Origin of the sequence: Gemmatimonas sp. (assembly GCF_044344655.1) — a bacterium.
In the GTDB taxonomy this organism is placed as follows: Bacteria; Gemmatimonadota; Gemmatimonadetes; order Gemmatimonadales; family Gemmatimonadaceae; genus Gemmatimonas.
Window position 1 is genome coordinate 1 of sequence record NZ_JBIJCN010000007.1, and the last position, 56,145, is coordinate 56,145.

General features: G+C 67.5%; 52 protein-coding genes and 4 tRNA genes (1 of these 56 only partly in view). 17 read left to right on the forward strand and 39 right to left on the reverse strand.

Annotated features, from left to right (window positions below):
* Positions 1-1,334: protein kinase (locus tag ACIQ51_RS03755; RefSeq protein WP_396203674.1), on the forward strand; the 1,334-nt coding region annotated here is incomplete at its 5' end.
* A 76-nt stretch (positions 1,335-1,410) separates the two neighbouring features.
* Here ACIQ51_RS03755 and rpoC read toward each other — a convergent pair.
* The 14 genes from rpoC to cysS all read right to left on the reverse strand — a co-directional run bounded on the left by rpoC (position 1,411) and on the right by cysS (position 15,999).
* Positions 1,411-5,727, reverse strand: coding sequence for a DNA-directed RNA polymerase subunit beta' (rpoC, locus tag ACIQ51_RS03760; protein WP_396203675.1), 4,317 nt, complete (start codon positions 5,725-5,727; stop codon positions 1,411-1,413).
* Between the two features lie 3 nt (positions 5,728-5,730).
* Positions 5,731-10,293: a DNA-directed RNA polymerase subunit beta gene (gene rpoB / locus ACIQ51_RS03765; RefSeq protein ID WP_396203676.1), complete on the reverse strand. Its 4,563-nt coding sequence runs from the start codon at positions 10,291-10,293 to the stop codon at positions 5,731-5,733.
* Between the two features lie 194 nt (positions 10,294-10,487).
* A complete protein-coding gene (gene rplL / locus ACIQ51_RS03770) occupies positions 10,488-10,874 on the reverse strand; it encodes a 50S ribosomal protein L7/L12 (RefSeq protein ID WP_396203677.1) in 387 nt (128 codons plus the stop codon).
* A 69-nt stretch (positions 10,875-10,943) separates the two neighbouring features.
* Positions 10,944-11,447 (reverse strand): 50S ribosomal protein L10, encoded by a 504-nt coding sequence (rplJ, locus tag ACIQ51_RS03775; RefSeq protein WP_396203678.1) that lies wholly within the window; start codon positions 11,445-11,447, stop codon positions 10,944-10,946.
* 15 nt (positions 11,448-11,462) lie between these two features.
* A complete protein-coding gene (rplA, locus tag ACIQ51_RS03780) occupies positions 11,463-12,152 on the reverse strand; it encodes a 50S ribosomal protein L1 (RefSeq protein ID WP_396203679.1) in 690 nt (229 codons plus the stop codon).
* Between the two features lie 5 nt (positions 12,153-12,157).
* Positions 12,158-12,580 carry a 50S ribosomal protein L11 gene (rplK, locus tag ACIQ51_RS03785; RefSeq protein ID WP_396203680.1) on the reverse strand — a complete coding sequence of 141 codons (423 nt, stop codon included), beginning with the start codon at positions 12,578-12,580 and terminating at the stop codon, positions 12,158-12,160.
* A 98-nt stretch (positions 12,581-12,678) separates the two neighbouring features.
* The gene (nusG, locus tag ACIQ51_RS03790; RefSeq protein WP_396203681.1) at positions 12,679-13,236 is read right to left on the reverse strand and encodes a transcription termination/antitermination protein NusG; all 558 of its coding nucleotides are present in this window, start codon (positions 13,234-13,236) and stop codon (positions 12,679-12,681) included.
* Between the two features lie 10 nt (positions 13,237-13,246).
* Positions 13,247-13,480, reverse strand: a complete 234-nt coding sequence (secE, locus tag ACIQ51_RS03795) for a preprotein translocase subunit SecE (protein WP_396203682.1) — start codon at positions 13,478-13,480, stop codon at positions 13,247-13,249.
* A 3-nt stretch (positions 13,481-13,483) separates the two neighbouring features.
* Positions 13,484-13,636 (reverse strand): 50S ribosomal protein L33, encoded by a 153-nt coding sequence (rpmG, locus tag ACIQ51_RS03800; RefSeq protein WP_291164129.1) that lies wholly within the window; start codon positions 13,634-13,636, stop codon positions 13,484-13,486.
* 339 nt (positions 13,637-13,975) lie between these two features.
* Positions 13,976-14,048: transfer RNA gene (locus ACIQ51_RS03805), tRNA-Thr, on the reverse strand.
* Between the two features lie 24 nt (positions 14,049-14,072).
* A tRNA-Gly gene (locus ACIQ51_RS03810) sits at positions 14,073-14,145 on the reverse strand.
* 59 nt (positions 14,146-14,204) lie between these two features.
* Positions 14,205-14,287 (reverse strand) — tRNA-Tyr (locus tag ACIQ51_RS03815).
* 34 nt (positions 14,288-14,321) lie between these two features.
* A tRNA-Thr gene (locus ACIQ51_RS03820) sits at positions 14,322-14,394 on the reverse strand.
* A 198-nt stretch (positions 14,395-14,592) separates the two neighbouring features.
* Positions 14,593-15,999 (reverse strand): cysteine--tRNA ligase, encoded by a 1,407-nt coding sequence (cysS, locus tag ACIQ51_RS03825; RefSeq protein WP_396203683.1) that lies wholly within the window; start codon positions 15,997-15,999, stop codon positions 14,593-14,595.
* A gap of 114 nt (positions 16,000-16,113) precedes the next feature.
* Between cysS and ACIQ51_RS03830 the strand changes: the two genes are divergently transcribed.
* The gene (locus ACIQ51_RS03830) at positions 16,114-16,728 is read left to right on the forward strand and encodes a hypothetical protein (RefSeq protein ID WP_396203684.1); all 615 of its coding nucleotides are present in this window, start codon (positions 16,114-16,116) and stop codon (positions 16,726-16,728) included.
* 48 nt (positions 16,729-16,776) lie between these two features.
* Here the strand turns inward: ACIQ51_RS03830 and ACIQ51_RS03835 are convergent, their stop codons facing one another.
* From ACIQ51_RS03835 to uvrA, 8 genes are all read right to left on the reverse strand, one after another.
* Positions 16,777-17,472, reverse strand: coding sequence for a hypothetical protein (locus ACIQ51_RS03835; RefSeq protein WP_396203685.1), 696 nt, complete (start codon positions 17,470-17,472; stop codon positions 16,777-16,779).
* A gap of 91 nt (positions 17,473-17,563) precedes the next feature.
* The gene (locus ACIQ51_RS03840; protein ID WP_396203686.1) at positions 17,564-18,616 is read right to left on the reverse strand and encodes a DUF1611 domain-containing protein; all 1,053 of its coding nucleotides are present in this window, start codon (positions 18,614-18,616) and stop codon (positions 17,564-17,566) included.
* A gap of 51 nt (positions 18,617-18,667) precedes the next feature.
* Positions 18,668-19,531 (reverse strand): PspA/IM30 family protein, encoded by an 864-nt coding sequence (locus tag ACIQ51_RS03845; protein ID WP_396203687.1) that lies wholly within the window; start codon positions 19,529-19,531, stop codon positions 18,668-18,670.
* Between the two features lie 3 nt (positions 19,532-19,534).
* Positions 19,535-19,939: a YbjN domain-containing protein gene (locus tag ACIQ51_RS03850; RefSeq protein WP_396203688.1), complete on the reverse strand. Its 405-nt coding sequence runs from the start codon at positions 19,937-19,939 to the stop codon at positions 19,535-19,537.
* Positions 19,940-20,041: 102 nt separating this feature from the next.
* The gene (locus tag ACIQ51_RS03855; RefSeq protein WP_396203690.1) at positions 20,042-20,989 is read right to left on the reverse strand and encodes a hypothetical protein; all 948 of its coding nucleotides are present in this window, start codon (positions 20,987-20,989) and stop codon (positions 20,042-20,044) included.
* A complete protein-coding gene (sdaAA, locus tag ACIQ51_RS03860; RefSeq protein ID WP_396203691.1) occupies positions 20,986-21,870 on the reverse strand; it encodes an L-serine ammonia-lyase, iron-sulfur-dependent, subunit alpha in 885 nt (294 codons plus the stop codon). The genes ACIQ51_RS03855 and sdaAA overlap by 4 nt, the downstream gene beginning before the upstream one ends.
* Complete coding sequence (sdaAB, locus tag ACIQ51_RS03865; protein ID WP_396203692.1) at positions 21,870-22,538, reverse strand: L-serine ammonia-lyase, iron-sulfur-dependent subunit beta; 669 nt, start codon at positions 22,536-22,538, stop codon at positions 21,870-21,872. Before sdaAB ends, sdaAA begins: the two co-directional genes overlap by 1 nt.
* Positions 22,539-22,596: 58 nt before the next feature.
* Positions 22,597-25,533 (reverse strand): excinuclease ABC subunit UvrA, encoded by a 2,937-nt coding sequence (gene uvrA / locus ACIQ51_RS03870; protein ID WP_396203693.1) that lies wholly within the window; start codon positions 25,531-25,533, stop codon positions 22,597-22,599.
* A 60-nt stretch (positions 25,534-25,593) separates the two neighbouring features.
* On the opposite strand from uvrA, the gene cutA reads away from it, so the two are divergent.
* The 3 genes from cutA to ACIQ51_RS03885 all read left to right on the forward strand — a co-directional run bounded on the left by cutA (position 25,594) and on the right by ACIQ51_RS03885 (position 27,263).
* A complete protein-coding gene (gene cutA / locus ACIQ51_RS03875; RefSeq protein WP_396203694.1) occupies positions 25,594-25,896 on the forward strand; it encodes a divalent-cation tolerance protein CutA in 303 nt (100 codons plus the stop codon).
* Between the two features lie 72 nt (positions 25,897-25,968).
* Positions 25,969-26,673 carry an A/G-specific adenine glycosylase gene (locus tag ACIQ51_RS03880; RefSeq protein WP_396203695.1) on the forward strand — a complete coding sequence of 235 codons (705 nt, stop codon included), beginning with the start codon at positions 25,969-25,971 and terminating at the stop codon, positions 26,671-26,673.
* Positions 26,637-27,263, forward strand: coding sequence for a hypothetical protein (locus tag ACIQ51_RS03885; RefSeq protein WP_396203696.1), 627 nt, complete (start codon positions 26,637-26,639; stop codon positions 27,261-27,263). The genes ACIQ51_RS03880 and ACIQ51_RS03885 overlap by 37 nt, the downstream gene beginning before the upstream one ends.
* Before the next feature lie 9 nt (positions 27,264-27,272).
* On the opposite strand, the gene ACIQ51_RS03890 is transcribed toward ACIQ51_RS03885, so the two are convergent.
* From ACIQ51_RS03890 to mtnA, 6 genes are all read right to left on the reverse strand, one after another.
* Positions 27,273-27,830, reverse strand: coding sequence for a zinc ribbon domain-containing protein (locus tag ACIQ51_RS03890; protein WP_396203697.1), 558 nt, complete (start codon positions 27,828-27,830; stop codon positions 27,273-27,275).
* Positions 27,830-28,498, reverse strand: coding sequence for a cytochrome c-type biogenesis protein CcmH (locus ACIQ51_RS03895; protein ID WP_396203698.1), 669 nt, complete (start codon positions 28,496-28,498; stop codon positions 27,830-27,832). Before ACIQ51_RS03895 ends, ACIQ51_RS03890 begins: the two co-directional genes overlap by 1 nt.
* Complete coding sequence (locus tag ACIQ51_RS03900) at positions 28,495-30,531, reverse strand: heme lyase CcmF/NrfE family subunit (protein ID WP_396203699.1); 2,037 nt, start codon at positions 30,529-30,531, stop codon at positions 28,495-28,497. The genes ACIQ51_RS03895 and ACIQ51_RS03900 overlap by 4 nt, the downstream gene beginning before the upstream one ends.
* A 54-nt stretch (positions 30,532-30,585) precedes the next feature.
* Positions 30,586-31,041, reverse strand: a complete 456-nt coding sequence (locus ACIQ51_RS03905; protein ID WP_396203700.1) for a cytochrome c maturation protein CcmE — start codon at positions 31,039-31,041, stop codon at positions 30,586-30,588.
* Positions 31,042-31,170: 129 nt separating this feature from the next.
* Complete coding sequence (gene glpK / locus ACIQ51_RS03910) at positions 31,171-32,658, reverse strand: glycerol kinase GlpK (RefSeq protein WP_396203701.1); 1,488 nt, start codon at positions 32,656-32,658, stop codon at positions 31,171-31,173.
* 21 nt (positions 32,659-32,679) lie between these two features.
* The gene (mtnA, locus tag ACIQ51_RS03915) at positions 32,680-33,678 is read right to left on the reverse strand and encodes an S-methyl-5-thioribose-1-phosphate isomerase (protein WP_396203702.1); all 999 of its coding nucleotides are present in this window, start codon (positions 33,676-33,678) and stop codon (positions 32,680-32,682) included.
* A 64-nt stretch (positions 33,679-33,742) separates the two neighbouring features.
* Between mtnA and ACIQ51_RS03920 the strand changes: the two genes are divergently transcribed.
* From ACIQ51_RS03920 to gyrB, 4 genes are all read left to right on the forward strand, one after another.
* A complete protein-coding gene (locus ACIQ51_RS03920) occupies positions 33,743-34,522 on the forward strand; it encodes an enoyl-CoA hydratase-related protein (protein WP_396203703.1) in 780 nt (259 codons plus the stop codon).
* 21 nt (positions 34,523-34,543) lie between these two features.
* Positions 34,544-35,689 (forward strand): DNA replication/repair protein RecF, encoded by a 1,146-nt coding sequence (recF, locus tag ACIQ51_RS03925; protein WP_396203704.1) that lies wholly within the window; start codon positions 34,544-34,546, stop codon positions 35,687-35,689.
* A gap of 4 nt (positions 35,690-35,693) precedes the next feature.
* Positions 35,694-36,002, forward strand: coding sequence for a DciA family protein (locus ACIQ51_RS03930; protein ID WP_396203705.1), 309 nt, complete (start codon positions 35,694-35,696; stop codon positions 36,000-36,002).
* A 182-nt stretch (positions 36,003-36,184) separates the two neighbouring features.
* Positions 36,185-38,149: a DNA topoisomerase (ATP-hydrolyzing) subunit B gene (gene gyrB / locus ACIQ51_RS03935; RefSeq protein WP_396203706.1), complete on the forward strand. Its 1,965-nt coding sequence runs from the start codon at positions 36,185-36,187 to the stop codon at positions 38,147-38,149.
* A gap of 69 nt (positions 38,150-38,218) precedes the next feature.
* On the opposite strand, the gene ACIQ51_RS03940 is transcribed toward gyrB, so the two are convergent.
* From ACIQ51_RS03940 to ACIQ51_RS03950, 3 genes are all read right to left on the reverse strand, one after another.
* Complete coding sequence (locus tag ACIQ51_RS03940; protein WP_396203707.1) at positions 38,219-39,697, reverse strand: cytochrome c peroxidase; 1,479 nt, start codon at positions 39,695-39,697, stop codon at positions 38,219-38,221.
* Positions 39,698-39,893: 196 nt separating this feature from the next.
* The gene (locus ACIQ51_RS03945) at positions 39,894-40,148 is read right to left on the reverse strand and encodes a hypothetical protein (protein WP_396203708.1); all 255 of its coding nucleotides are present in this window, start codon (positions 40,146-40,148) and stop codon (positions 39,894-39,896) included.
* Between the two features lie 133 nt (positions 40,149-40,281).
* A complete protein-coding gene (locus ACIQ51_RS03950; protein WP_396203709.1) occupies positions 40,282-41,628 on the reverse strand; it encodes a thymidine phosphorylase in 1,347 nt (448 codons plus the stop codon).
* Between the two features lie 5 nt (positions 41,629-41,633).
* On the opposite strand from ACIQ51_RS03950, the gene ACIQ51_RS03955 reads away from it, so the two are divergent.
* Positions 41,634-42,401 carry a hypothetical protein gene (locus tag ACIQ51_RS03955; RefSeq protein WP_396203710.1) on the forward strand — a complete coding sequence of 256 codons (768 nt, stop codon included), beginning with the start codon at positions 41,634-41,636 and terminating at the stop codon, positions 42,399-42,401.
* A 63-nt stretch (positions 42,402-42,464) separates the two neighbouring features.
* Here ACIQ51_RS03955 and ACIQ51_RS03960 read toward each other — a convergent pair whose 3' ends face one another.
* On the reverse strand, positions 42,465-42,785 hold the full coding sequence (locus tag ACIQ51_RS03960) for a YtxH domain-containing protein (RefSeq protein WP_396203711.1): 321 nt from the start codon (positions 42,783-42,785) through the stop codon (positions 42,465-42,467).
* A gap of 94 nt (positions 42,786-42,879) precedes the next feature.
* Between ACIQ51_RS03960 and ligA the strand changes: the two genes are divergently transcribed.
* The gene (ligA, locus tag ACIQ51_RS03965; RefSeq protein ID WP_396203712.1) at positions 42,880-44,907 is read left to right on the forward strand and encodes an NAD-dependent DNA ligase LigA; all 2,028 of its coding nucleotides are present in this window, start codon (positions 42,880-42,882) and stop codon (positions 44,905-44,907) included.
* A 77-nt stretch (positions 44,908-44,984) separates the two neighbouring features.
* Positions 44,985-45,533 (forward strand): hypothetical protein, encoded by a 549-nt coding sequence (locus ACIQ51_RS03970; RefSeq protein ID WP_396203713.1) that lies wholly within the window; start codon positions 44,985-44,987, stop codon positions 45,531-45,533.
* A 65-nt stretch (positions 45,534-45,598) separates the two neighbouring features.
* On the opposite strand, the gene ACIQ51_RS03975 is transcribed toward ACIQ51_RS03970, so the two are convergent.
* A complete protein-coding gene (locus tag ACIQ51_RS03975; RefSeq protein WP_396203714.1) occupies positions 45,599-46,138 on the reverse strand; it encodes a phosphoribosyltransferase in 540 nt (179 codons plus the stop codon).
* 194 nt (positions 46,139-46,332) lie between these two features.
* Here ACIQ51_RS03975 and ACIQ51_RS03980 point away from each other — a divergent pair, with 194 nt between their 5' ends.
* From ACIQ51_RS03980 to ACIQ51_RS03995, 4 genes are all read left to right on the forward strand, one after another.
* Positions 46,333-46,830: a tetratricopeptide repeat protein gene (locus ACIQ51_RS03980; protein WP_396203715.1), complete on the forward strand. Its 498-nt coding sequence runs from the start codon at positions 46,333-46,335 to the stop codon at positions 46,828-46,830.
* Between the two features lies 1 nt (position 46,831).
* Positions 46,832-47,599: a ParA family protein gene (locus tag ACIQ51_RS03985; RefSeq protein ID WP_396203716.1), complete on the forward strand. Its 768-nt coding sequence runs from the start codon at positions 46,832-46,834 to the stop codon at positions 47,597-47,599.
* Between the two features lie 50 nt (positions 47,600-47,649).
* On the forward strand, positions 47,650-48,465 hold the full coding sequence (locus ACIQ51_RS03990) for a hypothetical protein (protein ID WP_396203717.1): 816 nt from the start codon (positions 47,650-47,652) through the stop codon (positions 48,463-48,465).
* Between the two features lie 197 nt (positions 48,466-48,662).
* Entirely contained in the window at positions 48,663-50,549 is a 1,887-nt protein-coding gene (locus ACIQ51_RS03995) for an AMP-dependent synthetase/ligase (protein ID WP_396203718.1), read from the forward strand.
* A 6-nt stretch (positions 50,550-50,555) separates the two neighbouring features.
* On the opposite strand, the gene ACIQ51_RS04000 is transcribed toward ACIQ51_RS03995, so the two are convergent.
* The 4 genes from ACIQ51_RS04000 to ACIQ51_RS04015 form a co-directional block, all read right to left on the reverse strand.
* Positions 50,556-51,191 (reverse strand): hypothetical protein, encoded by a 636-nt coding sequence (locus ACIQ51_RS04000; RefSeq protein WP_396203719.1) that lies wholly within the window; start codon positions 51,189-51,191, stop codon positions 50,556-50,558.
* A 93-nt stretch (positions 51,192-51,284) separates the two neighbouring features.
* On the reverse strand, positions 51,285-51,998 hold the full coding sequence (locus ACIQ51_RS04005; protein WP_396203720.1) for an SDR family oxidoreductase: 714 nt from the start codon (positions 51,996-51,998) through the stop codon (positions 51,285-51,287).
* A gap of 16 nt (positions 51,999-52,014) precedes the next feature.
* Entirely contained in the window at positions 52,015-52,560 is a 546-nt protein-coding gene (gene folE, locus ACIQ51_RS04010; RefSeq protein WP_396203752.1) for a GTP cyclohydrolase I FolE, read from the reverse strand.
* A gap of 106 nt (positions 52,561-52,666) precedes the next feature.
* Positions 52,667-53,080, reverse strand: a complete 414-nt coding sequence (locus tag ACIQ51_RS04015) for a 6-carboxytetrahydropterin synthase (protein WP_396203721.1) — start codon at positions 53,078-53,080, stop codon at positions 52,667-52,669.
* Between the two features lie 335 nt (positions 53,081-53,415).
* Between ACIQ51_RS04015 and ACIQ51_RS04020 the strand changes: the two genes are divergently transcribed.
* Entirely contained in the window at positions 53,416-53,583 is a 168-nt protein-coding gene (locus ACIQ51_RS04020; RefSeq protein ID WP_396203722.1) for a hypothetical protein, read from the forward strand.
* Positions 53,584-53,603: 20 nt separating this feature from the next.
* Here ACIQ51_RS04020 and ACIQ51_RS04025 read toward each other — a convergent pair whose 3' ends face one another.
* Positions 53,604-54,581 (reverse strand): GNAT family N-acetyltransferase, encoded by a 978-nt coding sequence (locus tag ACIQ51_RS04025; protein ID WP_396203723.1) that lies wholly within the window; start codon positions 54,579-54,581, stop codon positions 53,604-53,606.
* Positions 54,582-54,585: 4 nt separating this feature from the next.
* Positions 54,586-56,145, reverse strand: partial view of an AAA family ATPase gene (locus ACIQ51_RS04030; protein WP_396203724.1) — the 3' portion only. The gene runs 951 nt beyond the window's last position; 1,560 of the gene's 2,511 nt are visible here — the last part of the coding sequence; its start codon lies off the right edge, out of view; the stop codon is at positions 54,586-54,588.

The following is a 56,145-nucleotide window of genomic DNA, read 5'->3' on the forward strand; positions in this document are numbered from 1 at the left end:
TTGCCTATGCCCATGCCCGTGGTGTCGTCCACCGCGACATCAAGCCCGATAACGTCCTCACCTCAGGGCTGCACGCGCTCGTCACCGACTTCGGCGTAGCCAAGGCACTGAGCGCGGCCAGCCCGACGAACGGCGGCACCGGCACCGGGATGGCAATCGGTACGCCGGCCTACATGGCACCCGAGCAGCTGGCAGCCGATCCGGCCGCCGACCACCGCGTGGATCTCTACGCCGTCGGTCTGCTCGCCTACGAGCTCCTGACCGGCAAAGGGCCGTTCGCCGGCCGGTCACCGCAGGCCACGCTCGCAGCGCAGCTCACCCATGTACCGGAGCCCCCGCACCGATCGCTCAGCGATGTGCCGGAGGCGCTGTCGCAGCTGGTCATGCGCTGCCTCGAGAAGGATGCGGCCCAACGCCCGCAGACGGCCGCCGCTCTGCTCGCCGATCTCGAGGCGGTCGCCTTCTCCGCCAACGGGTTGTCGCTGGTGCCGTATCGGCGACGCGTACCGCCGGCGCGTCTCGCTGGTGCCCTGATCGCCTTCGCCGCCGCGGGGTGGGCCGTCATGCACCGGCGTCCCGCCGCCGGCGACACACCCGCGACCCTCGATGCCCGTGATGCCGGGCCGGGGGGCGCCATCTCGCCGACCATGCGCGCCCCAAACGGGGCCGCATCTGGCGCGCCGGCATCCGCGGCGCGCGCGACCGACACGCTCACGACTGATGTGGACCGCGCCCTGTTGCTCGAAGAGCTGGGCCGTGTCTTTGCCGACTCGATGGCGCGCGCGATCCGGCACATGGACTCCGCCCTCGCCAATGCGCCACAGGTCGTTCGCCTGTCGCAGGCACCGGACACGCGTGCTGCGGCGCGCCCCCCCACCTTCGTGACGCCGCTACTCGCACCACCGAGCGACGCACGCCTGCGCGTGGTGGTTGCGAGCTTCACCAACGCGACCGGTCGCCGCGAGCTCAATCGCCTCGCGCGCGACGCGGCGACCCAGCTCCGCGCCTCCCTCTCGGCCGAACGCTTCGATGTCGTCTCTACAGAAGTGACCGCATCCGCATTGCGGGCGCTCCCCGACCGGATGAGCGTGGGCTGGGCCTTGCGCGCCGACTTCGTGGTGAGCGGGTGGATGATGCAGCGCGGTGACTCGGTGGCGATGGTGACGATGCTGACCGACGTGCGCACCGGTCGGTACTCGCGGGCCACGGAACACGTGGTCGCGGCGGGCGCGACGCTGCCGGTGGATCAGGCGGAGAAGCAGATGAGAGTGTGGCTGGATACGGCAGCGGCCATCGCCGCCCGCCGACGCGCCGCGGAGGCCGCGAGACGGTGAGACGGGTGAGACGGGTGAGCGGTGAAATGCAAAGCGGGGCGGGCCACCTGGCCCGCCCCGCTTTGCATCTCATTGCTTACTCGTCCGGCATCGTGAACGCCGACGGTTCGAAGCTCGGCAACAGTGCGTCGAAGTTCGGCTCGAGCGCTTCCGGCAGCGGCTCCGGCTCGGGGAGCGCATCGCTCTCGACATCCACTTCCTGGTAGCGGTACATACCCGTACCGGCCGGGATGAGGTGACCGATGATGATGTTCTCCTTGAGCCCCAGCAGGTCGTCGCGCGAGCCACGGATGGCCGCGTCGGTGAGGACGCGCGTGGTCTCCTGGAAGGAGGCCGCCGACACGAACGACTGCGTGGTGAGCGAGGCCTTCGTGATGCCGAGCAGCAGCGGCTCCGACGTGGCCGGCGTAATCTTCCGCTTCTTCGCCTCTTCGTTGACGTCGCGGAACTGCGAACGATCCACGTGCTCGCCTTCGAGCAGCTCGGTGTCGCCCGACTCCACGATGCGCACCTTCTGGAGCATCTGCTTGACGATCACGCCAATGTGCTTGTCGTTGATCTTCACGCCCTGCAGGCGGTACACCTCCTGCACTTCGTTCAGCAGATACTCCTGCACCGCGCGCGGGCCCTTGATCCGCAGAATGTCGTGCGGATTGACCGGGCCTTCGCTGATGCGGTCACCGGCGCGCACGCGGTCACCCTCGTGCACGCGGAGGTGCTTGCCCGACGGCACTTCGTACACCTGCTCCGCCTGGCTTTCGTCAACCTGCCACACCCCCTTGTCGATGACGGCGGGACGGACGAACACCTCGCGCTTGCCGCGCTTGATTTCGCCGAACCGCACGAAGCCGTCGACTTCGGAGATGGTGGCCGGATCCTTCGGACGGCGCGCTTCGAAGAGCTCGGCAACACGCGGCAGACCGCCGGTGATGTCGCGCGTCTTGTACGCTTCGCGGCTGATCTTGGCGAGGATCGTACCCGCCTTGATCTCCGTATCGTCCTCGATCGTGATCACGGCGCCCACGGGCAGGATGAAGTCGCGCACGCGCTTCTCCTTGCCGCCCTTGTTCTGCCAGATCTCGATGTGCGGGTGCAGCTTCTTCTCGCGGTCCTCGATCACCACGCGCTGACGGAGACCCGTCAGTTCGTCGAGCTCTTCGGCCAGCGACTCGTCTTCCACGAGGTCCACGAAGCGCAGCGTACCCTCGACGTCCGCGATGATCGGGTTCGAGTACGGGTCCCACGTGAACACCGTGTCTTCCTTCTTCACGGCCTGACCGTCTTCGACCATGAGGTACGCACCGAGCGGCACCTGGAGGCGCGCTTCGATCGACGCGTTCTTGTCGGCCGACGACTTGATGATCAGTTCACCCTCGTACGACGTCACGACCTTCTGACCGTCCGGGTTCACGACCGTCACGAGACGATCGCCGAACTCGATGACACCGGCCTTCTTGGTCTTGCGCGCCGTCTGCTCGGCGATACGCGCCGCGGTCCCACCCACGTGGAACGTGCGGAGCGTGAGCTGCGTACCCGGCTCGCCGATCGACTGCGCGGCGATGATGCCGACCGCTTCGCCGAGGTCCACCATCTGCATGGTGGCCAGGTTGCGGCCGTAGCACATGCGGCAGAGGCCACGCTTCGCTTCGCAGGTGAGCACCGAACGGATGCGCACAGTCTCGATGCCCGAATCCTCGATGCTCTGCGCCATCTCTTCCGAGATGAGCGAGCCCGCCTCGACCAGCAGACGCGGACGACCCGCTTCGTCGCGCTCCATGGGGTCGAAGACATCGTCGGCCGCCACGTTGCCCACGAGACGCTCGGCGAGCGGCTCGATCACGTCTTCGCCTTCCTTCAGCGCGGCCGTGTCGATACCGAGGATCGTACCGCAATCCTCCTCGGCGATCGTCATGTCCTGCGCCACGTCGACGAGACGACGCGTCAGGTAGCCGGCGTCGGCCGTCTTGAGCGCCGTGTCGGCCAGACCCTTACGGGCGCCGTGCGTCGACGAGAAGTACTCGAGAACCGAGAGGCCTTCGCGGAAATTCGACTTGATCGGGTTTTCGATGATTTCGCCGATACCACCGGTGAGCTTCTTCTGCGGCTTCGCCATGAGGCCGCGCATACCCGCCAGCTGGCGGATCTGGTCGCGGCTACCACGCGAGCCGGAGTCGAACATCATGAACACCGGATTGAAGCCACCCTGCGACTCGCGCATGGTCTTCACCATCGCGTCGGCGATGTCCGTGTTGGCGTGCGTCCAGGTGTCGATCACCTTGTTGTAGCGCTCGCCGTTCGTGATGTTGCCCGTCGCATAGGCGCGCTGGAAGCGCTCCACGCGCTCCGACGCTTCCTGCAGGAGGGTCTGCTTTTCCTTCGGGATGTGCAGATCCTCGATCCCGATCGACACCCCGCCACGCGTGGCGTTACGGAAGCCGAACTCCTTGAGGCGGTCGAGCATGGCGACCGTTTCCGCGAGCCCCGCCCAGCGGTAGCTCTGGAAGACGAGTTCACCGAGCGCCTTCTTCTTCATGTCCTTGTTCAGGAACGGCAGCGCCTTCGGGACGATGCCATTGAACATGACACGGCCCGCGGTCGTACCGATCCATTCCTTCCCGGACTCGGTCTCGAGCAGCCAGCGAATCGGCGTCTGGTAGTTGGCCCGACCGTTCGCGATGGCCATCTCCACTTCCGCCGCACTGGCGAACGCGGGGAGCGTGGCCACGAACTTCGGATCCGCCGTCTTCTTGTCGAAGTCGGCCGACGGCGCCTTGGTGGCGACGTAGCAGCCAAGCACGATGTCCTGCGACGGCTCGGCGACCGGACGACCGTCCGACGGCTTGAGGATGTTGTTCGAGGAGAGCATGAGCACGCGCGCCTCGATCTGCGCCTCGAACGAGAGCGGCACGTGCACGGCCATCTGGTCACCGTCGAAGTCGGCGTTGAACGCCGTCGTCACGAGCGGGTGAATACGAATGGCCTTGCCTTCCACGAGCACCGGCTCGAACGCCTGAATGCCGAGGCGGTGGAGCGTGGGCGCGCGGTTGAGCAGCACGGGGTGGTCCTTGATGATGCCTTCCAGCACCTCGTAGACCATCGCGTTCTCGCGCTCCACGATCTTCTTGGCGCGCTTCACCGTCTCTGCTTCGCCGCTCTCCACGAGCTTGTGGATGATGAACGGCTTGAAGAGCTCCAGGGCCATCGCCTTGGGGAGACCGCACTGGTGCAGCTTGAGCTCGGGGCCCACGACGATGACCGAACGGCCCGAGTAGTCCACGCGCTTGCCGAGCAGGTTCTGACGGAACCGGCCCTGCTTGCCCTTGAGCATGTCGGACAGCGACTTGAGCGGACGCTTGCCGCGGCCACGAATGGCCTTCGAGCGACGACCGTTGTCGAAGAGCGCGTCGACGGCTTCCTGCAGCATGCGCTTCTCGTTGCGCAGGATCACTTCCGGCGCACGGTGCGAGATGAGCTTCTGCAGGCGGTTGTTACGATTGATGACGCGACGATACAGGTCGTTCAGGTCGGACGTCGCGAAGCGGCCGCCATCAAGCGGCACGAGCGGACGCAGATCCGGCGGAATGACCGGGATCACGTCGAGGATCATCCACTCCGGGCGGTTGCGGATTTCGCCGCCCTCACCCGACGTACGGAAGGCGTCGACGATCTTGAGGCGCTTGAGCATCTGCTTCTTGCGATGCTGGCTCGTCTCGCCCACGACGGACGCGCGCAGCTCCTCGGCCGTCTTGTCGACGTCGAGGCGCTTGAGCAGTTCACGCACGGCCGGCGCGCCGATGTCGCACTGGAACGCCGTGTCGCCTTCGGCCTTCGCCTTCTGGCGCAGCGTGAGGTATTCGTCTTCGTCGAGCAGCTGGCGCTCGCGCACCTCCTGACTGCCCGGATCGATGACGATGTAGTTGCTGTAATAGATCACCTTCTCGAGGTCACGGAGCGTGACGTCGAGAAGATTGCCCATGGGCGACGGCAGGGTCTTGAAGAACCAGATGTGCGCGACCGGCACGGCCAGTTCGATGTGACCCATGCGCTCGCGACGCACCTTGCTGAGCGTGACTTCCACGCCGCACCGGTCGCAGATCACGCCACGGTAGCGGATGCGCTTGTACTTGCCGCAATGGCATTCCCAGTCCTTGACGGGACCGAAGATGCGCTCGCAGAACAGGCCGTCCTTCTCGGGCTTGAAGGAGCGGTAGTTGATGGTTTCGGGCTTGGTGACTTCGCCCCACGACCACCAGGTGCGCAGGCCGGCCATCTCCAGCCGCTCGCGCTCCTTGGGGTCCTTCGGGCCGCGGATCTCTTCCGGAGAAGCGATACGGACCGACATGTAGTCGAACGCCGACGCGCGGGCTTCGCGCGAGCTGCGGAAATCGATCATGGGTTACTCCTCCCCGCCGTTACCACCGTTGTTCCCGCCGGCATCGATGAGCTCCACGCCGGTTCCGTCGCTGGCACCGAGCGTGACCTTGATGCCGAGCGCCTGGAGTTCCTTCACGAGCACGTTGAACGACTCCGGAATGCCCGGTTCGGGCAGGTTCTGCCCCTTCACGATCGCCTCGTAGACACGGCTGCGGCCGTTCACGTCGTCGGACTTGACCGTGAGGATTTCCTGGAGCGTGTGCGCTGCGCCATACGCCTCCAGCGCCCACACTTCCATTTCGCCGAAGCGCTGACCGCCGAACTGCGCCTTGCCCGCGAGCGGCTGCTGCGTGACGAGGGAGTACGGTCCGATCGAGCGGGCGTGGATCTTGTCGTCGACGAGGTGCGACAGCTTGAGCATGTAGATCTCACCCACCGTGACCGGCGAGGTGAACTGCTCACCCGTGCGGCCGTCGCGCAAGCGCGCCTTGCCGGTCGGGGTGAGGCCTGCGAGTCGGATCAGCTCCGAGGCCGCGGCGTTGATGTCGCCGTCACCGGCGAGCAGGGCCGCCAGCGCCGGCTGGCCGATCCGCGCGAGCGTGGCCGAGGGCGACTGCGCCGCCTCGGTCTCGAGCACGTTGATCGCCGCTTCCGCATCGCCCGGGAGCTCTTCGCCGGCACGGTGCACGGCGATCGCCGCCTGCACCGCCGCCGTCTCGCGCTCGGCGAGCGTGCGCGCCGCTGTCGTGACGAACGACTTCACCTTCTGGTACAGCGCCTTCGTTTCGGCGCTCATGCCCTTGGCATTGAGATCGTTCAGGTTCGCGTCGGCGAGCAGCTCGACCTTGTCCGGCAGACGACGATCCGGCTTGATGTCGGCCAGCAGCACCTTCACTTCCGCCGGCGTGGTGTCGTGCGACGCCTCGCCCACGGCCAGCGTTTCGCGCACCCAGCGCAGGCCAGCCAGCTTCATGAGCAGGCCGATTTCGCGCTCGTTCGCGCCTTCGAACACCGGGGTCTTCGCGTAGAAGTTGAGCAGCTTCGCGGCCCACCCGAGGTGGGTCTCGAGGATCTGCCCCACGTTCATGCGCGAGGGCACGCCGAGCGGGTTGAGCACGATGTCCACCGGACGACCGTTCGGGAGGAACGGCATGTCTTCCTCGGGGACGATGCGCGCCACGATACCCTTGTTGCCGTGACGGCCGGCCATCTTGTCACCGACCGAGATCTTGCGCTTCTCGGCCAGGTACACCTTCACGAGCTGGATCACGCCCGGCGGCAGTTCGTCGGGCTGGAGGATGCGGTCGATGCGCTCTTCCGCGCGCTCCTCGATGCGGCTCTTCTCTTCGTTCGCGGCGTCGATGATCTCGCGCACGCGCTCGTTGGCGGCCTTCTTCTCCACGCGGAACGTCTTGAGGTCGAGCGTCGCGAAACGCAGCCCCTCGAGCATCTCCTTGGAGAGCGTGGTGCCGGCGGCCAGCGCCTCTTCGACCGTACCGGCCTTGAGCGCCAGCGCCACGGTCTCCCCTTCGAGCAGCGTGGCCAGTTCGGCGTCACGCACCTCGTTCACGCGGATCTTCTCCTCCCCCTCGAGGCGACGCACTTCACCGATGCGCTCACCACGATCCTTTTCGACGACCTGATCCTCGACACGCGAGAAGATCTTCACGTCGATGACGGTGCCTTCCATGCCGGGCGGCACCTTGAGCGACGAGTCCTTCACGTCCTTCGCCTTCTCGCCGAAGATGGCCGTAAGGAGCTTCTCTTCGGGCGAGAGCTCGGTCTCACCCTTCGGCGTGATCTTGCCGACGAGGATGTCGCCCGGCTTGACCTGCGCGCCGATGCGCACGATGCCACGCTCGTCGAGGTCGACGAGCGACTCCTCGGCGACGTTCGGGATTTCGCGCGTGATTTCTTCCTGGCCGCGCTTCGTGTCGCGGACGTGCAGCTCGAGCTCCTGGATGTGAATCGACGAGAACACGTCGAACTTCACCAGGCGCTCGGAGAGTACGATAGCGTCTTCGAAGTTGTGGCCGTACCAGGGCATGAAGGCCACGGTGACGTTGCGGCCGAGCGCCAGCTGCCCCATTTCGGTGGCGGCGCCGTCGGCGAGCACTTCCCCCTTGGCCACCTGCTGCCCCATGCGAACCAGCGGGCGCTGGTTGATGGCGGTGTCCTGGTTGGTACGCCAGTACTTCTTGAGCTTGTAGCGATCGAGCTGGCCGAGACGCGCCAGCGGGCGATCGGTGTCGAGGGCCCCGGCGATCAACCCGGCATCGACGATGATCTCGTCGGCGGTGACGCTGGTGACGATGCCCGCGCGGCGCGCGATGATGACCGCGCCCGAGTCCACGGCAACCGTGGCTTCGAGACCGGTCCCGACGAGCGGCGTGGCCGGATTGAGGAGCGGCACGGCCTGACGCTGCATGTTCGAGCCCATGAGGGCGCGGTTGGCGTCGTCGTGCTCGAGGAACGGAATGAGCGCGGCGGCGATGGAGACCAGCTGCTCCGGCGCCACGTCCATGTAGTCGATATCCGTCGGCGGGACGAGCGGGAGGTCGCCGCGCTTACGCGACAGGACCAGCCCGTCGACGAACGTGCCGTCGGGGTTGAGCTTCGAGTTGGCCTGCGCGATGATCGCGTCTTCCTCGCGGTTCGCGTCGAGCCACACGATCTCGCCGGTCACGCGCCCTTCCTTCACCACGCGGTACGGCGTCTCGATGAAGCCGAGGTCGTTGACGCGGGCGAAGCAGGCGAGCGACGTGATCAGGCCGATGTTCGGGCCTTCCGGCGTCTCGATGGGGCACATGCGGCCGTACTGCGAGTAGTGCACGTCACGGACTTCGAAGCCGGCACGCTCGCGCGTGAGGCCACCCGGTCCGAGCGCCGACAGACGACGCTTGTGCGTCAGTTCGGCGAGCGGATTGGTCTGGTCCATGAACTGAGACAGCTGCGAAGAACCGAAGAATGCCTGGATGACCGCGGACACCGTACGGGCGTTCACGAGGTCGTCGAGGGAGATCTTCTCCGGATCGGTGTTGATCGACATGCGCTCCTTGACCAGACGCGCCATGCGCGAGAGGCCCACGGAGAACTGGTTGGCGATCAGCTCACCGACCGAGCGGATACGGCGGTTGCCGAGCTGATCGATGTCGTCGATATCGCCGCGGCCTTCATGCAGTTCGACGAGCTGCCGCATGATCTCCACGAAGTCTTCCTTCGTGAGGACCGTGGTGCTCATCGCCGTGTTGAGGCGCAGGCGCTGGTTGATCTTGTAGCGTCCCACGCGGCCGAGGTCGTAGCGCTTGGGCGAGAAGAACAGGCGCTCGAGCGCCTGCTTGGCCGTCTCGCGGTTCGGGGCATCGCCCGGACGCAGCAGCGCATAGATCTGCTTGAGCGCCTCTTCCTCGTGCTTGGTCGGATCCTTCGCGAGGGTGTTCTTGATGAGCGTCGACTCGGCGCGGCCGGAGGCAACGAACACGAAGACCTTCACGATGTCGGCCTTGCGGATCTTCTTGATGACGGCGTCGGTGAGCGCCGTGTCCTTCTCGGCCACCACTTCGCCGGTGTCGAGATCGATCACGTCGCGCGCAAGGGTGCGGCGCGTTTCGCGTTCCCCGCGATCGATGGCGTCCTGCTCGTCGCGCAGGTCGATCTGCGTGTACGAGGCGAACACCTTGATGGTGTTGATGCCCTGCCGCACGAGGCGGTTGAGCACCTCTTCGGTGAGCTCGTCGCCCTCGCGGACCAGGAGCTCGGCTTCGGCGCGCTCGCGCTCGGCCTTGGCCTTCTTGGTCTTGGGCTTGGGGGCGTCGGCGGCGGTGACTTCGCCCTCGAGCGTGATGTCTTCGGCAATGATGGCGCCGAGGACTTCACGGATGTCGTTGCGCGTTTCGCGCTTCTTGAGGAGGTCGAGGTCCCGCTCGGCGAAGAAGAGGCGCAGGATATCGCGGTTCTCGCCGTAGCCGAAGGCGCGCAGGAGCGCCGTGGCGGGGAACTTCTTCTTCTTGTCGATGTGGACGTAGATCACGTCGTGGATGTCCACGGTGAACTCGACCCACGACCCGCGGAAGGGGATGATCCGCGACGAAAGGAGACGCTGGCCGTTGGGGTGCGTGCTCTCTTCGAACACGACGCCCGGCGAGCGGTGGAGCTGCGAGACGATCACGCGCTCCGCGCCATTGATGACGAAGGTGCCGAGCTCGGTGAGGAGCGGCAGTTCGCCGAGATAGACTTCCTTTTCGATGATGTTCCGGGGACGCTTGCCGTCGCCGGTATCCTCGAAGATGACCAACTGGAGGGTGGCCTTGAGCGGGGCCGAGTACGTCATGTCGCGCTCGATGCATTCGGCGACAGAGTACTTCGGTTCGCCCAGGCTGTACCGCACGAATTCCAGCGAGAAATTCTCGTGGACATCCGTGATGGGGAACAGGTCCTTGAAGACGCGCTCGAGGCCGACGTCCTCGCGCTCCTGCGAGGCGGCATCCAGTTGCAGCAGCGACTCAAAGGCGCGCGTCTGGATGTCCAGCAGGTGGGGCATATCCATGCCCGTCTCGAGCTTCGCGAACGAGATCTGGTTCATCATATCCTTAAGGGGCTCACCCTCTGGCGGGGTGCGCTGTCCCGAGGTGACCGTGCATCGGCCAGCCGGGGGCGCAAAGCGCTCCGTCCCCGACGGCACCGGTCAGCAAAAACTGACCGGTGCCCCCGGGGCGGAGCGTTCCAACGACGGAACTGCGATGTGTCTGCGTAGAGCCGGTGGCTTGAAGGCCGGTGGCTTTACTTGACTTCGACGCCAGCGCCTTCGGCCTCGAGCTTGGCCTTGATCTGCGCGGCCTCGTCCTTCGAGACATTTTCCTTCAGGGTCTTCGGCGCGCCGTCGACCAGGTCCTTGGCTTCCTTGAGGCCCAGGCCGGTGAGCTCGCGCACCACCTTGATGACCTGGATCTTCTTGGCGCCAGCATCCTTGAGGATGATGGTGAACTCGGTCTGCTCTTCGGCCGCGGCCGCCGGGGCCGCCGCGCCACCGCCGCCGCCCGCCGCAACCGCGGCGATCGTGACGTTGAACTTGGTCTTGAACGCTTCGATGAGATCGGAGAGCTCGATGACGCTCATCGCGCCGATCGCGTCGAGGATCTCGTCCTTGCTCAGGGTCGTGTTAGCCATGGTGGTACTTTCTCCGTGAATGTCCCCCAGGGGTCCTGGGGCGTGTAATCAGGCGTACGCCTGGGGAACTCAGTTGGAGCCTTCGAGCTGCGCCTTACGGGCGTCGAGGGCGAGGGCAAACATCATCGGGATGCTGTTGAGGTAGCCGGCGAAGATCGAGAGCGCCTCTTCGCGGTTCGGCAGCGCGGCCAACTTCTTGACCAACGCCTCGTCGACCGCATTGCCCTCGTAAATGCCGCCCTTCACTGCCGGCTTCTGGTCGTTCTCCTTGGCGAACTCGGAGAGGACCTTGGCCGCCGTGAGGGCATCCTTCGCCACCACCACCCCCGTCGGGCCCTTCAGACGCTGGGAAACCAACCCGCTCTCGTTGACCGCCCGGAGCGCCAGCGTGTTCTTGATCACGACGTACTCGACACCGGCCTTGCGGAAACGGCGGCGGAGTTCCGTCATGCGCTTCACGTTCAGCCCCGTGAAGTCGGTGTAGTAGAGCGCCTGGGCGCCTTCGAGCTGCGCCTTGAGGCTGTCCACCAGGATCTGCTTCTCGGCCTTCTTGGCCTTCGGCTTGGCTTTCATGGTTGCGTCTCCCTCTTACCGGAACGGCGTGGTGTCGATGGTGACGCCAGGACCCATGGAGCTCGAGATCGCGACGTTGCGGATGTACACGCCCTTCGCCGCGGCGGGCTTGGAGCGGACGATCGTATCCATCAGCGCGGCGAAGTTGGTCTCGAGCTGATCAGGGGTGAACGACACCTTGCCGATCGGGGCGTGCACGTTGCCACCCTTGTCGACACGGAATTCGATCTTGCCGCCCTTCGACTCCTTGACCGCCTTCGCTACGTCGAAGGTGACGGTGCCGGCCTTCGGGTTCGGCATGAGGCCACGCGGACCGAGGACGCGGCCGAGCTGGCCGATCTGTCCCATCTGGTCCGGCGTCGCGATCATGACGTCGAAGTCCAGCCAGCCTTCCTTGATCTTGGCGAGGTACTCGGTGCCGACGAAATCCGCGCCCGCGTCCTGGGCTTCCTGGATCTTCGCACCGGCGGCGATCACGAGCACGCGCATCGTCTTACCCGTACCAGCCGGGAGGACGACGGTGCCACGGACCACCTGATCGGCATGACGGGGATCGACGCCGAGGCGGATGGCCACTTCGACGCTCTCGTCGAACTTGGCAAACGCCATGTCCTTCACCAGCGCGATCGCCTGCTTGGCCTCATAGGCCTTCGCCTGGCTGCGACGCTCACTCGCGGCGCGGAACTTCTTTCCATGCGTCTTCATGAGGCTCACCCCTTCACCGTGATGCCCATGGAGCGAGCGGCGCCGGCGATCATCGCCACCGCGCTCTCCATGCTTTCACAGTTCAGGTCGGGCATCTTCGTGGTCGCAATCTTCTCGAGCTGCGCCCGCGTGATGGTGCCCACCTTCACCTTGTTCGGCTGACCCGAGCCCTTGTCCACGCCGATCTCCTTCTTGATGAGCTCCGCCGCCGGCGGAGTCTTCAGAATGAAGGTGAACGACTTGTCCGCGTAGATCGTGACCTCGACGGGGATGATCATATCCCCGCCCTGCGTGCGAGCGTTGAACTCCTTGCAGAACCCCATGATGTTGATACCCTGGGGACCGAGGGCCGTACCTACCGGGGGCGCCGGGTTCGCCTTGCCTGCAGGAATCTGCAGTTTGACGAATCCAGTGACCTTCTTGGCCATGCTACTTCCTCATCGCGAGTTCCGCCGCGGGACTATCCCGCACCGGTCTAGCTGCCACGTTGTTTTGCGCCGAGTGGTGGCGGCGGTCTGCCCTTCGCTCAGTAGCCGCGAAGCTGCAGGTAGTCCAACTCCACGCTCGTCGGCCGCCCGAACAGGCTCACCGACACGCGCACCTTGCCCTTGTCGGGCAGGATTTCCTCGACCGTGCCGTTGAAGTCGGCGAACGGGCCTTCCGTGATCGCCACCGCCTGCCCCACGAGGAAGGGAATCTCCTCGCGCACCGGCGCTTCGTCGGCCAGATCCGCCTGCCCGAGCAACCGACGCACTTCGTCGTCGCGCAGCGGCATCGGATCCTTGTCCTTCCCAACGAACTTGATCACGCCCTGAATGGCGTTGATCTCGTGCAAGGTGTCCTGCGAGGCCACCATCTCCACGAGCACGTAGCCCGGGAAGATCTTGCGCTCGACCGTGACCTTCTTGCCGTTCTTGATTTCGACGACTTCCTGGGTCGGCACGAGCGCCTGACGGATCAAGCGATCCTCGGGCTGCGCCGGATCCGTGTCGATCTTTCGCTGGATCAGGCGCTGCACCTTGTTCTCGTGGCCGGACGTCGTCTGAATGGCGTACCAGCGGTGCTCGAGCATCGACACGGACATGGATGTCACATCAGCGACCGAGAAGCATGGACGGCAGGCGGACGAGCGCGAACTGCAGCGCCACATCCACGAGGCCGATGAGCGCACCAAGCAGCAGCACGAAGACGATGATCTGGATGGTCGCCGACTGCAGCTGCGGGCGATCCGGCCACGTCACCTTCTTCATCTCGGCGAGCACGTCGTGATAGAACGTGACCAGCCGCGTCCCGAGCCCCGGACGGGAAACCTCGACGGGAGCCGTCATGGCTTACTTGGTTTCCTTATGGAGCTGGTGCTTGTTGCAGCGCGGGCAGTACTTCTTCCACTCCACGCGTTCCGGATGAAGACGCTTGTTCTTCATCGTGAAGTAGTTGCGGTTCTTACACTCGGTGCACCCGAGGATGATCTTCTCGCGCGGCATCTTCCGGCTCCGTCACCGCCCGTGCAGGGCGCGTGCTTGGTCTAGCTCGTCGTCTAGCTCGATATAGTTCGGACCCACCTCCGGCTTGACACCGGAGTGGGGTGAGCCTTGCAACGTAGCGGAGCCGAGCGACCCCCGCAAGTCACGCGCCCAAGCTGTCCACACGGGCCGCCCCCGAAGCGCAACTCCCGCTCCCACGGGGGGTTACTGCCACGCCCCCAGCCCCGAATTGTGGCCGAAGGTCCCGTCAAGACGGCCTCGGCCATACCCCGGGGCCGCACCCGGCCGCTAACGGAAACGCCCCCGCCGCCGGATCGGCGACAGGGGCGTTGCGTGTAGAGCTCACGACCGGGATCGAACCGGTGACCTCATCCTTACCAAGGATGTGCTCTGCCGACTGAGCTACGTGAGCGTCCTGCACCTGCATCACGGCGAGCGCGGGAGACGGGACTCGAACCCGCGACATCAAGCTTGGAAGGCTAGCGCTCTACCAACTGAGCTACTCCCGCATGGCCTTCGTGCTACCCGCCAGACCCAACGACGATCCAGCAGTCCTGCCGACTTACAGTGGTGGGGGAAGGATTCGAACCTTCGAAGGCTTGCGCCGTCAGATTTACAGTCTGATCTCGTTGGCCACTTGAGTACCCCACCCAAGACGCGCCGGCCGCCGCAATGCCGCCGCGTAAGCTGACGAGGGGGCTCGAACCCCTGACCTGCTGATTACAAATCAGCTGCTCTACCAACTGAGCTACGTCAGCAGAAAGGACCCGAACTCCCAGAGTCCCCAAGCATAATGGGGACCCTGCGCTTTGGGTAGCTCCCCCCTACGGGTCCGCATCAGAATCGCGCGACCGGTCGTCCTGGCCGACGCGCCACGCCTCCCCGCCACGCCTCCCCGCCACGCCTCCCCGCCACGCCTCCCCGCGGCGCCTCCCCGCGGCGCCTACCCGCGGCGCCTACCCGCGGCGCCAGCGGGTACCGCCCGGGCCATCCTCGATCAGGATGCCACGCGCCGTCAACTCGGCGCGCACCGCATCGGCAGCCGCAAAGTCCCGGCGCTCACGCGCCGCCCTGCGGGCCGCGAGCCGCTCCTCCACCCAGACCGCCAGTTCGCCCTCCATCTCCTGCTCGGGTACGAGATCCAGCACCGAGTCCATGAGCCGGAACGCCGCGCGCGCCCGCTCGAGCGCCGCCGCGTCGGTGCCGAGCGCATCGAGCTCACGGTTGGCGTCGGTGATGAAGGTGAAGAACGCCGCCATCGCCTCGGGGGCGTTGAGATCGTCGAACAGCGCCTCGAGGAAGGCCTGCTCCGCGCGGGTGGCCGCCTCGGCCAGCGCCGGCGTCCCCCCCGTCGCCTCGCCGAGGCGCCGCGCGAAGGCGCCGATGCGGTTCACCGCCGCGCGGGACTGCTCGAGCGAGTCCTCACCGAGGTTGAGCTGCTTGCGATAGTGCGCGTTGAAGACGAAGTGGCGATAGGCGGTGCCACTGATCCCCTGCTCGCGCAGCTCCACCACGTTGGCCACGTTGCCCACGCGCTTCGCCATCTTGGCGCCGTCGGTCAGCAGGAACTCCCCGTGGCACCAGCAGCGCGCGAACGGCTTGCCGGTCGCCGCCTCGCTCTGTGCGATCTCGTCTTCGTGATGCGGGAAGATCAGATCGATGCCGCCGGCGTGCAGGTCGAAGGTTTCGCCGAGGTACTTCATGGCCATCGCTGAGCACTCGAGGTGCCAGCCGGGGCGGCCACGCCCCCACGGCGAATCCCAGGCGGCGCCGGTGGCTTCGTCTTCGGGCTTGGCCGACTTCCAGAGGGCGAAGTCCTGCGCGTTCTCCTTGGCGTATTCGTCCTGCGCGACGCGCGCGCCGCTCTTGACCTCGCGTTTGTCGAGCTGCGAGAGCTTGCCGTAGTCGGCGAACTTGTCGATGGCGAAGTACACGGAGCCATCGTCGGCCACGTACGCCACGCCGTTGGCGACGAGCCGCTCCACGAGGGCGATCATCTCGGGGATGTGCTCGGTGGCCTTGGGATAGCGTTCGGCCTCCTCGATGCGGAGGTAGCGGCGGTCCGTGTGGAAGAGGGCCGTGTACGGCTCGGTGACCTCGAGAATGTGCTGGCCATTCGCCTGCGCCTTGCGGATGATCTTGTCATCCACGTCGGTGAGGTTCATGACCTGTTCGACGGACCATCCGGCGAGGCGGAAGGCACGGCGCAGCAGATCCTCGAAGAGGAAGGTGCGAAAATTCCCGAGGTGCGCCGCGTTGTAGACGGTGGGTCCGCACGTGTACATGCGCACCGTGTGCCCATCAACGGGTGCAAACGGCTCCACGCGTCGCGTGAGCGTGTTGTACAGGCGGAACTCGGGCATCGTGGGACCGGATTACAGGTGCTTGAATCACGCGGGATCTCTGCGCAAAGTAACGCGTTGAATTTATCGGGGGGCCGTCCCCCCTTGCCTCCCCACCCTTCTCCGGTACCGACCATGAGTGCAGCGCCGTCTCCGTCACCGCGTTCGTCCCGCGTCCGCAACGCCGCCGTGGTGGTGGCTCTGGCCGCCGTGGGCCTGGCTGCTCGCAGCGCCGATCAGCCCGCGCAGGCCGCCCCGCCGCAGCCCCCCGTCGCGGTGCCGATGGCGCCGGCGCCCGTGGCCGCCGACAGCGCCGCGCCGAAGGACAGCGCCGTCGCGGACTCGCTGGCCGCGCCGGACTCGCTGGCGCTGATGGCGACCGACTCGACGCAAGCGGATAGCGCCGCGGCCGTTGAAGCAGCCCCGGCGACGCCGGCGGCGTGGCCGGTGGACGCGGTGACTGGCCAGACCCTGATCAATGGCCGCCCGGTGGTGGGACGGGTGTTCATCATGCAGAAGACCGACGGCACCGTGAAGTACCCGAACGTGGCCGACGTGATCGCCCACGAGGCCCTGGAACCGCTCCCCGCCGTGGTAGGGACGAGCCACACCCCGGCGCCGCTCACGCACTCGCGGCGGATGCGCGGGATCATGATTCAGAGCACGCTCTGGGATCTCGACACCAAGCGTTCGGCGGTGGAGCGCCGCTACTATCGCGTGTCCACGCCGGCCCCGTCGAACGGGCAGTAAGCGCAGTTCCCGGCCCCCCGTCAGCCATGGGTTGGCGGGGCGTGCCCGTTACTGCCACGTGCGCACGTTGACGAGTTGCCCGTGGTGCAGCCGCAACGTGCGAGGCCGAGGTGCATCGTACGGATCGCCCCGCTCGCGCGCGTGGGTGGCGAGCGGGAGGTCCGCGTGGGAAGGCCGAGGCGGCTGGTCGTGGACCGCGAGTGCCCTGGGTGCACCGAAGGTGCGCGCGAACGCGTGCTCGGGGCGGGCCACGATCACGACGGCCCCGCCGGAGGCCCGCTCGCGTGCCGCCCACGCGCGCCACTGCCGCGCGTCCACCGGCTGCACGGGTCCCTCGCGCGACGCGCGCAGCAGATGCACCACCGGATGTGGTTGGTCGCGCGCCGGGATACGCGTAATGACGCGAGTGCTGCTCCCAGCGTCGTCTGCCTCGTGCCACCCATCGAGCATGGGGGCGATCACCTCGGTGCGAATACTGCTGCGCCGGATGCGCACGCGCGGCGCGCAGCGCCGCTCGCCGAACAATACCCGTCCGACGGGGAGTGCCGGATGACCGGCAAGCGCCGCGAGCAGCACACGGGCGGCGGCGGGATCCTCGTGGTGGACGATGACGCAGTCACCGCGGTGTACGGTGAAGTGCACGCGGTCCAGCAGACGCACACGCGCACTGCAACTGGGGGGCGTGCCGGCCGCCCATTCGGCCGTGGCGCCGACCAGCGCGAGGAGTGGATCATCGAATCGCATGGCGCGACGATGTCGCCGTGCGCGCCAACGGGTGTCACCGGAACATCGCGCGTTGGATCGTTCCGGTGCGGACGCCCGCGACGCCCGAGCGTTACGGCGCGAGCCGGTCGGTGTGAAACCGGGCGATGGCGTCGGCGATCGGCGCGGGGTCGAAGCGCACCGGATCGGTCACCGGAAGCCCCGTTTCGTCCTGGGCGCGCGCCACGGCCCGGCGCGCGGCGGTGTCGTCGAGATCGAAGGTATTGAGCGCAAGCGCGATCACCGTGGCGGGACGCAGCGGCGCCATGGCCTGGGCGTACAGCGCCATCACATCCCGGAGTGGCGGAATCGCGACCCACGGATTGCGAGTGATCGTGGTGCGTGACGGCTGGGCGCACAACACCATCGCGTGCGGCAACGCGCCGTGCATGAGGCCGAGCGTGACCCCGGAGTAGGCTGGGTGCAGGAGCGATCCCTGTCCTTCCACCAGCACGATGTCCGCGTCCTGTGCCGCCTCGATCGTGAGCGATTCGGCGGCCCCCGCAATGAAGTCGGCCACCACCGCGTCGACGGCGATGCCGCGCCCCTCGACGAGAATGCCCGTCTGCCCGGTGGCGGCGAAATGCACGCGGTGACCGTGTGCCTGCACGGCACGCTGTACCTGCAACTGCGTGGTCATCTTGCCGATGTTGCAGTCGGTCCCCACGGTGAGCACGATCGTGGCCTCGAGATCGCGCACCCGCCCGGAGCCCACATCGAGATCCGCCGGCGCGCGGCGCAGGTCCCGAATGGCGGCACCACTCACCTGGGCGATCGCCGCGAACTCCGGATCATCGCCGAGCATCGTGTGCAACCCGCTCCAGACATCGAGCCCCGCCCGCAGCGCATCGCAAACGATGGCGCGCCACGTGGACGGGAACTGTCCGCCGGCCGGGGCAATCCCGATCAGCAGCGCGCGCGGTGCGTGCGCCATCCCCTCGGCGAACGACGCCACCACGGGAATGGCGCCGCCGAACCCCAGGATCTCCTGCGCGGTATGGCCGGCCTGTGTGCTGTCCAGCACGGCCACGACCTCACCGGGGACGTAGCGGATGCAGGCGTTGGCGGTCTTGGACGTGAGCGGTCCGAAGTGGCCTTCGGCGAGGATCAGGAAGCGACGGGACATCGGCAGGCGGCGATGCGGGACCCAGCGGAGCCGGGTCCCGCTGGCCCGGCCTCAGGCGCGCGGGGTGTCCTGCCCCAGTCGCTCGATCTCCGCGATGAGGTCCACGTCGGCCGTCTTGTGCTCCGGCGCAGACGAGGGCGTGGAGGCCGGGAGCTGGGCCACCGGCGCCGCGGGGGTGGCGGCTTCGGTCGCGCCAGCCGCAAGCTGACGCGCCGCCTGCGGCGCGCCGGCGGAGAGCATGCCCATGCGCTGCTTGAGCTGCAACAGTTGCACATCGGCGCTGGCACCGCCCGAGGACCGTTCGAGCTGCTTGAATTCGCCGGCCAGGCGATCGCCGCTGAACTCCTCATCGATTTCCTGCGCGGCCTGCAGCTGCCGCTCGTTGGAGGTGATCTTCTCCTCCATGCGGGCGAAGGCCTCGAACGCCGAATTCTCCGAGAGCCCGGACATCGTTTGCGAGATGCGCGCCTGCGCTTCCGCGCGGCGCTGTCGGGCGAGCAGCAGATTCTTCTTGCGCTTGGCTTCCTCGATCTTGTCGTTGAGATCGCGCAGCGACTGCTTGAGCCGTTCCGTCTCGATCTTGTGCGCTTCCCAGGTCGTCGCAAGCTGCTGGCCATGCTCCAGATGTTCCTGGCCGCGCATGAGCGCCTGTCGCGCGAGATCGTCGCGCCCTTCCTGGACCGCCAGCATCGCGCGCTTCTCCCAGTCGTCGGCGAGCTTGAACTCGGCGTCGGCCTGGTCCTTGAGCCGCTTCTCATCGGCGATGGCCGCAGCGACCTGCTGCTTGGCCTTCGCCAACTGGTTGCGCATGTCGACGATGATCTGATTGAGCATCTTCTCGGGATCTTCGGCCGAGGAGATGAGGTCATTCAGGTTCGACTTGATGAGTGTCGAGAGCCGATCGAAGATGCCCATGAATCAACGAGCCTCGCGGAAGGCGGCCAGCTCACGCAGATGTCCGGTGAGCGAAAGTGTCATGCTTTCGAACGACGCGAGGAATTCTTCGAAGTCCAGGTGCGCGAGTTCGAGTGCTTCGGTGAGAACCACGGCATCGCCGTCGATGCCGTACGCGCCGTGGAGCAGATCGGTGGCATTGAGCTGCAGGAGGCGCGTGTTGAGCGCCGCGGCGTCGCCGGCATTCGCGGGAAGGGGCATGACCTTCACGCGCAGCAGTACGACCGGCGGATTGTGGGTGACCACAACGTCGAAGTCGAGCGCGCCGCCCGGCCTGACCACCCAGAGCCCTGGGTCAACTTCCCGATAGGTGGCGCCGTCGGCACTGAGCCGATCGAGAAACGCCTCGATGTCTTCACGCGTGACCATAAGCAGTTCCCTGTTGGTTCGGAGGCTGATCCGTACGGCAGGCCAAGGTGATTCGTTTCGACACGCGCCGGGAGCCGCCCAGCCGACGCTGGCAAGATACCGTCAGGGGCACCGGCCGGTATACAGGGCGCCCGCTTTCCCCTCGTTGACCAGCAGGATCCGGCCGTCCGGGAGCCACGACACCCCCTCGGCGGCGGTGTCGGCGATGGGCAGGGCGCAGCGGGCGAGGAGTGGGCCGGGCTTTCCAGTGACCGCATCCGCCGAGAACACGTGGACCGCCCCGTAGCTCAGCAATACCAGCCGGCGGGTGCCGTCCGGCTGGATGTCGGACAGGCTGCCGTCGGTGATCCAGTCGTGCGACGCCCCCGTCACCGGGGTAACGCTCACCGAGTCCGCGATGCGCGCCACGTACGGTCCACCAGCGCCCCAGGCGCTGGCGGGCACCTCGTAGACACGCGACGGGCGATACCGCCCGGATCCAGCGCGCTCGGGGCGCTTGGTGACCAGCCAGAGCGTGCCGTTGGGCCCTGCGTACATCGCTTCCACGTCGTGCGGCCCGTCGGCGTAGCGCACATCGAGTGTACGCAACGCGGACACCTGGCCAGACCGCTGCGACGGTTCACGAAGCGCATACAGCACCACCTTGTCGCGTCGCGCGCCGTTGTCGCCCACATCGCCGATGTAGAGGCATCGCGCGCCCGGATCATCCACACAGGGACCACCGGCGAGCGCTTCCCAGTCACGGTTCTGCACGTTGCGTACACGCACGTCGCCGAGGCGGCGCCCGGCGCGGTCGAACGCGAAGAGCCGTTCGTCGTTGCCGCTGTCGTTGTTGCCCCAGAAGACCCCGGGCTCGCTGAGCGACGGCGCCACGCCCGACGCTTCGTTGAAGGTGCGGTCCTCGAAGCTGCCGCTGGGCTGCACGTCACGCATGACGGTGTCGCCGTCGCGCACCCAGTGCCCCCGCCCAGCGACGCCGTCACGGCAGACCCTCAGCGCCATCGCCGCCACGAGGATCGTGACGACAGCGACGACCGAGCGGCGCCTCATCCGCCGGCGCGCTTGAGGTCGTAGAGGCGTTCACGCGCCAACCGTCGCCCGGTCGGCGTGGCCGCGAGCCCACCACCGGCCGTTTCGCGGTAGCGCACATCCATGCTCGCGCCGATCTCTCCCATGGTGTCGATCACTTCGTCGGCGGGAATCGCAAACTCGACACCGGCCATCGCCATTTCGATGGCCGCCAGGGCAATGGCCGCACCGGTGGCGTTGCGGAAGACACACGGCAGCTCGACCAGTCCGCCGAGGGGATCGCACACCAGCCCGAGCGTACCCTGCTGCGCCAGCGCGGTGGCATGCCCCACCTGACGCGGCGAGCCGCCGAGCATCTCCACCGCCGCCCCAGCGGCCATGCCTGCCGCCGCGCCGGTTTCCGCTTGGCAGCCGCCTTCGGCGCCCGAGAGCGACGCACGCTCGGCCACGACGGCACCAATCAGACCGGCCGTGGCGAGTGCGTCGATGACGCGCTCGTCGTCGATTTGCCTCGCGGCCGCGAGCCCGGTGAGCACGGCCGGCAACACGCCGGCACCACCGGCGGTAGGGGCCGCGACGATCACACCCATCGCCGCGTTCACTTCCTGCACGGCGAGCGCGCGGGCGAGGATATCGCGAAACGGGGTGCCGGCGAGCGGGCCATCCGGTCCGGTCCGGAGTTTCGCGGCATCGCCACCCACCAGTTCCGACGCGCTGCGCAGATCACCCACGAGGCCGCGTTCGACCGCCCCACGCATCACCGCCAACGCACGACGCAGGGCGTCGCGGATCTCCGACACGGGGCGTCCCTGATCCCGCGCTTCCGCGGCAAGCGCCACGGCACTGATGGTGGTGCCCTCTGCTTCCGCGTCGCGGATGGCTTCGGCAAGACTGCGATACATCAGGCACTCACCTTGTCGAGTCGGAACGCCCACGTGACCCACGGCAGCTGCCGGATGGCATCGCGCACGTCCTCGCCGGGCTGTTCGTCCACTTCGATCACCATGAAGGCGTCACCACCACGCTCCTTTCTCGACAACTTCAGCGTGGCGATGTTCACGTTCGCGTCGGCGAGGATGCCGGCGATACGGGCCACCGATCCCTTCACGTCGTTGGCCACGAGCACGATCGTGTGCAGGTTGCCCGACACCTCCACCGGATAGCCGTCGATCTCGGTAACGAGCACGCGTCCGGCACCGAGGGAGGCGCCCACCATCTGGGCGCGTCGATCGCCCCGCTCGAGGGAGATGCGCACGGTGTTCGGATGTGCGTCGTCGCCCAGCGACGTCTTTTCGAAGGTGTAGGCAAGGCCGTCGCGCTCCATGATGTCGAGCGCAGTGCGGAGGCGTTCATCATCGGGGCGGAATCCCATGAGGCCGCCCACGACAGCCTTGTCGGTGCCGTGCCCTTCACCGGTGCGCGCAAAACTGCCGTGCAGCTCGACCAGCGCCTTCTCCGGCGTACCACCCACCAGACAGCGCGCGAGGAGCCCCAGGCGACATGCGCCGGCGGTATGGCTGGAACTTGGCCCAACCATGACGGGGCCAATGATATCGAGGAGGGAGACCATGCTGGGAATGTATCCCGCGGGTAGCGCGAAGCGGGAGCAAGCGCCCCCCGGGTCCGCGTCAGATCGTCAACATGGGCTTGAGATAGCGGCCGGTGTGGCTCTGCTCCACGCGCGCGACCTCTTCCGGTGTGCCCTGGGCCACGATCGTTCCGCCGCGCACGCCCCCTTCAGGCCCGAGATCGACGATCCAGTCCGCCGTCTTGATGACATCGAGGTTGTGCTCGATCACGAGCACGGTATTGCCACGATCGACGAGCTTGTGCAGCACGCCGAGCAGCACGCGCACGTCCTCGAAGTGCAGCCCGGTCGTGGGTTCGTCGAGGATATACAACGTGCGCCCGGTATCACGCTTGGAGAGCTCGGTCGCGAGCTTCACGCGCTGCGCCTCCCCGCCGGACAGGGTCGTAGCGCTCTGCCCCAGGTGGATGTAGCCGAGCCCCACGTCACGCAGGGTTTCGAGCTTCTGCACGATGCGCGGCTGGTGCTCGAACACCCCGCACGCATCTTCCACCGTGAGGTCGAGCACCTCGGCGATGCTGAGCCCACGGAAGCGCACTTCGAGTGTTTCGCGGTTGAAGCGGCGGCCCTTGCACACATCGCAGGGGACGAACACGTCGGGGAGGAAGTGCATCTCGATCTTCACGAGCCCGTCGCCCTGACAGGCCTCACAACGACCACCCTTCACGTTGAACGAGAAGCGCCCCGGGCCGTAGCCGCGGATCTTCGCCTCGGGCAACTCGGCAAACAGCTCGCGCACGGGCGTGAAGACGCCGGTGTACGTGGCGGGATTGGATCGGGGCGTGCGGCCGATGGGGCTCTGGTCGATGTCGATGATCTTGTCGAGGTGCTCGAGCCCAGTGATCCGTGTATGCGCACCGGGGATGACGCGCGCCCGGAAGAAATGCCGCGACAGCGCCTTCTGCAGAATGTCGGTGACGAGCGTGGATTTGCCCGAACCGGACACGCCGGTGACCGCCACGAACATGCCGAGGGGGAACTCGGCGCTCACGTCCTTGAGATTGTGCTCGCGCGCGCCCTGTACCTTGAGGATGCGCGCGGCATCCGGCCGGCGCCGCTGCACCGGCACCTCAATGGAGCGGGTCCCACGCAGATAGGCCCCGGTGATGGAACCGGGCGTGTTCATCACATCGCTCACCGACCCGGCGGCAATGACTTCGCCGCCATGCTTGCCCGCGCCGGGACCGAGATCGATCAGGTAATCCGCGTCACGAATGGTCTCTTCGTCATGCTCGACCACAATCACGGTGTTGCCGAGGTCCCGCAGCTGTCTGAGCGTGTTGAGCAGTCGACCATTGTCGCGCTGATGCAGCCCGATACTGGGCTCATCGAGGATGTACAACACACCGACCAGTCGTGAGCCGATCTGCGTGGCGAGCCGGATACGCTGCGCCTCGCCGCCCGAGAGCGACTCGGCACTGCGATTGAGCGTGAGATAGTCGAGCCCCACATCGACGAGGAAGCGCAGGCGTTCGCGCACCTCTTTGAGGATCGGCCCGGCAATGCCGGGATCGAGCCCGGGATGCCCGGCACTGCGGACCGGCACCGTCTCGAAGAAGGCGAGTGCGTCGGCGACGCTCTGCTGCACCACCTCACCGATGTTGCGGCCGTGCACCGTGACGGCAAGTGACTCCGGACGGAGTCGCTGACCGGCACAGTCCGGACAGGGCGCCGCCACCATATACGCGTCGAGCTCGAGCCGCACGCCATCGGAGCTGCTCTCGTCATAGCGGCGCTGCACATGGGCCACGATTCCTTCCCACGCGGTATCCGCAGCCTTGGCCGCGGTCTTGGCCGCCGTCTTGGCCGCCGCGCCCTTGACGGCCTTCTTGACCGCCTTGCGTACACGCGCCGGGGTGTCGCCCATGCCGTACAGCAGCTGCTGACGCACCGTGGCGGGGATTTTCCCCCACGGGGCATTGATATCGAAGCCCAGATGCTTCGCCAGCCCCGGCAGAATGACCTTGCGCAGGTAGCCGTCGGGTTCGCCCCACGGGAGAATCACGCCTTCGAGGATCGAGATGCTCGGATCTCCGAGGATCAGCTCTTCACTCACGCTGCGCGTGGTGCCGAGCCCACTGCACATCTCGCACGCGCCGAACGGGGAATTGAACGAGAAGTGTCGGGGCTCGAGCTCGGGCATGCTGATGCCGCAGGTGGGACAGCCGTAGCGCTCCGAGAACATCTCGGTAATCGCCTCGGTGCCCTCGTAGCGCACCACCTCGGCCAGCCCCTCGGCAAGGCGCAACGCGGTTTCGACCGAATCGGTGATCCGCCCGCGATCGTCGGTGCGGACGACGAGGCGATCGACCACGATCGAGATGGAGTGATTGAGGCGCCGGTTGAGCTTCGGTGGATCGGCAAGCTCGATCAGCTCGCCATCAACGACCGCGCGCACGAAGCCCTGCTTGCGCGCTCCCTCGAAGAGCTCGCGGAACTCGCCCTTGCGCTCTTGCACCAGCGGCGCACGGATCTCGAGGCGCGTGCCCTCGGGCCAGGCGAGCACCTGCTCAGCGATCTGCGTGGGGCTCTGGCGCTGCACCGCGCGGCTGCAGCTGGGGCAGTGCGGCGTGCCGGTGCGCGCATAGAGCAGGCGCAGGTAATCGTAGATTTCGGTGACGGTACCGACGGTCGACCGGGGATTGTGGCCGGCCGCCTTTTGCTCGATCGAAATGGCCGGTGAGAGCCCCTCGATGGCATCCACGTCGGGTTTTTCCATCAGGCCGAGGAACTGCCGCGCGTACGCCGACAGCGACTCCACGTAGCGCCGCTGTCCCTCGGCGTAGATCGTGTCGAAGGCGAGCGACGATTTTCCCGATCCGGAGAGCCCGGTCACCACCGTGAGCTTGTCGCGCGGGATGGTGACGCTGATGTTGCGGAGGTTGTGCTCGCGGGCGCCGCGCACCACCAGTGCGTCGGGGTGCCCGGCAACGTCGGCAGGCGCTGCCCCGCGTGACGGATTCGTCGATTCGGCCATAGTCATTGAAGGTGCGAGGACCTGGAGATGGAAACAACCCCGCCGGAAGTGGTGGTCGCCATGACCTCCCTGCCCCCCGCTGCCAACGCCGCGGCTTTCGTGACGGCCCTGCTGGACGCGCGGCTGATCGCCTGCGGTACGCTGCTCCCCGGCGCACGGTCGCTGTACCGCTGGGAGGGACGGGTGGAGGATGCCGCAGAAACGCTGGTGCTGCTCAAGACGACGGCGGAGCAGCTGCCGTTGCTGCGCGCGCATTTTGCGTCACTGCACCCGTATGCGGTGCCGGAGCTTCTCATCTTCCCCAGCACCGGCGGACTGCCGGCCTACCTCGATTGGGTGCGCGGGGAAGTTGCCAAGGCGTAGCGATCGATCGCCTCCGTTGCAGGGACTGCAGTAGCTGGAGCGGGCCGAGGGGAGTCACTAGCTTCTCCGGCCATGGCCCGCCGCTCCCGCTCGCCCGCTCCGATCCAGGTGGATCGTGAGGCCGCGACGATCTTCCGTCGCCGTCTTCATTCGTGGTTCCGCAGGCATTCACGCGACCTGCCGTGGCGCCACACCCGCGATCCGTACCGCATCCTCGTGTCCGAGCTGATGCTGCAACAGACGCAGGTCTCGCGCGTGCTCGATTTCTACCGCCGCTTTCTGGAGCGTTTTCCCGATCTGCATGCGCTGGCCAAGGCCAAACCACAGCGCGTGCTGGAAGCGTGGGAAGGGCTTGGCTACTATGCGCGCGCGCGCAACCTCCACAAGCTGGCGCAGCATGTGACCACGGTGCGTGATGGTGTCATTCCGAGCGAACCGGCGCACCTGCGCGCGCTTCCCGGCGTGGGCGACTACACCGCCGGTGCGGTGGCGTCATTTGCGTACGAGAAGCGGGCCGCGCTGGTGGACACCAATGTGGCGCGCGTGCTCCACCGCGTATTTGCCCCCGCGCTCGATCCCAAGAGCGGCGCCGGCCTTCGGCAGCTGTGGAACATCGCCGAGCAGCTGCTCCCGCGCACCGGAAAGACCACCTGGACGCACAATCAGGCGCTCATGGAGCTGGGCGCTCTCGTCTGCTCGGCGCGGTCGCCCAAGTGCGGCGTGTGCCCGGTGAAAAAGGCATGTGCAAGCGTGGACCGGTACTCGGCGACGTCGTGATTCGCTGCGAGGTTGATGGCGTGCGGGCCCGCACGGCGCCGATGACGGACCGCGTCATGCACGCGGCGGCGGAGGCCCTTGGGCAGCACTACTTCGGTCCGAATTTCGACGAATCGCACTTCGATACGTGGGCGGCGAGCGTTGACGAGTTGCTCTTCGTGGCCGAGGATGCCGCGACCGGGGCATTCCTGGGCTACGCCGACCAGATGTTCCTTGCACCGCAGGTGGATGCCGCGCTGCGGGCGGGTACGATCAGTGAGGAGGACTTCGGTCCCGACGCCGTCCTGACGGACGACGCATTGCGGCGCATGCTCCCCGGCGCACGGGTAACGCTGTATCTGGCGGGGATGTGCGTGGTGGCCCCGGGTACCCCGCGCTGCCGGGCGGCCGCGCGGGCGTTGCGCGCCTGCCGCCGCAGCCTGCTCACGGCGTGGCGCGCGCAGGGGCTGCAGATCACGATGCTGCTGGCGGCGGCCACACCGGTTGGGCGTCGCATCGCGGAGCGTGCCGGCGGCACGCTCATTGGAGCGGCCGCCGCTCGAGTCGACGGCTACGATTTGTTCGAACTGTCGGACCTGCCCGGGGAATGATCCGTCCGTTCAGGCGGCTGCGAGATGGGTACCGCACCCGCTGCAGAATCGCGAGCCCACCAGATCGACGCGCGCCCCGCAGGTGCCGCACTGTTCCGGCAGATAGCGGCCGCAGCTCGAGCAATACGTGGCATCGGGCTCGGGGCGCGGACCGCAGACGCCACACTGCTTCTGCATGGTGCGTGCGCGCTGAATGGCCGCTTCCACCGCATCGTCCACCGCTGTGGCTGACGGCCGTACCGGTGCGCCTCCCGCACTGGTGGCTGCCGCCGCATCCGCCGCACGCAGCTCGGCGAGCGCTTCACGTGTATAGCGCTGCTTGAGCTCTGCGTAGTCCGTATCGCTCAACTTCCCGGTCTCGCGATCGAACTCGATCTCACGCAGGGCATCGACGGCCGTGTTGGCCAGTTCGCGTTCGCGCGCCTTGCGCGCGGCCGGTGTTTCCCGCGGGATCTCACGCGGGCTTTCATCGACAGCGCCGAGCAACGGTGAGAGCACCAGTGTGAGCGCGCCGAGTGCGAGCGCCGTGCCCACCACCAGAGGGACACCGCCTTCAGGGAGCGCCATCAACTGTCCTCTCGAAGCGCAGCCTCGAGGCGCGCAAGTTCTTCCGGGGTGGCATCACCACTACGGCCATCGACCGCCACGGCGGGTTGTACCGGGCGTGCCGCCGCGGCCGACGTGGCATTCACGCGCCAGCTGCGGAGCAAGGCCCCGATCCCCACCGCGCCGATCGCCACGGCGGCGAACGGCGCAAACCACGCCACGAGGCTGAAGCCTTCCTTGCGTGGGGCGTTGAGGATGAAGTCACCGTACGTGCCCGTGAGCGCTTCCATGATCTCGGCGCCGGTGTAGCCACCGTCGACGAGCCGCTGGATGTCGCCATGCACCGCCGGCGAGATGCCACAGGTGAAGTCGGTGGTGCGGCAGGTGTAGATGTCGAGCGTGCAGGGGCACGGGCACGCCAGTTCGCGTTCGAACGCTTCGAGCTGCTTGGCGTCCATCGCGGGCGTGGCCCCCGGCTTGGGTGGACGCGACACCGGCTTGTAGTTGTCCGACGTCATCTCCACGCCCCCCGCCGTGCTCTGCGTAGGCAGTGCGGCCGCGGAAGGATCCTGCGCCGTCGCGCGGCGCGTGAGCAGCGCCACACCCGAGACCACCGCGCTGGCCCGTACGAAGAACGCGCGGCGCGACTGCCCTACGGGCGAGGTGAGCGGATTGCGTGACGCCGTCATGCGCCGGCTCCCGCCGTCTCCATCTCGCGGCCCATGGGGATCTGCGCCACGTAGCCGCCCTCACGCTCTGCCTTCTGCGCCTGCGGCCACATCACGATCAGTCCGCCGAACGCCATGATGATGCCACCGAACCACACCCACCACACGAGCGGGTTGAAGTTGATGTGCACCGCGGCGGTATCGCGGTCCACGGCGCCGGTGAAGACGAGGTACACGTCCTGCTTCGGCGACTCGAGGATGCCGACTTCGGTCGACGGCTCGAAGGTGGGCTCGCCCTGCGAGTTCACGTGCTGGCGCTTCTCGCTCGAGAGGAGCCCCATGCGCTCGCCGTCGCGCGTAACGTCGAACGTGACCGACATGACACGGCGGTTGAGCTGCTCGAACTGGGAGATCCCCTGGCTCGTGAACACCCACTCGTGTCCATAGGCATCGACCTGCTTCACCGACTCACCGGTCTTGAGCGTGGCGGTCACGTCGCGCCGGAACATCAGCCCCGCGAACGCCGCGAAGAGAATCACCACACCGAAGTGCACGATGTACCCGCCGTAGCGGCGGCGATTGCGGCCGATGAGACGGAAGAACGCGGCGAACAGGCCTTCGCTGTACATGCGCCGACGGGCGCCCACGCCCTTCACGAACTCCTGGATGATCGTGCCGAACACGAAACCGGAGAGCAGGTACGAGATGAGCGCATAGGGGTCACGCATGCCGAGCGCGAAGAGCGTGACGAACACCGCCACGCCGGCCGTCGCCGGCCAGGTGAACTGGCGCTGGAGATTGGCGACCGACGCGCGCCGCCACGCGATCAGCGGACCGATGCCGGTGAGGGCCAGCAGCAGCAGGCCGAGCGGCCCGTTGACCGCATTGAAGAACGGCGGGCCCACGGTGATCTTGTCGCCCTTCACCCATTCCGAGAGGATGGGAAAGAGCGTGCCCCAGAGCGTGGCGAAGCAGATGCCCACCAGCACCAGGTTGTTGTAGAGGAAGGCCGCCTCCCGGCTGACCATGCTCTCCAGCTCAGCCTTGGCCTGCAGATCGTTGAGACGCGTGCTCACGAGGTACACCGTGAGCACGGTCGCGACGATCAGGAAGCCGAGGAACCAGTTGCCGATCGGCGAACGCGCGAAGGCGTGCACGCTTTCGATCACGCCCGATCGCGTAATGAACGTGCCGAGGATCGTGAGCAGGAACGAGAGCACCACCAGGGTCACGTTCCACTTGCGCAGCATGCCGCGCTTTTCCTGGATCATGATGCTGTGCAGGAACGCCGTCACCGTGAGCCACGGCAGGAACGACGAGTTCTCGACAGCGTCCCACGCCCAGTAGCCGGCCCAGCCGAGTTCCACGTAGGCCCACCACATGCCCAGCACGATACCGATCGTCAGGAAGAACCAGCTCACGAGGGCCCAGCGGCGCACGGCGCCGAGCCACTGCGCATCGAGCTGACGCGTGATGAGTGCACCGACGGCGAACGCGAACGGCACCACGGTCCCCACGTAGCCGAGATACAGCATGGGCGGATGCGCCGCCATGCCGGGGTTCTGGAGCTGCGGGTTCATGCCGCGGCCGTCGGCCGGGATCCAGTCGAGACGTTCGAAGGGATTCTCCGCGAACGCCATCGTCATGAGGAAGAACAACGACACGACGCCCAGCGTCCCCGTCACGTACGGCATCATGCCGCGATTCGTGTTGCGGTTCGTGAACACCGCCACGGCCGCATAGAACGTCATGATGAGCGCCCAGAAGAGCAGCGAGCCTTCCTGCCCCGCCCAGAACGCCGTGAAGAGATAGACGGTGGGGAGATTCGCGCTCGTGAACGAGGCGACGAATTTGAGCGAAAAATCGTGGGTGAAGAGGGCGGTCCACAGCCCCACGGAGGCCAGCAGCGTAAAGCCGAACGTGGCGTACATCGCCCGTTCACCACTCTTCACCAACTCGGGGCGGCCCTGCAGGCCACCGGCAAACGACACGGTGGTCGTCCAGGCCGCCATCAGCAGGGCGACCCAGAGCGACAGTTCACCAACCAGAATCATGACGCCTCGCGCAGTGCGCGCTGGCCGAGCGCGAGCACGCGCCCGGCGCGTGGGTTACGCCTTGGGAACCGAAGCGGGGTGCTGCCCGCCCGCAGGGGACTGACCGGGCTGTCCCGGCGCGTTCTCATACCGCGACGCGCACTTGGCCAGCAGCGTGGTAGCCTGGAAGACGCCGTTCGCATCAAGGCGCCCCTCCACGACGATGTCCACGCCGTCGGTAAACGTGTCCGGCGCGACGCCACGGTAGTGCACCGGATACGTCTGCGTGCCGTCCGTCATCTTGAACGTGAGCTCACGACCACCGGGCTCGCGCACGATGGTCCCGGACACCACGCGGGCGCCGATCTTCACACCGTTCTTGCTGAAGCGCGGATTGTCGGAAACCTTGGCCGCGAGCTCTGCCGGCGTGAGGTAGTAGGTGGCCGTCTCGTCGATCGAGCTGGCCATGAGGTAGGAAGCAGTGCCGATCACCAGCACGCCGCCGAGCAGGAACTTGTTGCGAGCTTTCACGGGGTCGCCGTCCTGTAGGGTCCGGATGGAATACCTAAAGATAGTACAGAAGGTGCCAAAGGGGACAGTTTCCGATAAGGATTGTCGGAAAAGCCCCGCCTGGCGCCGCCTTTGGATCGCGGGGACGGGTCATTCCCGGTCGCGCGCCCACCCCAGGGCCGCCCGGACCGCCCGGCGCCATCCACCGTACGCCACGGCGGTGGAGGCCGCGGCGGTTTCGGATGGGACGAACCGGGTGAATTGGCGGCTGGCCAGGAACTCGGCCCCGGAGGCCCAGACCCCGGCGGCCAGGCCGGCCAACCCGGCGGCACCCAAGGCGGTGGTCTCCACCATGTCGGGGCGATCAACGGGGACGCCCAGCACATCAGCCTGGAACTGCATCAGCCAATCGTTGGCACTGGCGCCACCGTCTACCCGCAGGCGCTCGAAGGCCACCTGCCCGTGGGTCCGCATGTCGCCCAGCACGTCGCGGGTGGCGTAGGCCATGGCCTCCAGCGCGGCGCGGGCCAGGTGCGCCCGGGTGGTCCCACGCGTCAGGCCGACGATGGTGCCGCGGGCATTGGGCTCCCAGTCGGGGGCCCCCAGTCCCACGAGTGCCGGGACGAAATACACGCCATCATTGGCGGCAAGCGATCGGGCGAGGGCCTCCGTCTCGGCGCTGGTCTCGATGAGCCCCAGTCCATCGCGCAGCCACTGCACGGCCGCCCCGGCGATGAAGATCGACGCCTCGAGCGCGTACACGGGGGCGCCTCGCTCGTCGCAGGCAATGGTCGTGAGCAGCCCGGAGCCCGGCGGCGGGCGATGCGTGCCCGTGTTGAGTAGCAGAAAGGCGCCGGTGCCGTAGGTGTTCTTGCCGTCGCCGGCGCTCCAGCCACCCTGTCCGAACAGGGCCGACTGCTGGTCGCCCGCTATGCCGGTAATGGGCAGCGACACGCCGAGGGTGGCCTTCGTGGAACGCCCAACCTCGCCGCTCGAGGCCACCACCGTGGGCAGCAATGCCGCCGGCACACCGAAGAGGGTACACAACTCCGGCGACCAGCCACGCGCGTGGATGTCGTACAGCATCGTGCGCGACGCATTCGTGTGGTCGGTCACGTGCGCCGCACCACCGGTGAGGTGCCACACGAGCCAGCTGTCGATGGTCCCGGCAGCGAGTTCACCACGCTCGGCCCGCGCCTGATTGTCACCCTGCGTCAGCAGCCATTCGAGCTTCGTGGCACTGAAGTACGGATCGGTGACAAGGCCGGTGAGTTCCCCGATGCGGGCGGCCTGCGACGCCAGCGCTGCACACCGTTCCGCCGTCCGACGATCCTGCCAGACGATCGCCCGGTGCACGGCACGCCCGGTGGCGCGCTCCCACAGCACGATCGTTTCGCGCTGGTTGGTAATGCCCACGGCCACCGGTGCCTCGGCGCCGGCGGCCGTGGCGTGCGCGATCGCCTCGCGCGCCGCATCGAGGGTGCGCTCGAGGATCTCGTGCGGATCGTGCTCCACCCATCCCGGCGCCGGATAGTACTGCGTGATTTCGCGATAGGCGCGTCCCGCCACGCGACCGTCGCGCGCGATGACGAGACAGGTGGTGCCAGTGGTCCCCTGATCAATGGCGAGAACGGACATACGCGCTGTTCCGGTGAAGGGCTACGACAAAAAGGGAGGCGTGACGAATCCGCGGTCGGTGAGATAGCCGTGCACGAGCGCGCGCGGCGTCACGTCGAACGCCGGATTCCACGCCGGAACGCCGGCCGGCAGCTCGCCAAGTTCCTCGGCGTGCCGATGTTCAATGACGATGTCGCGCCCGGTGGCGGTGGCGGGATCGATCGTGCTCCACGGCGCCGCCACGTACAGCGGAATGCCGTGCGCGCGGGCGGCCAGGGCCACACCGTACGTGCCCACCTTGTTCGCCACGTCGCCGTTGGCCGTGATGCGGTCGGCGCCCACGAGCACGAGATCGACCTGCTGCTGCGCCATGAGTGACGCGGCGGCCCCGTCGGGGAGCACGGTCACGTTGATGCCCGCGCGCGACAACTCCCAGGCGGTGAGCCGCGCGCCTTGGCGCAGCGGACGGGTTTCGTCGGCATAGACCGTCACGAGCCGCCCCGCGGCGTGCGCCGTGTAAATGGGCGCGAGTGCCGTGCCGATGCCCGCCGTGGCGAGGGCCCCGGCATTGCAGTGCGTCAGCACGCGCGCGCCGTCGGGGATGATGCTCAGCCCGTGCCGGCCAATGGCGGCGCACATCGCCACGTCTTCGTGACGAATGGATTCGGCTTCGAGCCGCAGCGTGTGGAGCAACTGGACGTCGGTCGTGTCGGCGGCCACCCGACGCATGCGCTCGACGGCCCACGCGAGATTCACCGCGGTTGGGCGCGACGCGATGAGCGCGCTGGCGTACGAGGGCAGCAACGCCCGGGCCCGCGCCCCGTCGCTGCGGCTGTCGGCGTCGAGGGCGACAGCCAGCCCGATCGCTGCCGCGACGCCGATGGCTGGCGCGCCCCGCACCGCCAGCGAGCGAATGGCCGCGATGGTGTCGGTGAGTGTCACGAGGTCGCACACCACCTCCTGTGCCGGCAGGAGGCGTTGATCGATGATGCGCAGGGCGCGGGTGTCGGGAGACCAGCCGACCGCAGGTATGGCAAGCACCCGTATATACTAGCCCGGTGACTAGATTTCCGCCGTCGCCACCGTCACTCCCGGAGATCCTCTCATGGCCTATCAGTTTCTCACGTTCGACGTCGTTGATCGCATTGCAACGATCACCGTGAACCGCCCCGACAAGCTCAATGCGCTGAACGACGCGACGATTGCCGAACTCGGGGTGGCCATCGACGAGGCGATCGCGCGTGACGACGTGGCGGGGGTGATCCTGACCGGCGCGGGCCGCTCGTTCGTGGCGGGCGCCGACATCTCCGAACTCGCAAGCCAGTCGCCACTCGAGGCACAGCGTCGGGCGCGCGCCGGCCAAGCGATCTTCCGTCGTTTCGAAACCAGCCCCAAGCCCACGATCGCCGCGATCAACGGCTTCGCCTTGGGTGGCGGCTGCGAACTCGCCATGGCGTGCCATCTGCGCGTGGCCAACGACAAGGCCAAGCTAGGGCAGCCGGAAGCGAAGCTTGGCATTGTGCCGGGGTATGGCGGTACCCAGCGCCTGCCCCGGCTGATCGGACGCGGCGCGGCGCTCAAGCTGCTGCTCACCGGCGACATGATCGACGCTGCCGAAGCGTACCGCCTTGGTCTGGTGGATCAGGTCACGACGCCCGAGGCGCTGATTGATACCACGCGCGCGCTGCTCACCAGCATGATCGCGAATGCGCCGTTGGCGCTCGCCGGGTGCATCGAGGCGGTGGACCGCGGTCTTGGTGTGACGATCGAGGAAGGATGCACCATCGAGTCCGACTTCTTCGGCCTGCTGAGCGCGACGGCCGACATGAAGGAGGGGATGCGCGCCTTCCTCGAGAAGCGTGCCCCGATGTTTCACGGTCGCTGAGCGCCGGGTCGCCACCGTTTCGTGCTCGTCCATCTCGCCGCCCGCGACTATCGCAACTTCGCCAGTCTCGACGTGGACATTCCCGCGTCGGGGCTGGTGATTGTGGGTGAGAACGGGCACGGCAAGACCAATCTGCTCGAGGCCGCGGCCTATCTCGCACTGCTCCGGTCTTTCCGCGGCGCGCGCGATGCCGACGTGATCCGCTTCGGCGCGCCGGCGTTCCATGTGCGCGCCACGCTGTCGGCGCCCAGCGCCTGGCACACCGTGAGCGTGGGCTATGAGCGGGCCACCAAGCGCAAGCGGGCCACGTTGGACGGCGTCGAGCAGCCGCGTCTCACCAGCGCCCTCGGCGCCGTGCCGTCGGTCGAATTCTCTCCGGCCGACGTGTCGCTGGTGGCGGGCGCACCGGGTGAGCGGCGACGCTATCTCGACGTGATGCTGGCGCTGTCGTCGCCCGCGTATCTCCAGGCCCTGCAGCAGTACCGGGCTGCGCTGCTCCGCCGCAATGCCGCCTTGCGCACGGCGCAGCGTGACATGGCACGCGGGGCTGGGCGTGGCGGTGATCACGAGGCGCGCGTGAGCGTGTGGGAACCGGCGCTGGCCGAGCACGGCGGCTTCGTGGTGGCCGCGCGTCACGCGTTCGTGCAGGAACAGGCGGAGCGCTACCTGCAGCTGTGCACCGCGATCGGCGAACAACAGGGCGCGGTGCTGCGGTACACGAGCGTGGGCGGTGACAACGGCGATGCCGTGGCCACCAGCAGCGCGGCGCAGGGCGAATCGCTCACGCGCGCACTCGCGCAGCAGCGCGCGACAGAGCTGCGTCGCGGCGTGACCTTGGTGGGCCCGCATCGCGACGAGTTGCACCTGCAGCTCGGCGGGCGCGACCTGCGTACGTTCGGCTCGGCTGGGCAGCAGCGCAGCGCGGCGATCGCCCTGCGGCTGCTGGAGCTGGCAACACTGCGAGGGGCGATCGGGTATGCGCCGCTGCTGCTGCTCGATGACCCATTTGCGGAGCTCGATCTGGGGCGGGCGCAGCGCGTCCTGGCACTGCTCGACGATGCGGGCGCGGCGCAGGTGCTGCTGGCGGTACCGCGCGAGGAAGACATTCCGGACGCATTCACGCGGCTCGAGCGCCGCACGATGCACAACGGCGCGCTGACGAATTGAGCCCGTGACCCAACCGAAGCGTACTCCGCAAAAGCTCGGCGACGTGGTGGCCTCGGTGCTTAAGCACGCGGGGCTGAGCGATCGTGTGGCTCAAGCCTCCGTGATCCCTGAGTGGCCATCGCTGGTGGGGCCGCAGATCGCCGAGGTGACCGAGCCGCTGTTGCTGCAGCAGGACGGTACGCTGGTGGTGATGGTGAAGACGCACGCGTGGATGCAGGAGCTCACGCTGCTCGAGCCGTCGCTGTTGACGGCACTCAACCGGGACGCCTCCCGCCCACCGATCACGAAGCTGCGGTGGATGCTGAGGCGCTAGCGCCTCCGGCTCCCGCGGCCACGGCCCACCGCGGCCTGAACGACCTTCTGTAAGTCATTATCCAGCAACAACTTGAAAAGGGGCCCGGCAGTTGCTTGCGGACCCCCGTCTTGGGTATATTTGGGGGTTGTGTTTCCGGGCCAGTTTTTGCCCTTCAAACCCTCCGGCAGCTCCTCATCACAATGGCCAACAGCAGCGCAGAGTCCGACAAGGAGTACGGCGCAGGACAGATCACCGTACTCAAGGGACTCGAAGCGGTCCGCAAGCGCCCCGGCATGTACATCGGCTCGACGTCGGCGCGCGGTCTGCACCATCTCGTGTACGAGGTCGTGGACAACTCGATCGACGAAGCGATGGCAGGCCATGCCAAGCGCATCTTCGTGACGATCCACGAGGACAACTCCATCAGCGTCGAGGACGACGGGCGCGGCATCCCCGTCGACGTGCACCCTGTCGAGAAGATGCCGGGCGTGGAGATCGCGCTCACGGTGCTGCATGCCGGCGGCAAGTTCGAGAAGGATGCCTATGCCGTCTCGGGCGGTCTCCATGGCGTGGGCGTGTCGGTGGTGAATGCGCTGTCGGACAACCTCAAGGTGTGGGTGAAGCGCGAAGGGAAGGAGCACTACATGGACTTCGCGCGTGGCGTGACCACCACGAAGCTCAAGGTGCTGCGCAGTGTGCCGGCGAAGGAGACGGGCACCAAGGTGTGGTTCAAGCCCGACGGCACGATCTTCCAGGAAACCACCCGCTACGAGTGGGCCACGCTGGCCAACCGCCTGCGCGAGCTGTCGTATCTCAACAAGGGCATTCAGATCACGCTCCGTGACGAACGCCCCGATGAGCTCAAGGACGGCCAGCCGCGCGAGGAGCTGTTCTGGGCCACGGGTGGCCTCAAGGACATGGTCATGTACCTCAACGGCAGCAAGAAGCCGTTGCACCCCGACGTGGTGTACCTCGACACGATGCGCGACGGGATCGCGATCGAGGTGGCACTGCAGTACAACGACAGCTACGCCGATACCACGTTCTCCTTCGTCAACAACATCAACACGCACGAAGGCGGCACGCACCTCACGGGCTTCAAGAGCGCGCTCACCTCGGTGATCAACAAGTACATCGAGCGGTCGAGCAATCTCAACAAGAAGGACAAGGAGATCCGGCTCTCCGGCGACGACGTGCGCGAAGGCATCACCGCCGTGCTGTCGGTGAAGGTCCGTGAGCCACAGTTCGAAGGGCAGACGAAGACCAAGCTGGGCAACTCCGAAGCCGAAGGGGCGGTGCGCAGCGTGATGAACGAGCTGCTGTCGCAGTACCTCGACGAACATCCCAAGACGGCCAACGCGATCATCGACAAGGCGATCTCGGCGGCCCGTGCACGCGAAGCGGCCCGCAAGGCGCGCGACCTCACGCGCAAGAAGTCGGCGCTCGACGTGGCCAACCTGCCCGGCAAGCTCGCCGACTGCTCGCTCTCCGACCCCGCCCTCTGCGAGATCTACCTCGTGGAAGGTGACTCGGCCGGCGGCTCGGCCAAGCAGGGACGCAAGCGTGACTTCCAGGCGATTTTGCCGCTCCGCGGCAAGATCATCAACGTGGAGAAGGCCCGCTTCGACAAGGTCCTCTCCAACGAGGAAATCCGCACGATCATCACCGCGATCGGCACCGGCATCAAGGACGAGTTTGACCTCGCCAAGACGCGGTACCACAAGATCATCATCATGACCGACGCCGACGTGGACGGCGCGCATATCCGCACGCTGCTGCTCACGTTCTTCTTCCGGCAGATGCCGGAGCTGATCGACGCCGGGTACATGTACATCGCCCAGCCGCCGCTCTACCGCGTGGCGAAGGGGAAGGAAGAGTTCTACGCCTACTCCGAGAAGGAGCGCGACGGCTACGCCGAGCGTCTGGGTGGGCCGGAAGGACGCGGCAACATCATGATCCAGCGCTACAAGGGTCTTGGCGAAATGAACCCGGAACAGCTCTGGAAGACCACGATGGACCCCGAAACGCGCACGATGCTGCGAGTGACGATGGAAGACGCGGTGCTGGCCGACCAGACGTTCCAGACCCTCATGGGCGACGAGGTGGAGCCGCGGCGTCTGTTCATCGAGAGCAACGCGCGCTTCGTGTCGAATCTCGACATCTGACCGCGTTGGCGGCGCACAGCACAAGCGGCCCCGGTTCGATGAACCGGGGCCGCTTTTCCGTTTGACGCGCTATCGCGCGAACGGATTCGCGAAGCGCGGATCGGTGAGGACGGTGACGTCGGTGAAGGTCTTCATGAACGCCACCAGCGCATTGCGCTCCTCGGCCGTGAGGTTGAGGCGCAGCGGCTGGCCTTGTGGCCCGCCCGGCCCACCCGGCGGTACGCGCAGGCGGGGATCGAGCCCCGGGTTGTCCTGCACACCGCGATCGTAGAAGTCCACCACTTGCTCGAGCGTGCGGAAGCGCCCGTCGTGCATGTACGGCGCGCGCACCTCCACGTTGCGGAGCGACGGCGCCTTGAAGCGGCCGTTCCCTGCCCCGACGTCGGTGATGGTGGCATCGAGGCCGGTGTTGTGCACGGCGTCACTGATGTGCGCGTTGGTGCCATGGCAGCGCGCGCAGCCGGCGCGACCGCTGTAGAGCTGCTGCCCGAGCAGCTCCTGAGCCGTGAAGGTACCCGCGAAGTCCGGGATGCCCGCCGGCGAGAAGGCGCGATCGAACTTCGCGTCGGTGCTCACCAGCGACCGGACGAATTGGGCGAGGGCGAGCCCCACCCGCTCGGTCGTGATGGTGCGCGACCCGAACGCGGCCTCGAAGAGCGCGGGATAGTACGGCGTGAGCGACAGCTTGGTCTGCAGTTGCTCGAGGGTGAGTCCCATCTCCGTCACGTCCTGGATGGGCTGCAGCACCTGCTGTTCGAGTGTGGCGGCGCGCTCATCCCAGAAAAAGCGACCGCTCACGTAGAAGCGGGCATTCACGAGCCCCATGCTGTGGCGCCCGGTCAGCCCGCCCTGAAAGCCACGACTGAGCCGCGCAGTATCGCTAAAGGCGAACGCCTGCTGATGGCACGACGAGCACGACACCCGATCGTTCGACGAGAGGCGACGGTCGTAGAAGAGCACACGTCCAAGCGTGGCGCCGGCATCGGTGATGGCGTTGCCCGCGGGCGTGTTGTCGGCGCCGATGGCGGACCCCGCCCCACCCGCCGCGTTTTGCGCGAAGTGCCGCGGCAAGGGCCGGCGCGCATCGCTGTAGGCGGCCAACGCTACCGGCAGCGTGGGGGTGGTGAGATCGGCGCCGAACACCACGATCGTGAACGACTGCGAGGCCGTGCGCCCGGTGGTGTCGCGCGCGGTCACGGTGACGGTCTGAAGACCCGCCGCCGCCGGCACGCCGCTAATCTCGCCGCCGCTGGCGCTCAGGCCGTTGCTGCTCCCGACGAACGTGACCACGTAGGTGAGCCCCGTGCGCCGCGGATCGCTGAATACGGCGCCGCCCCTGCTGGCGTCATAGCGGAAGGGCACCCCCACCATCGCGGCCTGGGACGCATTGGGCGCCAGCACGGTGATCGCTTCGGTGTTCACCACGGGCGTGGTGGGCGTGGTCACCGGGGGCGTCACGATGGGCGTGGTGGCCGCATCGCCGGCACACGCCGATGCGGCGAGTGCGATGGCCGTGCAACGCAACGTGAAGCGGACGCGGAGCATCATCGGTAGACCCTCAGGCGGGAGCCGTTCGGCCCGGATGCTCCGGTTGCCGTTCGGCTGGTTGTGACGGGCGACACGTAACTGCCGTGGAGACCCTACCTCTGCGGGCGCTTCACCTGTCGGTCGGGCGCGCGGGACAATGAAAAACCCGGTCGCTGGCAGAGGCCAACGACCGGGCAATCACCGCAGCGGGTGCCACTCACGGCGTGGTGAACTGCCCCTTGGCCTGACGGCTCAACTGGCGCGAGAAATTCAGCACGACGGTGATGAGCGCACCAAAGAGCGCGGTAAACGCGACGTAGCAGATGGTCGTCACCGTGGGCTCCATGCCACCCGTGGGGCTGGGCGTGGCGACGGACATCAGCAGGCCGTACAGGCCGATCAGCGGCAGCGCGGCAGCCGCGAGCACGAGGCTGAGGAGCTTGTTGGTGGATGCGGGGACGGACGCAGGCATCGCGAAGCGGACAGGGGCGCCGAGGCACCGGTGAACGTGGCGCGGCCGGAGGGGCCGCCGACTCTTCGAAACTAGACGGTCTGGTGGAGAACAGGGAGTGGGGGGCACCGGTTCCGCTCCCCGCCCGGGCCGATCAGCGTCCGTCGTCCCAGCACTCCACGCCCGCGCCGGTCACCCGGTGGGAGATGAGGGGGAGCGGCGGGTCGGCGTCGTCAACGTCGTCGGCCAGCCGAATGGCGAGGTCGAGCGCGGCGCGTCCCGCGTCCAACCCGTTCTGGTCCTGCGCCAGGATCGTGGCCAGCGGATCACCTTCCCGAACGATGTCGCCCGGACGGGCGGTGATCACGAACCCCACGGCGGGATGGACCGTGTCTTCTACGCGCGTGCGGCCGCCGCCAAGGGCGGTGATGCCGCGCCCCACCGCCCGCGGCTCCACCTGCGCGATCGTCCCGGATCGTGGGGCGCGGTACAGCGCGCGCGCGGGGGCCTGGGGAAGCAGTCCGGGGTCGTCCACGACCGCGGGGTTGCCCCCCTGCGCCTCGATGATCGCCTGGAACAGGCGGGCCGCGCGGCCGCTGGCGATGGCCTCCTCCATCCGCGTGCGAGCGTCGTCGCGGTCGCGGGCGGCGCCCCCCAGCACCAGCATGTCGGCGCCCAGCGCGTAGGTGACGGCCATCAGATCGGCGGGGCCGGTGCCGCGGAGCGCCATGATGGCCTCCTCGACCTCAACGGCGTTACCGCAGGCGCGCCCCAGCGGGCGGTCCATGGCGGTGAGCAGCGCCACCACGGGACACCCGTGATCGGCACCGAGGGCGATCATGGTCTTCGCCAACTCGAGGCCACGATCGAGTTCGGGCAGAAAGGCGCCGGAGCCGCGCTTCACATCGAGGACCAGCCCGGTGAGCCCTTCGGCGAGCTTCTTCGACATGATGCTGGCCGCGATGAGTGGAATGCTTTCCACGGTGGCGGTGGCATCGCGCAACGCGTACAGCTTGCGGTCGGCGGGAGCGATCTCCGACGTCTGGCCGAGCATCGCGCATTGGTGCCGCACCAACAGCGCCTCCGCCTCCTGGATCGAGATCCCGGTGCGGAACCCTGGGATCGCCTCGAGCTTGTCGAGGGTACCACCGGTGTGTCCGAGGCCGCGCCCCGACATCATGGGGACGGCCACGCCGCATGCGGCCACCAGCGGTGCGAGCACGAGCGAGACCTTGTCACCCACCCCACCGGTGGAATGCTTGTCCACCCGGCCCACGGCGAGGTGGTCGAGATGGAGTCTGGCCCCACTCTCGAGCATCGCGTTGGTGAGCTGCCCGATTTCGTCGCGATCGAGCCCCACGAAGAAGATGGCCATCGCCAGGGCGGCCATCTGGTAGTCGGGCACCTCGCCCGCCGCATACTGATTCATCAGCACGCGCCATTCGCCGGCAGAAAGACGTCCGCCGTTCCGCTTCCGTTCGATCAGTGTCCGTACTTCCATACGTCATGCCAACCTACACCGACTTCCGTTCCGCCGCACGGGACGCACTGACGCGGATCGCGGCGCCCGCTCGGCGGTTCACCGTACCGTCGTGGGCACTCCTGCTGTGTGCGGCGATGTGCACCGCCGCGGGGCGCACGGCAGGGGCGCAGCCGGCGCCGTCGGCGGAACCGCGCAGCTACGCGGCCCTGTGGCAGGCGGCGATGGTGGCGGTAGACGCCGGGGAGTTCGAACGCAACGAGGCGAAACGCAAGGCGCTCTATGCCAGCGCGACCGACTACGCGAAGCAGGCGATCGCGCTCAATCCCGGCGATGCGGAGGGGCACTTTCACCTGAGCCGCGCGCTTGGCCGGACGGCACTGGCCCTCGGGCCGCGTGAGCGTGTGACGTACGGCATCGCGGTGCGCGAGCATGCGCTCGAGGCGCTGCGTCTCGCGCCGCGTCATCCAGGGGCGCTGCACGTGATGGGCGTGTGGCACACCCAAGTGATGCGCCTTAACGGGCTGTCGCGTACGGTGGCGAAGGCGTTCCTCGGCGGGCAGGTGTTCGGCAGCGCCAGCTGGACCGAGGCGGTGCGGTATCTCGAACAGGCGGTGCAGATCGAACCATCCCGGCTGGTGCACCGGCTGGATCTGGCGCGTGTGTACCGCGACGTGGGGCGGACGGCCGACGCGAAAGCGGCGTATCGCGCCGCGATCGCGTGTCCGACGACCGACGTGAACGACGCCACCTACCGGGCGCAGGCCGAAGCCGAGTTGCGCGCATTGCGCTGAGGCGCATTGCGCTGAGGCGCGCTGCGCTGAGGCGCATTGCGCTGAGGCGCGCTGCGCTGAGGCTTACCGGGCGAGTCCCGCGCGCGCGTCGGCCACTGCTTGGCGACTGCGCTTGAGACCACGGCGGGCTAAACGGCGCGCCAAGCGATCGGTGTCGTGCCTGAGGTCGGCCACAGCATCGGCGCCGCGCGTGTAGAGGCGCCGCGCCCCGCGCGTGAGCTGACGGCGGGTGTCTTCCCCGCTGGCGGGCGCCAGGAGCAGCGCGGCGCCGGCCCCGATCGCGGCGCCGATGAGCATCCCGAGCCCGAGGGTCCGGCGATCCATGCGACGCGTGTCCTGCTCCATCTCCTCGTCCCACTCCTGGTCGTGCGTTGGCTGGTACATACCACCTCCCGCGCCATGGCGCGCTAGCGTTGGTGAATCGGGCACCTCCACGCTCGGTTGCCATGAGGCGGCGCGCCAGCGGTAAATTCCCGACATGTCTGCCGTCCCTTCTGCCATTGCCTCGCGGGCAGCCGAGCTCCGCGATGAGCTCGCCCGCGCGCAGCACGCGTACTACGTGCTCGATCACCCCGCGCTCTCGGATCAGACGTACGATCGCCTGTTCCGTGAACTGCAGGGCCTCGAGCGGGAATACCCCGGCCTGCAGACGGACGATTCACCGACCCAGCGCGTGGGCGCGCCCGTACAGTCGGCGTTCCAGTCGCATCGGCACCTCGTACGCATGCTGTCGCTCGACAATGCGTTCGACCAGGCTGAGCTCCAGGCGTGGGAGCAATCGATCGAGCGGGTGGTCGGTGACGCGATTCACCGGAGCGGCTACACGGTGGAGCTCAAGATCGACGGGGCGGCGGTGGCACTCACCTATCGTGACGGCGTGTTGGTGACCGCGGCCACGCGCGGCGACGGCACTGCGGGTGAAGACGTGACGCTCAATATCCGCACGATCCGCGGCGTGCCGCTGCGACTGCAGGGCGAGGGGCATCCGCCGCTGCTCGAGATCCGCGGCGAGGTGTACCTGCCGTTTGCGGGGTTCGAGCAGATGAACGCGGCGCGTGTGGCGGCGGGCGAACCGGTGTACGTGAACCCGCGCAATGCCGCGGCGGGCTCGATGCGTCAGCTGGACCCCAACATCACGGCGCAGCGTCCGCTGCGGTTCTTCGGCTACGCGGCGGTCCTGCCCGACGGTAGCGCGCCGGTGCGCACGCAGTGGGCCTTGCTGGAAACGCTCGCCGGCTGGGGCATTCCGGTGGCGCCGCATCGCCAGCGCTGCCATACGATCGAGGAGGTGAGCGCCTGGGCTCACACCATCGAGCACGACACACGCGCGGTGCTCGGCTTCGCGATCGACGGCGGTGTGGTGAAGGTGAACGACATGGCGCTGCAGGACGAGCTGGGGATTCGCAACGACCGCACGCCGCGCTGGGCGGTCGCGCGCAAGTTCGCGCCCGACATGGCCGTCACGACGCTGCTGAAGATCGACGTGAACGTGGGACGCACGGGGGTGCTCACGCCGTTCGCGGTGCTCGATCCCGTCGAGGTGGGCGGTGCGACGGTCACGTACGCCTCGCTGCACAACGCCGACCAGATCGCGGCGAAAGACTTGCGTGAGGGCGACCTGGTGCAGGTGGTACGCGCCGGCGACGTGATTCCCTATGTGCTGGGGCCGGTCCCGGAGAAGCGCACGGGCGATGAAGTCCCATGGCAGCTCCCCACGGTGTGCCCGCGTTGCAGCGGCCCGGTCGTGCGTTTCGGCGACGACGTGGCGAGCTACTGCACCAACGTGTCGTGCCCCGGCCGTCAGCTCGAGGGGCTGGTGCACTTCGCGAGCAAGGAAGCGATGGACATCGATGGCCTGTCGTACGCGCGCATTCAGCAACTGCTGGATGCGGCCTACGTGCACGACGTCGCTGACCTGTTCGACGTGACGGTGGAGCAGCTGGTGGCGCTCGAGCGATTCGGTGCGAAGAGTGCCGAACAGCTTGTGGCGGCCATCGCGACGGCGAAACAGCAGCCGTTGTCGCGCCTGCTCTTTGCGCTCGGCATTCGCCACGTAGGCGCGCAGGCGGCGCAATTGCTGGCGCGGCAGTTCGGCTCCCTCGATGCGATGCGGGCCGCAAGCCCGGAGCAGCTGGGCATGGTGCGCGGCATCGGCGACACGATCGCCGAGAGCGTGGCGGAGTACTTCGCTGACCCCACGGCGCGCGCCCTGCTGGACCGGTTGCGCGCGCGCGGGGTGCGCACCGACGAACCGCACGCGGTGCAGGCGGAGGGGCCGCTCACGGGGGCGACGATCGTGCTCACGGGCACGCTGCCGACGCTGAGCCGCGGCGAAGCGACGGCGCTGATCGAGCGCGCAGGTGGGCGCGTGACGAGCAGCGTGTCGAAGAAGACCACGTTCGTGGTGGCCGGCGACGAGGCCGGCAGTAAACTTGACAAGGCTCGTGAGCTCGGCGTGCCGGTACTCGACGAGGCTGAGCTGCTCGTACGGGCCGGCGCGGTCTAGGGCGTGATGGCGGCGGAGGCCCGACCCACGCGGAACCGCTTGACGTGACGGCGCGAGATGGCGAGCGTCACCGTGGTATGAGCTCAGCCACGCCATCGCCCCGCACCGTCGCCCTCCCTGTCGCGTTCTTCGCGGGGTTGGGCCAGTCCACCCTCGCCGGGAGTGGCAGCGCCGGCGCGCTGCCCGCCGACGCGATCCGCGACGCCGGGTACGCTGCCGGAACGGCGCTCTTCGACCACTTCGCGCAGTGGCTCGCCGAGCATGGTGAGGCGCGCCCCGCCGAACTCGCCGACGAACGCTTCCCGTGGCTGCTCGAAGCGTTCTTCCGCCACATCGGCTGGGGGCGCGTGCAGCTTCACCCCCTCACCGACGCCGTGCTGGCGCTCGACGCGAGCGACTGGAGCGAGAGCTCCAACGGACCGAGCGGCTGTCTCGTGAGCACCGGCCTCTTTGCCGGCTTCTTCGGTCGCCTAGCCGACGCGCCCATCAGCGTGCTCGAAGTGGGACACCCGGTGGCCGATCCAAGCCGTGCCCGCTTTCTCCTCGGCTCCGTCGAGGTGATGGGCTACGTGTGGGACGCCATGGAACGTGGTATGCCGTACGACCGGGCCGTGGCGAGCGTCTGACCCCTGGCTGGCCGGCGCCGGCGCGACAGCGACAGCGACAGCGACAGCGACAGCGACAGCTACAGCTACAGCAACGGGTCCGGCAGCAGCCCCGCGTACTTCGGATTGGGCCGCAGTTCGCCGTCCAGGAACACTTCCCGATCCCACGGCAGCACGATCATCGCCTGCGTGGCCAACGCGTGGTAGTCCGGGGCATAGCTTCCGGTGCGGATGCTGACCGCCGTGCGCACCTCACGGGCCCCCGCGTTCACGATCGCGCCCACGGCGAGACGGAGCGTGGCGCCGGACTCGCAGGTTTCGTCGACCAGCAGCACCCGCTGACCGCGCACGTCGGCAGGAGCGGCGCCGAAGACCGCCGGCGTGTCCCGCACCGACTCGGCGTGATACCGCCTCGAAATCAGAATCGAGTGAAACGGCAGGTCGAGCATGGCCGCCACCGCCGCCCCCGGCACCACGCCGGCGGTGGCCACCCCCACCACCACATCGGGCATCCACTCGCGCGCGACCCGAATCGCCAACGCGCGCGAGAGTTCGCCGAACAGCGGCCAATCGACCATCAGCACCCCCTTGGAGGGATCGGGGGCGTACGGCTGCGGTGCAGGCATGGGCTGGCTCCGGTAAGGGCTCTCTGAGTCTACCCCCGGCCCGGTGGACGCGCCAATCAGGGGACGTCCGCCGGGTACCGCGGCTTGTAGGCGACCCGCCCCGCCGATAGGTTTGCGACGTTGGCTCCGTGCGGACGAAACAATCAGGCTCGTGCTTCGCCGCATCCCTTTCCCTCACGATTCACCGCGCGCGCATGACTTGGTGGCGCCGCCTCGTGGGCGGCTCGTCCCGACGTGATTCGAAGCGGCCGGACTTTCTGGCCGAAGCGCTCGATCTTGAGGCGCGTGGCGATTACGCCAACGCGCTCACGTCGTATCGCCTCGCGTTGCGCGAGCACCCCGAAGATTTGCGGGTGCTGCAAAACATCGCGATCGCGTTCTCCAAGACGGGCCAGCCGGAAGAGGCCATCCGCACGTATCGTCGTGCGCTGCAGATCGATCCCGATCTCGCCGGCGCGCACTACGGGCTCGCCTTCCTGCTGCTCAAGCGCAGCGACACCGCGCACACCGGCATGCACCTCGAGGCGTTCCTGCGCACCACCAGCCCCACCGATGCCGCGTCGGCCAAGTTCCGCGCACACGCGGAGCGTACGCTGACCGAACTCGCGAACCTGTCCAACACCCCCCCGGACGCAGTGCCACCGGCGGCCCATGACGGCAGCGGCGCACACACGCCGCAGGACGAGGGCTGACGTGGGACGCGTCCTTTCGATCGTGAGCCAGAAGGGCGGCGTGGGCAAGACCACCACCGCCGTGAACCTCGCTGTCGCCTTCGCACGGCGCGGGCTGAAGACGCTCCTCGTGGACGTCGACCCGCAGGGCGCGGTGCGCTACGGCGTGGGGCTGCGTCGCGGCCATCCCACCGCGGGCTTCGATGACTACCTGCGCGGCGAGCGGGCGCTCCGCGAGGTGATCCTGCCCACCGCCTTGCCGTGGCTGCGCGTGATTCTCGCCGGCAGCGTGAGCGACGCCGCCGATCATTCGGACTTCCAGAAGGCCGTGGGCGAAACCACCGTGCTCGGCGATCTGCTGGCCATGGCGCGCGAACGCTGTCACGTGGTGCTGGTCGACACTCCGCCAGGTCTCGGTGCCGTCACGCGACGCGTGCTCGCCGCCAGCCAGCATGTGGTGGTGCCACTCCAATGTGAACCGCTCGCGCTGCAGACGACGCCGCAGATCCTCCGCGCCATTCAGGATATGGTGAGCGAGAATGAGGAGCTCACCCTCGAGGGCATCCTGCTCACGATGTACGAGGAAGGGAACCCGGCGACGGAGCGGGTGGTGCACTACGTCCGTCGGCACCTGCCGCAGCATCTGGTGTTCGACGTGCCGGTGCCACGCACGCCGGCCACGGCCGACGCGTTCGCCGCCGGCCAGCCGGTGGTGCTGCGCGCGCCTGCCGATCCGGCCAGTCAGGCGTATGTGAACATCGCGACGCGTCTCGCCGAACGCTTCACGTGACGCCGAGCCACACGCACCGCGCCGCAGCACGTGCCCGCGGCGCCCGCCTCATGCTTGGGACCCTCGTCGCGGTGGTGACGGGCACCGCGTGTGCGGAAGTCGGCACCGCCCCCGACGTGCCCGCCGCGATCGAGCTGCCCCCGTTTGCCTACCCCAGCGTGGTCGTGGGCGACACCATGCGCGACGAACTCGGCAAGGCGGTCCCCATCCGCGCCATCGTGCGCAACTCCGCCGGCGCGGAGATCGTCGGTGCCCCCGCGCGGTTTCTGTATGCCGACTTCAATCGCGATTCCGCCTTCCGCGTGGACTCGGCGAGCGGCTTCATCGTGGCCCGCAAGACACTCACCGAAGGGCGCATCGCCGCGCGGATCGGGGCGTCGTTGCAGGTCCTGCGCCCCCTCACCGCGACCATCCGCCCCGACACCGCCTCCGCGGGCGGCGTCCCCGCGGCGCTCGTGACCATCCAGCCCGACACCGGGAAAGCGCGCGCGCAGTCCAACACCACCGGCGATCTGTCGGTGATCGTGCGCAACCGCACCGGCGCGGAGCTGACGGGCGTTCAGGGCTGGTTGGTACGCTTTCAAATCCTCCGGCCGGCCAATCTGCCCAACGATACCGCCGCCGCCGTCTATCTCGTGGACGACCAGCAGCGGGCCTCCACGCTCGATACCACCAACTCGAGCGGTCAGGCCGCGCGTCGGGTGCGCGTGCGGGCCGCGCTCTTTCCCGCGGCACAAGGCACGAGCCGCGTGACTGATACCGTGGTGGTGCAGGCCACGGTGCTCTACAAGGGGCGGCCCGTCCCGGGCGCCCCCATTCGCCTCGCGGCGCCCGTGGTGCGGCCAGCGACCGGCGGAAGCAACTAACACCGCCCTGATCCACCCGCCCTGATCCACCCGCGCATTCCACGGGGTGAGAACAGGCCGGCGGCACGGCGTGGGGAAGTCAACGCACTCGCGCGCGTCGTGCCCCGCCACCAAGTTTCCGGTGCCTACCCCGGGGTTCAGGTAGCGTGCGTCCTCCGACGCGCCCCTGCCCCAGATCAGACACGTTGGAGAAGGCGATGACTTCGCTGCCGTCCTCAGCCGTTCCGTCCCTCAGCAACACCCTCGTGGGTATCCCGTCACCGCTCACGTCGGTCGTTGGCGGCCCGCGTCTCGCGCCGGGAACCATCAACGCGCTCTTCTTCGATGCCGTCGAGCGGTTCGATCGCGCCGACGCCCTGATGTACAAGGTGGACGGCGTCTGGGAGCCCACCAGCCATCGCACCATCCTCGAACGCGTGCGACGGACCGCACTGGGCCTCGCGCGTCTTGGCATCGTGGCGCAGGATCGGGTGGGGCTGCTGTCGGAAAATCGCCCGGAGTGGCTGATCGCAGACTACGCATGCCTGCTGAGCTCTGTCACCGACGTCCCGATCTATCCCACGCTCCCCGGCGAGCAGATCCCGTACATCCTGAACAACTCGGGCGCACGCGCGATCTTCGTGTCCACCCCCGAGCAGGCGCGCAAGGTGGCGCAGGTGCGCGCCGAGGCGCCCGCGTTGCAGTGGATCATCGGGTTCGCGGCCACCAAGGCCGACGGCTGTGATCTCACCCTCGCCGAACTCGAGGCGCTCGGCGCCCAGGACGATTCGCCGGAGCGTGCAACCACGTTCAAGCAGGCGGCACTCGAGGTATTGCCCGAGCAGCTTGTCACGCTGATCTACACATCGGGCACCACGGGCAATCCCAAGGGCGTGATGCTCACGCAGGACAACCTGTACTCCAATGTGCAGGCCACGAAGAATACGATGCCGGTGACCACCGCCGACACCGCGCTCAGCTTCCTGCCCCTGAGCCACATCTTCGAGCGCACCGGCGACTACTTCCTCTTTGCCAACGGGGTACGGATCGCCTACGCCGAGTCGGTGGATACGGTCCCGGTCAACATGAGCGAAGTGAAGCCGTCGCTCATGATGAGCGTGCCGCGCCTGTACGAGAAGATCTATGCGCGCGTGCTCGACAATGCGCTCTCCTCGGGCGGCCTCAAAACGCAGATCTTCTTCTGGGCCAAGGGTGTGGGTGACCGCTGGGCGACGGCAACACTGGCCGGGCGCCAACCGGGCGGCCTGCTTGGCCTGCAGTACCGCATTGCCGACAAGCTGGTGTTCTCGAAGCTGCGCGAACGCACGGGCGGCAACATCCGCTACTTCATCTCCGGCGGCGCACCGCTCTCACCCGAAATCGCCAAGTTCTTCTACTCGGCGGGGCTCATCATCCTCGAGGGATACGGGCTCACCGAGACCTCACCCGTCATCTCGGCCAACAACCTCAAGGACTATCGCCTCGGCAGTGTGGGTAAGCCGATCGCCGGCGTGGAAGTGCGGATTGCAGCGGACGGTGAGATTCTCACGCGCGGACCGCACGTGATGCGCGGCTACTACAACAACGCGCAGGCCACCGCCGACGCCATCACGAGCGACGGCTGGTTCCTCACCGGCGACATCGGCGTGATCGAGGACGGGTTTCTGCGCATCACCGATCGCAAGAAAGACATCATCGTGACGGCCGGCGGCAAGAACATCGCACCGCAGCCGATCGAGAACATGCTCAAGACCAACAAGTATGTCTCGCAGGCGGTGATGATCGGCGACAAGCGCAAGTTCCCCATCGTGCTGATCGTGCCCGACTGGGATCAGCTGGAGAAATGGGCCGCGCACAAGCAGATCGTATGGACGTCGCGCGCCGAACTGATGGCGATGCCGACGGTCCAGGCCAAGATCGAGAAGGAAGTCAAGGAGCAGCTCAAGGGGCTCGCCAGCTTCGAAATGCCCAAGAAGGTGAAGCTGATCGAACATGACTTCAGCATCGAGCGTGGCGAGCTCACGCCGACCCTCAAGGTGAAGCGCCGCGTGATCGACCAAACGTACAAGGCACAGATCGACGAACTGTACGTGGGCGCTGACTGACTTCGGTCAGCCCACCGCGTCCGGCGCGCGTCGGCGGAGCTCTACGAGCCCGCTGGCGCGCGTTGTCACTTCTGCGACCCACTCGTGCGCGTCGCGCGCGAGTTCCTTCACGCCCGCCGGCACCGGCGTGTCGACCGGCGCCATGATGCGCCCGCCCGTCCGCACGGCGCGCACGATGCTGTCGAGCATGTCGGGCGCCGCGTGCGCCGCATCGATGGCCGCCCCGGCCAGCGTCTCCACACCGAGCGGCACACGACCCGTCACTTCAATGGCACTGTACGCCGCGGCTGGCACCGCGGCATCACGCGGGGCATTCACCCACACCTGCGGCCCCGACACCACATCAGCGAGTCTGGCGCCAGCCGCGGCATACACACCGGCGAGCAGGACTGGGAACGCGCCGTCCGTGATGTGCAGCAGCGCGGCGACCCGCATCGCATCCGGGGACGTCGCCTGTTCGAGCACGGTGACCGTGTCGAATTGCGCGACACCACCGGCGACCACGAACTCGGCGCCGCAGCTGGGACAGGCGAGATCCGCTTCGATGAGATAGGGCCCGTCTGCACGATGGACCATGGCCACCAGCCATGCTTCCTCATGGGCCCGCGGGCAACGCAGCGAGTCGAGCAAATCGCGGAGCATGCCTGAAGAGTGACGTGCTGCCGCAGCGTAGGGAAGGCACGCGATATCGATCCGCGCGTGCCCGCGGCATCCGCATGTTGCCGTGCCGGGCCGTTACGCCCGACTGATCCGCAATTCGTCCACGTTCACGTGCGGGGGGCGCGTCACGGCCCAGAGCACGGCGTCGGCCACGTCCTCGGCGCGCAGCATGCTGGCGCGGGGCGGGAAGCCCGGGGTGTTATCGGGGTCGACCGGGTCCCAGATCGGCGTGTCCGTGGCGGCCGGCGATACGAGTGTGGTGCGCACGCCGGTCCTGGCACATTCCTCACGCAGCACTTCGTGCAGCGCGCGTGCGCCGAACTTGCTGGCGGAGTAGGCGCCGTTGCCGCCGAAGATGCGGCGGTCGGCCACGGAGCCGATCGTCACCACGTGCCCACGGCCGCGCGCGCGCATGCCGGGGAGCACGCCGTGCAACACCCGGAATGGGGCACTCAGATTGGCCGCCAACGTGCGTTCGAAGGAGTCGGGCGTGGTGTCCAGCACGGGGGCCAGCGGAAACACGCCGGCGTTGTTGACGAGGATGTCGATCGCCCCGCCGGCGGTCGCCACGACTTCGCCGAGCAGCGCCTGCAGCGCCGCGGCGTCGGTCACGTCACACACGTGGGCGCTGGCCAGCCCCCCACACTCGGCGGCGGCCGTTTCGAGATCGGCACGCGTACGCGCCAGCAGAAACACGCGCGCCCCCGCCATGGCGAGGGCGCGTGCCGTCGCGCGGCCGATGCCGCGCGAGGCGCCTGTCACGAGAGCCGTCTGTCCGCTCAGCGACATGGAGGACCGTGGCCCGTCAGTATTGCGTGGGCGCGTGGGCGAGGCGCAGGAACTCACTGCGCGTCTTGGCGTCATCGCGGAAGAGCCCGCGCATCGACGACGTGATCGTCCGCGAGCTCTGCTTCTCCACGCCCCGCATCATCATGCAGAGATGCACGGCTTCGATGACGACGCCCACGCCCTTGGGCTGGAGCGTCTCCTCGAGCGCGTCGGCGATCTGCTCACCAAGCCGCTCCTGCACCTGCAACCGGCGGGCGAACACTTCCACCACGCGCGGCAGCTTGGACAGCCCCACGATCTTGCCGTTGGGGATGTAGGCGATGTGCACCTTGCCAAAGAACGGCAGCATGTGATGTTCGCACATCGAGTACATCTCGATATCACGCACCATCACCATGTTGTGGTGGTTCTCGTCGAACAACGCGTCGCCGATGACCTCGGCCGCCGTCTGGTTGTAGCCGCGCGTGAGCCACATCATCGCCTTCGCCACACGACTCGGCGTTTTCAGCAGCCCATCGCGATCGGGATCCTCTCCCATCAGCTCGAGCTGGCGACGCACCATCGTTTCGTATTCGACGAGGTTGCCGTCGACGGCAAAGTCGTCCGGATCCACCACGTTGACGGCCGCTCGGCCCGACGACACCCCGGTCACAGGTCGGATCACGTCCTTACTCCCCTTCGTAGTCGACATAGTTGTTCTCGGTTTCCCAGAGGCGCAGGCGAACCAGCTGTGCAGGCGCGATCGCCGGAGCGAGCACACTCCACATGGCCACAACCACATTCTCCGTGGTCGGGTTGATTCCCTGCATATACGGAACGTCGATGTTGAAGTTGCGATGATCGGTTTGGTCGATCACCTCGCGTTCGACGACGTCGCGCAACTGCCCCAGGTCGATCACGTAGCCCGTCCGCTCGTCCACCGGTCCCCGGACCGACACTTCCAACTCGTAGTTGTGGCCGTGCCAGTTGGGATTGTTGCACTTGCCGAACAGACGGGTGTTCTCGCTGTCGGGGAGGGCGGGATTGTGGACGCGGTGTGCCGCATTGAAGCGGAGACGGCGCGTCACGGTGACGATTGGCATGGGGGGTAAAGCCGCCGGACAGGGAAATGGTTCCGTCGGCACCCGAAATATGCCCGAAACACGGAAGCCCCGCCACAGGGGCGGGGCTCCGCGACAATACGGGAACGAAGAGGGTGATCTTGAAGCCCAAAGAAAAAAGTAAGACTCTCACCGCGCTACCGCCTTCCCCGCACTGGGGCATGACGTTTACTCGTGTGTTGAATCCCTTCCAAGGACTTATCGGCTCAAGAAGTAAAGCCTCTCCGCCCCGCGCCAGCGCAACGGCTCTGGGAACGACGCATATAGTAGGAGGGTGTCACGGAACGCGCAATGCGAACCTGTTGTACATTTCGCGCATGGACCTCACTCTGATTCTCGGTGGCCTGTTGCTGCTCGTCTGGGGCGGCCTGACCGTCACCACCGACGCGCCCGGCTGGGTACATCTGCTCCTCACCGCTGGTGTCTTCCTGATCATCTGGCGCATCGTGGTGCGCGGCACGCCATCAGGCCCCACCCGCAAGTAACGGCAACGGCGGCGCGCCCGTCAGATCTCCCAGTTGGAGAGCACCATCCCCTCCACGGGGGCCACCTCGCTCCAGCCGTGCGCACACATGCGCAAATCGGTCCACCGCACGCGGGCACCGAGCGACACCAGCGTTCGATACGCGTCGGGGTAGTCACCCTGTAGACGCACCGCCAACCGCCGCGCGCCCGATCGGTGTGCGCAGGTGGTGAGCGCCCCCAGCATCCGGGGCAGATCGGCGCGATGCGCCAGCACGAGCTTGAGCACCCGCAACTCGTCGCGTGAGCGCCCCTCCACCAACGGCGTGATGTGGCAGAGCGCGAACCCCACGAGGCTGCCGTCCCGCTCAAGCAGGATCGTGTCGCCCAGCGCGAGGCGGTCGGTGAGTTCGAGTTCACGCGTGAAGTCGTAACCCGGCGCCACGCGCGTGGTGAGCGCCAGGCACGAGGCGATCATCGTCCGCTTCTCGTCTTGGGGCAGCGCCGCCAAGGTGCGGGGCGGACGGTCGCCCGAGGCAGCGTCGAGCGTGAGCGTAACGGTGAGCGGTCCCGGCACGAAGCCGAGGTTCGAATAGAAGCCGATGTTGTCCATCGTGCGCGGCATCGTCTCGAGCCCAATCACCTTGGCGTGCTGCAGGCGCAGCCAGCGCAGCCCCGCCTGCACGATCACCTTCCCCAGCCCCATCCCCTGTTGGTCCGGGCGCACGCACAGCGGACCCATCCACCCTTCGGTGCCGGAGTGATGCACCATGTTGAACGCCACGATGCGCGCACGCTCGTCACGCCAGTACAGGGCGCCGTCTCCGGCATCCTCGATCGCGTACTGCCAGATGGACGGATGCAGCGGCGGCACGCGCACCCCCGTCATGCCGTCCTTCCGGTAGCGCTCCGTGAACGCCTCCGTAAACACCTCGTTGAGCTGCACGATGTCGCCCACGGTCGCCACGAACGGACCCTCCACCGGGCGCGCACGGCGAAACGGTCGCGACGTGACGGTCATCGCCTCAGGCTCCGGTGAGCGAAAGCGCATCGGCGGCCGGATCCGCCGCCTCGAACGCCGCGTTGTTCGCCGCGTCGCTCGCCGCGTCGCTCGCCGCGTCGTCCTCGGCCAGCATCGACGTCCCGCTGGTCACGACACTGCAGCCGGTCGTTTCGTCGAAGCGCACCAGCAACAGCCGATCGAGCCCTTCACGGACCTGCTCGATGTGGGTGATCACAATCACCTGCTCGAACCGGTCATTCAGCCGCCGCAGCAGTTCCACCACGTTCGCGCGGCGGGTTTCGTCGAGCGAGCCAAACACCTCGTCGAGAATCAGCAGCGAGAAGGCTTGCCCGGCCCGCTCGGCGATCATCTGTGAAATCGCCAGGCGCAGCACGAGGTTGCAGAGGTCTTCCTCACCGCCGGAAATCACGGGCTTGGGCAGCCCGTCTTCGAGCACCTGCAGCCGATATTCCTCGTCGAACTCGAGCTGCGTATATCGCCCGTCGGTGAGATCGTCGAGGAAGCGGCTGGCGATCTCCGCGAGCTCGGGACGCAGCTGGAAGTTGAGATCGGTGCGAATGTCGGTGAGCGCGCGGTCGAGCTCATCGTGCAGCCGCTTCTCGGTTTCGAGCGTTTCGAGGCGGCCCTGCAGGCGCGCCAGCTCCCGACGACCCTGCTCGGCACTTTCCAGCGCGGCCCGCGCGCGCTCCGCCTCGCCGCTCGCCGACACCGCCTCGAGCTCCGCCCGGCGCGCCTCGCCGGACAGGGCCTCGTACGCCTCTCGCACAGTGACATAGGCGCCGTCGTCCATGCCGAGCGCGGCGCACTGTTCCTCGAGCGCCATCATGCGCGCACGGGCGTCGTCACGCGCCCCCAGCACGCGGGTGCGCTCGGTGCGGGTGGCGAGTTCGCGATCCACGAGCCCGCTTACGCGGGCCACACGCGTTTCGAGCTCCACGAGCTGCGCCACGCCATCGCGCAGCGCCGCGTGTGCGGCTGCGTCGTACCCGGTAGGGATGGCTGCGAGGGCCACCGTGGTGTCTTCGAGGCGCGCCGCCAGCTGCGTGCGCTGGTCGGTCACCTGCACCACTTCCGCCAGCGCAGCCTGAATGCGCGCCAACCGACGCTCTGCCGCTGCGACCTCCTGCTGGGTACCGCGGCGGGTCTCCTCGAGCGTCTCGATCACCGCCGGGGCCTGCGCCAGCTGCTCGGCCCGTTGCCGGTAGTAGTTGCCGTCCACGCGCACCGTTTCGATCTGCTCACTGAGCTGCTCGAGCACCGTACGCACGTTTGCCCCAAGCGGGCGTCCGCAGGTGGGACACGGGCTCTCCTCCCCCAGTCCCTCGAGCGTCTCGCGCTGCTGCGTGAGCTCGGTGTACTGAACCCGCAGGGCGTCGAGACGCGTCTCGGCCTCCTGACGGTCCCGTGCCCACGCGGTGCGCTCCTGGTCGAGCGTGCGCTCCGATTCCGCGAGGCTCTGGCGCAACGTGGCGAGTTGGCCGGTGGTCTCCTTCTCGAGGGTCGGCGCCGTATCGAGCCGCGCCGCACGCTCGGTCAGCTTGGCCTCTTCCTCGGCGTAGGC

Excerpts from the sequence above, each read along its gene's own strand:
- nusG (WP_396203681.1), bottom strand. The coding sequence starts at position 13,236 with ATGTCCGTGTCGATGCTCGAGCACCGCTGGTACGCCATTCAGACGACG.
- ACIQ51_RS03835 (WP_396203685.1), bottom strand. The coding sequence starts at position 17,472 with ATGCGATTCGATGATCCACTCCTCGCGCTGGTCGGCGCCACGGCCGAA.
- ACIQ51_RS04025 (WP_396203723.1), bottom strand. The coding sequence starts at position 54,581 with ATGACCGTCACGTCGCGACCGTTTCGCCGTGCGCGCCCGGTGGAGGGT.
- ACIQ51_RS03850 (WP_396203688.1), bottom strand. The coding sequence starts at position 19,939 with ATGGTCACGCGTGAAGACATCGAGGCGTTTCTCGATCGGCTCAGTGCC.
- sdaAA (WP_396203691.1), bottom strand. The coding sequence starts at position 21,870 with ATGTATCGCAGTCTTGCCGAAGCCATCCGCGACGCGGAAGCAGAGGGC.
- ACIQ51_RS03845 (WP_396203687.1), bottom strand. The coding sequence starts at position 19,531 with ATGGGCATCTTCGATCGGCTCTCGACACTCATCAAGTCGAACCTGAAT.
- ACIQ51_RS03855 (WP_396203690.1), bottom strand. The coding sequence starts at position 20,989 with ATGAGGCGCCGCTCGGTCGTCGCTGTCGTCACGATCCTCGTGGCGGCG.
- rpmG (WP_291164129.1), bottom strand. The coding sequence starts at position 13,636 with ATGCCGCGCGAGAAGATCATCCTCGGGTGCACCGAGTGTAAGAACCGC.
- ACIQ51_RS03950 (WP_396203709.1), bottom strand. The coding sequence starts at position 41,628 with ATGGAAGTACGGACACTGATCGAACGGAAGCGGAACGGCGGACGTCTT.
- ACIQ51_RS03830 (WP_396203684.1), top strand. The coding sequence starts at position 16,114 with ATGAGTGCAGCGCCGTCTCCGTCACCGCGTTCGTCCCGCGTCCGCAAC.
- ACIQ51_RS03890 (WP_396203697.1), bottom strand. The coding sequence starts at position 27,830 with ATGGCGCTCCCTGAAGGCGGTGTCCCTCTGGTGGTGGGCACGGCGCTC.
- cutA (WP_396203694.1), top strand. The coding sequence starts at position 25,594 with ATGACCTCCCTGCCCCCCGCTGCCAACGCCGCGGCTTTCGTGACGGCC.
- ACIQ51_RS03975 (WP_396203714.1), bottom strand. The coding sequence starts at position 46,138 with ATGCCTGCACCGCAGCCGTACGCCCCCGATCCCTCCAAGGGGGTGCTG.
- ACIQ51_RS03945 (WP_396203708.1), bottom strand. The coding sequence starts at position 40,148 with ATGCCTGCGTCCGTCCCCGCATCCACCAACAAGCTCCTCAGCCTCGTG.
- ACIQ51_RS04000 (WP_396203719.1), bottom strand. The coding sequence starts at position 51,191 with ATGCTCCGCGATTTGCTCGACTCGCTGCGTTGCCCGCGGGCCCATGAG.
- ACIQ51_RS03980 (WP_396203715.1), top strand. The coding sequence starts at position 46,333 with ATGACTTGGTGGCGCCGCCTCGTGGGCGGCTCGTCCCGACGTGATTCG.
- rplJ (WP_396203678.1), bottom strand. The coding sequence starts at position 11,447 with ATGAAAGCCAAGCCGAAGGCCAAGAAGGCCGAGAAGCAGATCCTGGTG.
- ACIQ51_RS03970 (WP_396203713.1), top strand. The coding sequence starts at position 44,985 with ATGAGCTCAGCCACGCCATCGCCCCGCACCGTCGCCCTCCCTGTCGCG.
- ACIQ51_RS03955 (WP_396203710.1), top strand. The coding sequence starts at position 41,634 with ATGCCAACCTACACCGACTTCCGTTCCGCCGCACGGGACGCACTGACG.
- rplA (WP_396203679.1), bottom strand. The coding sequence starts at position 12,152 with ATGAAGACGCATGGAAAGAAGTTCCGCGCCGCGAGTGAGCGTCGCAGC.
- rplL (WP_396203677.1), bottom strand. The coding sequence starts at position 10,874 with ATGGCTAACACGACCCTGAGCAAGGACGAGATCCTCGACGCGATCGGC.
- glpK (WP_396203701.1), bottom strand. The coding sequence starts at position 32,658 with ATGTCCGTTCTCGCCATTGATCAGGGGACCACTGGCACCACCTGTCTC.
- ACIQ51_RS03920 (WP_396203703.1), top strand. The coding sequence starts at position 33,743 with ATGGCCTATCAGTTTCTCACGTTCGACGTCGTTGATCGCATTGCAACG.
- folE (WP_396203752.1), bottom strand. The coding sequence starts at position 52,560 with ATGGTGCGTCGCCAGCTCGAGCTGATGGGAGAGGATCCCGATCGCGAT.
- cysS (WP_396203683.1), bottom strand. The coding sequence starts at position 15,999 with ATGCCCGAGTTCCGCCTGTACAACACGCTCACGCGACGCGTGGAGCCG.
- sdaAB (WP_396203692.1), bottom strand. The coding sequence starts at position 22,538 with ATGGTCTCCCTCCTCGATATCATTGGCCCCGTCATGGTTGGGCCAAGT.
- ACIQ51_RS04020 (WP_396203722.1), top strand. The coding sequence starts at position 53,416 with ATGGACCTCACTCTGATTCTCGGTGGCCTGTTGCTGCTCGTCTGGGGC.
- rpoC (WP_396203675.1), bottom strand. The coding sequence starts at position 5,727 with ATGATCGATTTCCGCAGCTCGCGCGAAGCCCGCGCGTCGGCGTTCGAC.
- ACIQ51_RS03880 (WP_396203695.1), top strand. The coding sequence starts at position 25,969 with ATGGCCCGCCGCTCCCGCTCGCCCGCTCCGATCCAGGTGGATCGTGAG.
- ACIQ51_RS03960 (WP_396203711.1), bottom strand. The coding sequence starts at position 42,785 with ATGTACCAGCCAACGCACGACCAGGAGTGGGACGAGGAGATGGAGCAG.
- ACIQ51_RS03990 (WP_396203717.1), top strand. The coding sequence starts at position 47,650 with ATGCTTGGGACCCTCGTCGCGGTGGTGACGGGCACCGCGTGTGCGGAA.
- ACIQ51_RS04005 (WP_396203720.1), bottom strand. The coding sequence starts at position 51,998 with ATGTCGCTGAGCGGACAGACGGCTCTCGTGACAGGCGCCTCGCGCGGC.
- ACIQ51_RS03900 (WP_396203699.1), bottom strand. The coding sequence starts at position 30,531 with ATGATTCTGGTTGGTGAACTGTCGCTCTGGGTCGCCCTGCTGATGGCG.
- uvrA (WP_396203693.1), bottom strand. The coding sequence starts at position 25,533 with ATGGCCGAATCGACGAATCCGTCACGCGGGGCAGCGCCTGCCGACGTT.
- gyrB (WP_396203706.1), top strand. The coding sequence starts at position 36,185 with ATGGCCAACAGCAGCGCAGAGTCCGACAAGGAGTACGGCGCAGGACAG.
- ACIQ51_RS03885 (WP_396203696.1), top strand. The coding sequence starts at position 26,637 with ATGTGCAAGCGTGGACCGGTACTCGGCGACGTCGTGATTCGCTGCGAG.
- secE (WP_396203682.1), bottom strand. The coding sequence starts at position 13,480 with ATGACGGCTCCCGTCGAGGTTTCCCGTCCGGGGCTCGGGACGCGGCTG.
- rplK (WP_396203680.1), bottom strand. The coding sequence starts at position 12,580 with ATGGCCAAGAAGGTCACTGGATTCGTCAAACTGCAGATTCCTGCAGGC.
- rpoB (WP_396203676.1), bottom strand. The coding sequence starts at position 10,293 with ATGATGAACCAGATCTCGTTCGCGAAGCTCGAGACGGGCATGGATATG.
- ACIQ51_RS03895 (WP_396203698.1), bottom strand. The coding sequence starts at position 28,498 with ATGACGGCGTCACGCAATCCGCTCACCTCGCCCGTAGGGCAGTCGCGC.
- ACIQ51_RS03840 (WP_396203686.1), bottom strand. The coding sequence starts at position 18,616 with ATGTCCCGTCGCTTCCTGATCCTCGCCGAAGGCCACTTCGGACCGCTC.
- ACIQ51_RS04015 (WP_396203721.1), bottom strand. The coding sequence starts at position 53,080 with ATGCCAATCGTCACCGTGACGCGCCGTCTCCGCTTCAATGCGGCACAC.
- ACIQ51_RS03995 (WP_396203718.1), top strand. The coding sequence starts at position 48,663 with ATGACTTCGCTGCCGTCCTCAGCCGTTCCGTCCCTCAGCAACACCCTC.
- ligA (WP_396203712.1), top strand. The coding sequence starts at position 42,880 with ATGTCTGCCGTCCCTTCTGCCATTGCCTCGCGGGCAGCCGAGCTCCGC.
- ACIQ51_RS03940 (WP_396203707.1), bottom strand. The coding sequence starts at position 39,697 with ATGATGCTCCGCGTCCGCTTCACGTTGCGTTGCACGGCCATCGCACTC.